Genomic DNA, 57,671 nt, shown 5'->3' on the forward strand with positions numbered 1-57,671 from the left:
TTGGCGTGGATGTACAGGCCCGTGGTCGAGGAGTAGGTGACCACCTGGGCGCCGGCCGCGACCACCTGGTCGAAGTAGCTGCTGTAGGACGAGGGGTTCATGCCCACCACCCGCACGGTGACGCCCCGGGCGGCGGCCGCGGCGACCGCGTCGACCAGGGCCTGGTCGCCGAACTCCAGCTGCTCCAGGTCCAGCGTGTGCTGCGCGCCGTTGATCAGGCCCAGCAGGCGGGCCTGCGAGTCGGTGGGCGACCAGACCAGGTTGTCGCCGTCGGAGGGGGTGATCGAGGTCTGCGCGTAGTCGGCGGCGAAGACCTGCTCGATCGCGGCGACGTCGTTGGCGTCGGTGTCGACGACGCCGTAGTCGCGGCTGCTGGAGTAGTAGGTGGAGTCCAGGTTCCCGGTCAGGATCAGGGACTTGGCGCCGTCCACGGTGACGGTCTTCTGGTGGGTGTAGACGAACGCGGAGGAGGAGTACGTCACCCCGACGCCGGCGGCCCGCAGGGCCGAGTAGGCGGCGCCGTTGACCGAGGTGTGCCGGCCGTCGAGGATCACCCGGACGGTGAGGCCGGCCCGCTGGCGGCCGATCAGGGCGTTGACTGCGGTGGTGTCCCGCAGCTCGTACATGGTCACGTCGACCGAGCGGGTGGCCGAGTTGATGAGGTCGTAGACGACGCCGTGGTCCTGGTCCGGGAACACGATCGGCGTGTACGTGGCGGCGGTGGCGGCGGTGGCGGCCTGGGCGGTGCCGGACAGCGGTATCAGACCGGCGGCGGCGAGCAGCAGCGCGCCGGCCCGGCGCGCGGAGGTGGCCAGGGGCATGCGGAACTCCACGATCGATGAGGGGGAAGGCCTGGGCGAAGGTGCGGGAGCACGCGCGAGGCGCCCGAACAGCATCGGGTGGATCGGTCGACGCGGGTAGACGACGGCAGGTAAAACCTTGACCCCGGGCCGGGAAACGGATGGTGCACCCGATCGGGTTCACTTTGCCAGCCGCGGGCCCCTCCGGTGATAGTGGATCTTCGAGGACGTGGCCGGACGCCGCGTCAGCCGAGTGAGAGAACAGAGGATCATGGCGAAGATCAGCCTTCTGCGTCCGCTCGCGGTGGCGGCCGCGGGTGTCGTCCTGCTGGCGACCGGAGCCGCGCAGGCCGTGGCCGCCGACCAGGGCACCACCAGCGCGCCCACCCCGGACACGGCCGCGGTGCGCGCCGCCCTCCAGGCCACCACCGACGCGGGCGCCCCGGGCGCCTTCGCGGTGATCCGCGACCACGGCGACGCCGAGTCCACCCGGTCGCTGGCCGTCGGCAAGGCCGATCTGGACGGCACCCCGATGAACTCCTCGTGGAGGTTCCGGGTCGGCAGCAACAGCAAGATGTTCAACGCCGTTCTCGTGATGCAGCTGGCGGAGCAGGGCCTGATCGACCTCGACAAACCGCTGCGCGACTACCTGCCGGCCGGCACCCTGCCGGACACCTGGACCATGACGGGCCGCCAGGTCATGGAGCACCGCGCCGGGATCTACGACCACACCAACGACCTGCTGGAGCAGGCCGGCGAGGAGACCACCAGCGCCTTCGAGGCGCGCATCCGCACCAACGTGTACGCGCCGCGCGACCTGGTCGCGATGTCCGTCAAGCACGGCCAGCAGTACACGCCCGGGAGCCGGTACTCCTACTCCAACACCGACTTCGTCCTGATGGGCCTCGCGGTCGAGCACCTCACCGGCCGCCCCTACGAGGACGTCCTGCGCGAGCGGATCATCGAGCCGCTGGGCCTGAGCAAGACCTCCTTCGTGGTGCCCGACCAGACGATCCAGGGCGCCCACATCACCGGCTACCTCACCAACGACGACCGCACCAAGCCGCTGCTGGACTCCACCGAGCAGACCGGCTCCTGGGTGTGGACGGCCGGCGCGGTCATCTCCGACGCCGCCGACCTCGACCACTTCCTCACCGCGCTGATGGCGGGCAGCTCCGGCGGGCTGGTCTCGGACGACTCGCTGAAGCAGATGACGGCCGCCCTGGCCACCCCCACCGCCAAGATCAGCTACGGCCTCGGGCTGCGCCGCATCTCGCTGACCTGCGGTGACGTGTACGGCCACGGCGGCATCGTCCAGGGCTTCCAGACCCAGTCGTTCGCCACCCCGGACGGCAAGCGCTCCGTCGTCGTGTTCGCCAACGCCTCCAACAACGGCTCCGTGACGCAGGGCCTGATGAACGCGCTGGAGCCGGCCTTCTGCGGCAAGAAGCCGGCCGTCGCGCCGCGGAACTCGTTCGCCCCGAGCGCCTTCGCCGAGAACCACACGCTGCCGGTGGTCGAGGACACCCGGATCTGACCGACCCGCACAGTCCGCCGCTCACGCGCCCGCACGGCCCATCCGCCGTGCGGGTGTGCGCGTTTCGGGCCCCGGGCCCCAGGCCTCGGGCTTTCCCGGCTTCCCGCCTCACCCCGTCCGGCGCCGCCCCTGCCGGGGGCCGTCCGCGCTGAGGTCGGTGAGCGCCTCGGTGAGGAGTTCGCGGGCCTCCTCGGCGCGGCCCTGCTCGATCAGGGCGGTGCCGAGCTCGGTGAGGGTCTTGGTCATGCTGTCCGGCCAGCCGATCTCCTCGTAGTGGGTCAGGGCCTGCCGGTAGGCCTTCTCGGCGGCCGGCCAGCGCCCCAGCGCGGCGCGGTCCAGGCCGAGTTCGTGTGCCGTCATGGCCGCCGCCAGGTGCATCAGCGGCGAGGACCAGCGCTCCACCAGCTCCAACGCGCCGGCCAGCGCGCGCCGGCGGGACTCCACCGCCTCCTCGGCCCGGCCCGAGTCGCGCAGGCAGTTGGCCGCGCCGCGCAGCGTGACCAGCCGGCCGATCCAGCCGGAGCGGCTGTTGACCTCGGCGAAGGTGTCCGCGGCCCGGTGGTAGGCGTCGATGGCCTCCCGGTGCCGGTGCAGGTGCCGAAGGCCCGCCGCGAGGTAGGTCAGCGCCCAGCCCTCCTGCTCGCGGGCGCCGATCCGGCGGGCCAGTTCCAGCCCCTCGTTGGCCAGGTCGATGCCGCGCTGGTAGCGGTGCAGGCAGGTGACGTACGTCCACGCCAGGTAGTTGACGTGGACGGCCTCGGCCAGCTGGTCACCGCAGGCGCGGGCCGCGTCGACCGACAGCTGGAAGACCTCGGCCCAGATGTCCCAGCTCAGCAGCCGGTCGGAGAACCAGTGCATGGCCTCCGCGGTGTCGATCACCTCCCGGTGCCGGCCGGCGGCGAAGGCCTGGTGGAGGGCGGCCAGCCACTCCGGGTGCTCCTCCTCCAGCCAGCGCGCCGCCTCGGTGAGCGGCACCGGGGGGCCGGTGCGGTCCGCGTCGGCGTCGGGATCGGTGTCGGGGTCCGCCGTCGCGTGGTCCGGGTCGAACCGCAGGCCGTACTCGGCGGCCCGGTTCAGCAGCCAGTCACCGGCCCTGGCCCGGGCCTGCGCCACCGCCTCGGGGCCCTCGTCGGCGCCGAGCCGCTCGCCCGCGTAGAGCCGGACCAGGTCGTGCAGCCGGTAGCGCTCCGGGGTGGCGAGTTGCACCAGCCCGGTGTCGATCAGCTGCTCCAGGACGAGTTCGGTCCGGCCGACCGGCAGGCCCGCGTAGGCGGCGGCGACGGCGGCGGTGAAGTCGTGCCCGGCGGTCAGTGCGGAACGGCGCAGCACCAGCTGGGATTCGGCCGGCAGCCGCCGGTAGGACAGCGCGAAGGCCGGGCGGACGGCCAGGTCCCCGGTCTCCAGCAGATCCAACCGGTTTTCCTCGGCGGCCAGTTGGCGCACCAGATGACTGACCGGCTGCTGCGGGCGGGCCACCAGCCGCTGCCCGGCGATGCGCAGCGCGAGCGGCAGGTAGCCGCAGAGCCGGGCCAGTTCGGCGGTGGCGTCGGGCGCCGCGTCGATCCGCTCGCGGCCGGCGATCCGGGCCAGCAGGTCGGCGGCCTCGCCCGGAGCCAGGGCGTCCAGCCGCAGGCGGAGCACCGACTCCAGGCCCGGCAGGGCGTTGCGGCTGGTCACCAGGGTCACGGCGGGCCCGGAGCCGGGCAGCAGCGGGCGCACCTGGCTCTCGTCGGCGGCGTTGTCCAGGACCAGGACGAGCCGGCGCTCGCGCACCAGGGCCCGGTAGAGGCCGGCCCGCTCCTCCGTCCCGGCGGGCACCGCGTTGTCGGCGACGCCCAGGGCGCGCAGCACCTGGCCGAGCGCGTCGCGGGCGGAGAGCGGGGTGGCGGCCATGCCGCCGAGGTCGAGCGAGAGCTGCCCGTCGGGGAAGAAGGGGGCCAGGGTGTGGGCGGCGTGCAGGGCGAAGGCGGTCTTGCCCAGGCCGGGCTGGCCGCTGATCAGCACCACCCGGGGGTGGGCGGGTCGGTCGTCCTCGGCCAGCTCGGACAGCAGGGCGAGGGCGTCCTCGCGGGCGGTGAAGTCGGCGATGTCGCGGGGCAGCGCGAGCGCGCCCGGCACGAGCGGGGCGGCGGGCGCGGCGTCCCCGGTCCCGACCGGTCCGGCGGGGGCGGGGACGGGGGCGGGGGCGGCCGGCCCGCGGGTGGGGGCGGCGGCCGGAACCGGCCTGGTCCCCCGGGGGCGGCCGCACTGGGCGGCCCGGTCCAGCGCGGCGGTTTGCGGGGCGTCCAGGCCCAGCGTCTCGGCCAGGGCGCGGACGGTGCGCCGCTGCGGCCCGCGGGTGCGGCCGCGCTCCATGTCACCGACGGCGCGCAGGCTGACGCCGGCCGTCGCGGCGAGCTCTTCCTGGGTCAGGCCCGCCGCCACCCGGTGCCCGGCCAGCAGGCGGCCGAAGTCGCCGGCCCCCTCGGACCCCGTGCCCGCTCCCGTGTCGCTCACAGCCGTCATGTCCCGCCCCTGCTAGCGCCGTTACTTCTGCCAGGCGTTGTGCCTGGTCGACCGTCCCAGGCAGAAGTGTGCCCGGGCAGAAGTATGCCTCGTACCCAGTTCTTTCCCAGCATCGAGCGCCCAGCTCAGGTGCCGGGCACCCCGGTGCGGGCCGCGGCGTCCCACGCGCTGGTGGGACGGCCGTGCGTGCTGGTTCTGCCGATAGTTCCGCCTGTGGTTGTGCCGATCGGACGGGCCGGGCGGAGCCGGCGGGACGGGTGGGACAAGCGGGATGAGCAGGGCTGCTGCCGCGACGGCGGGGCGGCGCACCGTCAGCGCTCCCCCGCCGCCAGGGCCCGGGCCGCCTGCCGTCTGGCGACGGCGCCCTCGGTGGTGCGGCCCAGTTCGCACAACAGGTCGGCCAGCAGGCCGTGGGTGCGGGACTCCAGCCCGGAGTCGCCGACCGTGCGGCCCAGGGCGATGGCGAGTCGGGCCGTGGACAGGGCGGCGTCGCGGCGGCCGAGCGCGTGCAGGGCGCGGGCCCGGCTCTGGGTGGCGAGGACGGCCTCGACGCCGGAGCGGGTGGTGGCGACCCGGACGGCCTCGTCGGCGTGGGCCAGGGCCGGGCCGGGGGAGCCCGCCAGGACCAGCGCGTCGGCGAGGTCGGTGAGCGCGCGGACGAGCAGGCCGCCGACGGCCGGGGTCCGGGCGGCGCTCACCAGGTCGGTCATCAGCGGCAGGGCCTGGTCGTAGCGCCCGGCCCGCAGCAGCGCACCGGCCACCCGGGCACGGCACTGGTGGCGCAGCAGTGGGTCACCGGCCCGGTCGGCGGCGGCCACGGCCCGTTCCAGCTGCTGGACGGCGGTGCGATGGGCGCCGCGGTCGACGTGCAGGACGGCGAGGTCGGTGGCCAGCCGGGCGACGGCCGCCTGGTCCGCGCAGCCGTGGGCGGCGCGCAGGCCGGCCTCGGTGACGGCGCGCCAGTGCGTCCGGTCGTGGCCGGTGGTCTCGTACAGCAGGCCTATCCGGTGGGCGAGTTGCCAGGATTCGGCGGTCCGGCCGAACTGCTCGGCGCAGACCACCACCGCGCGCAGGGCGCTCTCCTCGCGGCGGAACCAGGCGGCCGCCTCCGCCGGGGCCGCACCGCCGCCCTCGGGCGTCCAGGCGGCGGTGGTGCGGCCGCCGGTGGTCCAGGCCGCGGTGACCGCGAGGTAGTGGGCGATCAGCCGGTCGAGGGCGACGAACCGGTCGTCGCAGGTGAGTTCGGCGGCCTGCCCGGCCGCGTAGCGCCGGACCAGCTCGCGCCGGGCGTAGCGGCCGGGCGTGGCCTCCTCCAGCAGGTGGACGGCGTCCAGCCGGGCCAGCAGGGTGCGGGTGGTGGCGGGCGGCAGGTCGGCGAGCGCGGCGGCGGTGGCGGTGTCGATCACCGCGCCGGGGTGCAGGCCGAGCAGGGTGAACAGCCGGGCGGGGGCGGGCGGCAGGGTCCGGTAGGTGTGGTCCAGGGCGGTGGTGACGCCGATCGGGCCGCGATCGGTGCCGGCCAGGGTGGCGAGGCCGGTCTGCTCGTCGGCGAGTTCCGCGGCCAGGTCGCCCAGGGTCCAGCCGGGGCGGGCGGCCAGCCGGGCGGCGGCCAGCCGCAGGGCGAGCGGCAGGTGGTCGCAGGCCGCGGCGAGGTCTCGAGCCGCCTGCGGTTCGGCGGCGACCCGGGCGGGGCCGAGGGTGCGGGCGAGCAGTTCGGCCGCGTCCTCGGCGCCGAGGACGCCCAGCGGAAGCGGGATGCCGCCGTCGCGGACCAGCAGGTCGCGCAGTCGGCAGCGGCTGGTGACGATGACGACGGGAGTACCGCGGACGCCGGCGTCCCCGCCCCCGTCCGCGCCCCCGCCTCCGTCCCCGTCCCCGTCCCCGTCCCGGGTCGAACCGTTCCCCGGCGGGGGCGGGTCGGGCAGCAGCGGGGCGAGTTGCTCGTACGAGCGCGCGTCGTCCAGCACGATCAGCAGCCGGCGGCCGGCCAGCAGTTCCCGGTAGCGCTGCTCCCGCTCCTCGGGCGAGGCGGGCAGGGCGCCCGCCGGCTCGCCGAGGGCGAGCAGGAACCCGGCCAGCACGTCGGCGGGTTCGCGGGGACCGGCCGGGTCGAAGCCGCCCAGCTCGGCGTGCAGGACTCCGTCGGGGAAGTGCGCGGTGGACCGCTGCACCCAGTGCTGGACCAGACTGGTCTTGCCGACCCCGGCCGGTCCGGTGACCAGGATCGGGTGGCCGGACCGGACGGCGGCGGCCAGGGCCTCGTCGAGCCGGGCGAATTCGGCCGACCGGCCGGTGAACCTGCGGTCCGGCGCACCGCGCCGCGGAAGCCGGGCGGGTCTGGGCGGCGCGTCCCGCTCGGGGCCGTCCGCCGACCGTTCACCGGCGTGGCGCAGCTCCGGGCCGGGCGGGCCGGAGAGCCGGGCCACCGCCCGGTCGTACCAGGCCGCCGCCTCGTCCCGGCGGCCGGCCTGGTCGAGGCAGCGGACCAGCCGGGCGACCAGCGTCTGCCGGGTCGGGTGGGCGGCCGCCGCCTCGGCCAGCTCGGCGGCCAGCTCGCCGCCGCGGCCGGCCCCGAGCAGGCCCTCGGCGAGCCGGTCCAGGGCGCGCAGCCGCAGGTCGGTGACGTGCGGCAGGGTGCGCTCGCGCAGCAGGACGGACCCGCAGTCGACGAGGGCCGGGCCGCGGAACAGGTCCAGGGCGGCGCGCAGCAGGGGCACGGCCGGATCGTGCGGCTCGGGCTCGGTGCTCGCGGCGGGCGCGGCCGGGGCGGGGCGCAGCACGCCCGCCCGGTCGCAGAGCCCGCGGAAGTGCAGCAGGTCCACCCGGTCGGGGTCGCCGGCCAGCAGGTAGCCGGCGCCGCGGGTGCCCAGGGTCAGCCCGGGGCAGTCGAGCAGTTGGCGCAGGGCCGCGACGTGTCCCTGGAGCGCGGCGCGGGCGGTGGGGGGCGCGTCGCCGTCCCAGACCAGCTCGATCAGCTCGTCGGTGCCGACGGTCTGGTTGAGCCGGATGGCGAGGGTGCTCAGCAGCGCGCGGCGTTTGGGGGCCGAGGGTGTGACCGTCGTCCCGTCGTCCCGTCGTACCGCGACCGGCCCGAGCAGATCGATGTGCATGCGGCCCTCTCCTCCCCTGTCGCCGATCGGATCCGCCGCCGACGACAACCTCCGGCGTGTTCCCGGCGTCGTCAGAGGATAGGCCTGGTCCGGTCGCGTGCACGCGACCGGATGGGGCCTGCTCGGATCTGGTGGATCTTGTCGGGTCGGACCCGGACACGGCAGGATCCGCAGGGCCCGGGCTCGACGTCCGTTCCGCCGGTCGCCGCCACCCGGCAGCGCCCGGCGAGTGGGCGATCTGGCGCGAACAGGACACTTCAGGGCACTACACTGCTCCACCCCGGGGCACGCCCCGGACGTCAATGGGGCGGGGGGACGCCCTGATCATCGTGGGTGAAGTGGGGGTACTGGTGCGGATTCGGCTCCTCGGCCCGGTGGAGCTGCGGGCCGGGGCGGACGGCTTCGCCTCGCTGCCGGGGGCGCAGCGCAGGGCGATCCTGGCGCTGCTCGCGTTGCGGCTGGGCCGGGTGGTCGGGGTGGACGGCTTCTGCGAGCTGCTGTGGGGCGAGCGGCCGCCGGCCAGCGCCCGGGCCGCCTTGCAGGGGCACGTGGCGGCGCTGCGCAAGGCGATCGCCGACACCCCGTTCGTGCTGCACACCCGTTCGTCCGGCTACCTGCTGGCCGGTCCGGCCGAGGAGGTGGACGCGCTGCGCTTCGAGGCGCTCACCGACCGGGCCGCCGAGCAGGCCGGACTCGGCTGCGCCACGGCGGACGCGCAGGCGATCGCGCTGCTGGAGCAGGCGTTGCGGCTGTGGCGCGGCGAGGCCCTGGCCGACCTGCCCGACACCGCCGTGCGCGCGGCCGTGGTCGACCAGCTGGAGCAGGCCCGCACCGCCGCCGTGCTCAGCTGGGCCGGGCTGCGGCTGCGCCAGGGCAGCGGGGTGGCGGCGGTGCCGGCCCTGGAGCAGCACGTGCGGACCGACGGGCTGCGCGAGGAGCTGGTGGCGCTGCTGATGCGCTGCCTGCACCAGGCCGGACGGCCGGCGGACGCGCTGTCCGCCTACCACCAGGCCCGGGTGCGGCTCGACCGCGAGCTGGGGATCCGGCCCGGCCCGGCGCTCCAGGCGGCGCTGGCCGAGGTGCTGTCCGGGGGCCGGGCCGAGCAGCCGGCCCCGGCCCGCTCGGCGGCCCCTCCGGCCGCGCCCCGGGTGCCCCGTCAACTCCCGCGCCGCCCGGTCGACTTCGTCGGCCGGGACAGCGAGGGCCACTGGCTGGACGGCGAGTGCGGCCCGGACCGCGCCGGTGACGGCCTGGCCCTGGTGGTCGGACCGGCCGGGGCCGGCAAGAGCGCGCTGGTCACCGCCTGGGCGCACCGCCGCGCCCCGCACTTCCCGGACGGGCAGCTGTTCGCCGACCTGCGGGGCCTCGACCCGGCCGGGCCGGCCGACCCGGAGGCCGCCCTCGGCGGCTTCCTGCGGGCCCTCGGGGTCTCCGAGGGCGCCGTCCCCGAGGACCGGGACGACCGGGCCGCGCTCTACCGCGACCGGACCAGGGGGCGGCGCCTGCTGGTGGTCCTGGACGACGCCGCCGATGCCGACCAGGTCGCCGACCTGCTGCCGCAGGGGCCCGGCTGCGCCGCCGTGGTGACCAGCCGCGGCTCGCTGGAGGGGCTGGTGGCCGCCGACGGCGCGGCCCTGCTGCGCCTGCCCCCGCTGCCCCAGGACGACTCCCTGCGGCTGCTGGAACGCGCGATCAGCCCCGACCGGCTGCGGGCCGAACCGGCCGCCGCCGCCGAACTGGCCGGGCTCTGCGACCACCTGCCGCTGGCCCTGCGAATCGCCGCGGCCCGGCTGGCCACCCGCCCGGACTGGACGATCGCCGAACTCGTCGCCGAACTCGCCGACGAGCAGACCAGGCTGCCCGTCCTGGACGCCGACGGCGCGACCGGCGTCACCACCGAACTCCTCCTGACGTACCGCCGCCTCTCCCCCGGCGCCGCCGAGCTGCTCACCCTGCTGGCCGCCCACCCGGGCCGGGAGGTGGACACCCTGACCAGTGCCGCCGTGCTCGGCACCGACCCGGCCACCGCCCGCCAGTCGCTCGGCGAACTCGCCGCCCACCACCTGCTCACCGGTGCGGCGCCCGGGCGCTACGGCCGCGCCGAGCTGGTCCGGCTGTTCAGCGCCGGACTGCTCGCCGAGCAGCCCGAGCCGCGCCGGCGCCTCGCCCGGGAACGGCTGCTGGACTACTACCAGGCGGCGCTGCGGCAGGGCGGCGAGTTCATCGAGCCGGGCCAGGACGGTTTCGACACGCTCGTCCACCCGCCGCGGGCCCTGCCGCCGGCCGACGGCATCCGCGCCGCACTGGACTGGTTCCAGGCCGAGGAGCCCGCGATCCGCGCGCTGATCACCGGCACCGCCGACGACCCGGGCCGGGTCTGGCGGCTGGCCCAGGCCGCCGGCCCGCTGTACTACGGCTCCAGCCGGTTCACCGACTGGCTGGGCTGCCTGCGCGCGGGCGTCCGGGCGGCCGAGCGGTGCGACGACGAGCTGGCCGCCGCCCAGTTGCACGGCGCCCGGGCGAACGCGCTGCTCGGGCTGGAACGCCGTCAGGAGGCGGCCGAGGCCGCGCGCCGGGCGGTGGCCGCCGGCGAGGCCGCGACCGGGCCCGCGGGCCGCGCCGCGTACGCCCGCGCGCTCGCCACCCAGGCGCTGATCACCGCGATCCTGGGCAGCGCGACCGAGGCCGCCCGGCTGGCGTCCGGCTCGGCCGCACTGGCCGTGGAGTCCGGCGACCCCCGGCCGCTGGCCGTCGCCCTGGTCCACCACAGCTGGGTGAGCCTGCTGGCCGGGGACCGGCAGGGCGCGCTGCGGCAGGCCCGGGAGGCCAGGGAGCTGCTGCCCGCCCGCCCGGTCACCTCGATCCACCTGTGGTCGATGCTGACCGAGGCGCACACCCTGCCCCCGCACGGGCGCGGCGAGACCGTCGACCTGGCCTGGCACCGGCTGCTGGCCGGCTGCGAGGAGGCGGGCCTGCTCTACCTCCAGGCCATCGCCGAACAGTCGCACGCCTCCTACCTGCTGAGCCGGGGCCGTGAACTGGAGGCCCTGGACCGGCTGCGCTCGGCGCTCGACCGCTTCCGCTGCCACGATCGACTGGCCGGGGTGCAGAGCGAGTTCACCACCAGCCTGGAGGAGTCGCTGAACTCGCGCGCGCCGTACCGGCACTGACCGGCTCCCCGTGGCGGCCACCCGGGCGCCGGGTGGCCGCCACGGGGAGCCGGTCGGCGGTCAGCAGTCAATGGTCAGCGGGAGACGGCGGCACCCGGGCGGTCGAGCGCGGCCGCCTGGCCGCGGCCGTCGGCCGGGCCGTAGCCGTGCTCCGCCGCGAGGACCGGGCGCAGCGCCCGGATCGCGTAGAAGTTGCGGGACTTGACCGTCCCCGGGGGCACCCCGAGCCGGGCCGCCGCCTCCACCACCGAGCGGTCCCGCAGGTGCAGTTCGACCAGCACCTCGCGGTGGTGCTTCTGCACCCGGCGCAGGGCCAGCGCGATGTCCCGGGCGACGACCACCTGCTCGTACGGGTCCTCGGCGAGCGGACGGTCCTCCAGCGGCTCGCCGATCACCTCCTTGGCGCGGGCGGCGGCCATCCGGTAGTGGTCGATCGCGATCCGACGGGCCACCGTGAACAGCCAGGGGCGGCTCTGCTCGGCCCCGGCCGCCAGCGCCTCGGGGTGCTGCCAGGCCCGCAGCAGGGTCTCCTGGAGGATGTCCTCGGCCTTGCCCCGGTCGCCGCCGGTGGCACGCAGCAGCGCCCGCAGCAGGTAACCGCCGTGCAGCCGGTGGATCTCGGCGAGCGTGTCCGGGTCGAGGGTCGGGCGGGCCGCCTTCGGCGTGCCGGGCGCGGGGGCGGATCCCGTGGTGGCCGACGGGTCCGTGCCGGCCGGCGGGCCGACGGGCGGCTGGGCGACGGACGTGGGCTGGGCGACGGGCTGCTTCGACACGCGCGGCCTCTCAGATCGGGCAAGGGCAGGGCGACACACCGACCGGACTTCCCCGGCGGCTACAAGCAGCAGACTGCCCGCAGCCGCCAAGGCCGCACCAACGATCCGCCAACGCCCCGGCCCCGCACGGCCGGGCCGCAGGCCAGGACTCCGCACAGCCACCTCCCGGCCACCTGGCGGCCATCTCCCGGCCGCCTCATGGCCACCAGGCCACCCCTCAGGCCTCGTTGAGCACGCGCACCAGCTCCTGGACCCCGTCCTCCCCCCGGTGCTCGATCAGCACCGCGACCCAGGTCGCCAGCTGCTCCCGCTCCGCCGCCGACCAGGCCGGTGCCGAGGGGTGCTCGTCGACCACCAGCGCCGCCGCCAGCTCCCGCAGCCCCGGTGCGGGCTCCGGCCTCCACCGCTCGGTCGGCAGCGCCCGCAGGGCGAGCCGCCGGGCCGCGGCGGTCACCTCCTCCGCCGTGCCCTCGGGCACCACCAGCGCGGGCGGCCCGGGCCTGCTCGGCTCCTCCTGCCGCACCAGCGCCGCGACGACCTCGCGCACGTCCGGCCCGTCCGGATCCATCGTTGTCCCTCCCCCATCCCGTCCCACGGGAGTCACGCCGGCTGCTCCTGCATGGCACTCGTTCCGCATCGAGTGCCATCCGAAGACGGTATCTACTGACAGCCGGTCCAGCAGAGGGTTTTCCGGTACGGCCGGGCAGCTGCCGCACAGCTGCCGCACGCACGCCGGTTCGGCCGGCGACGAGGCACCCGGCCGGGCCGCCGCGCTTCGGCAACACCGCGGCCACCGGGCGGGTGCCCACCCCGCACCACGACACCGGCCCCGCACCGGACCGCCGTCGAGGCCGGGCTGCCGGTGGCGCCGGCCGCACCGGCCGGAGGACCGGCCGACGACGGCGGACCGGCCGTCGTGACGGCACGGTTCCTGGTGGCGCGCATGAGCTCCTCCGAGCATGACGAGGAACGCGAGGTGCGCCCTGTCCCGCTCAACGGACCTTCCATCGGGGGCGGTTCACCGATCCGCAGGGTGACGCGCGTTGAACCGGAACGGGCCGTTCGCCCGTAGTCCCGACTGAACGCACCGACGGTCCGGCCCGGCGCACCGTGAACCAGGAGGTCACCCGATGGCTTTCTCCGACGGCACCCCCGACGACGGAGACGCCGCCACCCCGGAACGGCCCGACTACACACCCGCCGCCTGGCCCGAGCCCGTCCCGCTGCTCCCCCGGCAGCCCCTCGACCCGCTCGGCACCGTCCTGATCCCGCCCGCCGAACGGCGGCTGTTCACCCGCACACCGGCGCCGCGGGCGCAACCGCCCGCACCGCCCGGCGACCCCACCCCCACTGCCCTGCTCGCGGTACCCACACCGTCCCCGGCCACGGCCCCCGCCGCGGGCCCGGACCGGGCGACCCACCCGCGCGCCCTGCGACTGCCCTTCGGCGGCGGCACGGAGGCCCGGCGCCGCCGCCTCGTGGAACGGATCCGGACCCCGCTGCGCAGCTGCCACCGCATCGCCCTCCTCGGCAGGCCCGCCGAGGGCCTCCCGGTCACGCTCGGCGCCCTCCTGGCGCAGCACCGGCCCGACCCGGTGATCGTCCTCGACCTCGCCGACGCCTCCCGTGTCTCGCACGCCGACCGGCGGATCCTCGACCGGAGCGCGGCCGGCCGGCTCGACATCCTCGCCGTCCGCCCGGACACCCCGGGCCCCGCGTTCCGGGACACCCTGACCGACCTCAGCGGCCGCTACCCGATGATCCTCAGCGACACCACGGCCGCCGCGGGCGACGTCCAGCTCACGGCCGTCGAACTCGCCGACCAACTGGTCATCTGCGAACACGCCTCCGCCGACGGCGCCCGCAACGCCTCAGCACTGATCGACCACCTGACCTCCCGCGGCCACGGCGACCTCGTCCGCGGCGGCACCGTCGTCTTCGTCCCCAGCCCGCCGACCGAGCGCCCCGTCGCCGACCGCCAGCTCCTCTCCCACTTCCGCACCCTCTGCCGCGACGTCGTCCTCCTCCCCGCGCACACCCCGGGCACCCCCGGCCGGCTCCGCTCCCACACCCACCTCGCCTACCTCGAACTCGCCGCCCTCGTCGGCGACGCCCTGGCCATCCGCCACACCGTCTGAGACCGCGCCCCCGCCCGGAGGACGGGCGGGCGGCCTCGGAGCAGGTGCGTCACCGGACGGACGAGGGGGCACCCCCGCCCGTCGGGGCACCAGGACGCCGACGGTCGAGGGCACGATGCCGGCGCTCGGGGCCGTGGCCGGGAGCCCGGCGGTCGGGGACGCGGCACCCACGCCCGAGGAGCGGCGTGACGGTGCGACAGGAGGACGGCCGGGCCCACCTCTCAGGCCTGGCCGTCCTCCGCCTTCCCCGGGCGCCAACCGCGGGCACGGGCACGCGGCGTGACGGCGCCGGCGGCGGCGACGAGGGCGATGACGGCCAGTGCGGCCAGGGAGATCACCACGGCCTGGGTGGGGGCGGTGGAGGCGGGTGGAGCGGGGGGCATGGCGAGGGCGGCCGGTGTCGCGGCGGGGGGCGCCTGGTCGGGGACCGCGAGCTGGGTGACGGCGGCGACGGGGTCGATGGTGCCGTAGCCGACCTGCGGGTCGGGGGTGGTGACGGCGTGGTAGGCGGTGGTCTCCAGGCGCCGGATCAACTGGTCGGCGGTGAGGTCCGGGTGGCTGCCGAGGGTGAGGGCGGCGGTGGCGGCGACGAAGGCGGCGGCGAAGCTCGGCCCGGCGCCGGTGTAGTTGCCGCCGGAGGCCGGGCCGGTGCCGGTGACGGCGTCGCCCGGGGCGGCGAGGTCGACCCGGCCACCGATCGGGACGGCTCCGGCGCCCGAGGGAAGGGCGCCGCCGGGGGCGAGGTCGCGGATGGCGAGGACCTCGCCGTAGGCGGCCGGATAGGCCGGTCCGGGTTTCCCCGAGCCGGGCTGGACGTCGGGGGCCGCGGGCGCGACGATGATCGCCCCCTTGCTCCGGGCCGCCCGCACCGCCCCGGCGAGCGCGTCGTTACCGGCCGGCAACGCCACCCCGACCGCGATGATCCGCGCTCCCCGTTCGCTCGCCGCCGTGATCCCCTGGGCGAGCAGGTCGGCCGTCGTGGCACCGCCGTCGTCGGTGACGGAGACGGCGAGGATCCGGGCCCGTGGGGCGAGTCCGGCGAAGCCCGTCCCGTCGCGGCGGTCGGCAGCGATCAGGCCGGCCAGGAAGGTGCCGTGGCCGACGCAGTCGCGGGCGGGGTCACCGCCTCCGGTGAGTTTGGGGGCGTAGTCGAGGCGGCCGGCGAGCAGGCCGGTGCCGTCGGTCACGCCGGAGCCGAGGACGGCGACGGTGACGCCGTCACCCTGGCTGAGCGGCCAGACCCGGTCGGGGCGCAGGAAGGTCTGGGGCCAGGGCGTGAGCGGCGTGCGTTTGGTGGACGGCGGCAGGCAGCCGGCCGGCTTCCCGGACGCGTCGCGCCGCAGCTGGGTGACGCCCGGGAGGCTGTCGTCGCCGGCGGGGGTGTCGGCCAGGGCCGTGCCCGCCGTCGGGAGCAGCAGTCCGACGGCGAGAAGGGCGGCCGCCGTCCTCATGCGAGGCTGCCGATCCGCCCGGCCGGGATGTCCTGGGGCAGCAGCAGGCTGAGTTCGTCCAGGTCCGCCACCTCCAGCCGGGAGAGCCGGCCGGCCTGCCGGGTGATCATCGACTCCAGCACCTGCCGGGCGAAGCGCCCGTTCCCGAAGGACCGGTCGCGCGGGACGGCGGCGAAGAGTTCGCCGAGCGCCGCCAGCGTCTCCGGGGTGCAGTTGTACCCGGCGGTCTCCGCCTGGAGGCGGACGATGGTGACGAGTTCGTCGTCCGCGTAGTGGTCGAAGGTGATCTCGCGGGAGAAGCGGGAGGCCAGGCCGGGGTTGGAGGAGAGGAAGCCGCGCATCTCCTCCTGGTAGCCAGCCACGATCACCACGACCTCGTCGCGGTGGTCCTCCATCAGCTTCATCAGGGTGTCGACGGCCTCCTGGCCGAAGTCGCCGCCGGTGCCGTTGCGGGGCGTCAGGGTGTAGGCCTCGTCGATGAAGAGCACGCCGCCGCGGGCACGTTCGAAGGCGTCGCGGGTGAGCTGCGCGGTGTGGCCGATGTAGCGGCCGACGAGGTCGGCGCGGGCCGTCTCGATGAGCTGACCAGCCGGCAGGACGTCGAGTTCGGCGAGGAGTTCGCCGTAGAGCCGGGCGATGGTGGTCTTGCCGGTGCCCGGCGGGCCGGAGAAGACCAGGTGGTGGCTGATGGTGGCGGCGGGCAGTCCGGCCTCGACGCGGCGGCGGGTCTGCCGGGTCAGGTTGACCAGGTCCTCGACCTGCTCCTTGGCGGCGGCGAGGCCGACCATGCCGCGCAGCCGGTCGAGCAGGCCGGGCTCCTCGGGCTCGTCGGATCCGGCGGCGGCACGGGCGACGGCGGCGGCCGCCTGCTCGCCGACGTCGGCGGGGAGCAGCCGGCTGAGGTCGGCGTTGTCGAAGTCCTCCAGTTCAGCGAGTCGGGAGGCCTGACGGTCGACCATCTCCTCGAAGACCTTGCGGGCGGCGCGGCCGTTGCCGAAGTCGGCGCCCTTGGGCATCCGGTCGAAGTGGACGGCGAGGGCCTCGCGGGTGCCGTCGGCGAGCTCGTAGCCGTGGCCCCCGGCGGCGTGTTCGACGATGGTGGTGAGTTCGTCGACGCTGTAGTTCTGGAACTCGACGGTGCGGCTGAACCGCGACGCGAGGCCCGGGTTGGAGGCCAGGAAGTCACGGATCTCGTTCTCGTACCCGGCGACGATCACCACCAGGTCCTCGCGGTGGTCCTCCATCAGCTTGACGATGGTGTCGATGGCCTCGCGGCCGAAGTCCGGTCCGGTCCCGCCGGAGCCGGCCGACAGGGTGTACGCCTCGTCGATGAAGAGCACGCCGCCGAGCGCCTCCATGACGACCTCGGTGGTCTTGAGCGCGGTGCCGCCGATGATCGAGGCGACGAGGTCGGCGCGGGCGACCTCGACCAGGTGGCCGCTGCGCAGCACGCCGAGTTCGGCGAGGATGGCGCCGTAGAGCCGGGCGACGGTGGTCTTGCCGGTTCCGGGCGGGCCGGCGAACACCAGGTGGCGGCTCATCGGGAGGGAGGGCAGCCCGGCCTGTTCGCGGCGCCGGGCCAGCTTGTTGAGGTTGACCAGGGTGGCGACCTGCTCCTTGACGCCCTCCAGGCCGACGAGCGTCTGCAGGACGGCCTGCGGGCCCTGCGGTCCGGGAGCGGCGGGGGCCTCCTGCGGAGTGCCGTCGGCGGACTCGCCCCCGTCCCCGGCGGCGGTCGCCGCGGCGGTGACCGTGCCGTGCGCGTCGGGCGAGCGGTTGTCCCGGCTGTCGAGGTTCTCGACGGCGAGCCGGTCGGTGGGCTCGCTCTGCCGCAGCCCGGCACCCTGGTTCTCGGCGGTGACGCAGTCGGTGAGCCGGACGGGTTCGGCGGACTCCGAGCGCAGGCCGTCCACGGTGTTGTCGGTCAGCTGGCAGCCGGTGAGGGTGGCGCGGGCGCCGGGCAGCAGGTGGAGCCCGTGCCGGCGGTTGGCCCGCAGCCTGGTCCTGGTCGCGGTGAGTTCACCGCCGTGTTCGACGCTCGCGCCGTCGAACGCGTTGTCGGCGGACTCGACGTCGCGCAGGGTCGCGATGCCCTCGGCGCCGATCGAGATGCCGCACGCCTTGCTGCCGCGCACGAGGCTGCCGCCGAGGTAGGTGTTGGCTCCGTCGGCGATCCGGATGCCGTTCTTGCCCGCGTCGAGCACGGTGGCGTCCTCGATCCGGCCGCGCCCGTCCCGCACCACCTCGACGCCGTGACCACCGGCGTCCGTGACGGTGGTGCGGCGCAGCAGCGGGTTGGCGCCGTCACGGATGACGACGCCGGCGCCGGCCGCGTCGCGCACCTCCAGGCGGTCGAACTCGGCGGCGCTCTCGCCGGTGAGGTCGACGCCGTCGGTCTCGCTGTCGCGCACCACGGCCCGCACCAGACTGGGGCTGGCCGATTCGTCGACGTGGATGCCGGCCTGCGCGGCGGCGGTGACCTCGCAGTCCTCGAAGGTGCCGCGGGCACGGCCGGCGATGTGCAGGCCGTGGCCCTGGCTGCGGACGGCGCGGCAGCGGCGCAGCAGGGGGTCCGTGCCGTTGGTGAGGACGTAGCCGTGGCCGCGCACGGCGGTGACGGTGCAGTCCTCCAGCACCACCCGGGCGGTGGAGCCGAGAAAGACGCCGACCGCGCTGTCGCGGACCTCGGTCCGCAGCAGGCGGGTGGTGCTCTGCTCCTCCAGGGCCACGGCGGGTTTGTCGGTGGCGGAGATCTCGCAGTCCTCGATGACTCCGCGCGCCTCCCCGTTGGCGCAGATGCCGTTGCCGCGCGCGTCGCGCAGGACGCAGCGCCGCACGGTGGGGTTGGCCCGTTCGCCGATCACCAGGGCGGAGGTGCCGAGGTGTTCGATGACGCTGTCCTCGATGACGCTGGCGCCGGTGGAGGTCTCGACCAGTCCGGCGCCGGCGGTGTTCACCACCCGGCAGCCGCGCATGGCGAGTTCGCCCTGCTGGCGGGTGAGGACGGCCGTCCAGGCGTTGCCGATCACTTCGCAGTCCTGCAGAGCGAGCTGGCCGCGCGGGACGTCGACGGCGGGCAGGTCATCGTCCTGCCCCTGGATCACCAGACCGGTCAACTGGACGGCCTCGGCCAGGACCTGGACCACCGAGCCGCGGCGCGAACTGATCCGCACACTGCCCCGGACGTCCTCGGCGGTGATGGTCACCACCTTGGTGAGCACCAGGTTCTCCTCGTACCGGCCGGGACGTACGGAGATCACCGCGCCGCTGCGGGCCGCCTGGAGGGCTTCGCCGATCGTGCGGTAGGAGCCGCGTTCCCGCTGCTCCGCGCAGACCGTCAGCACCGGGCGCGACATGCCTGGGGGTTCCCTTCGTCGTGGGGCGTTCGTTCGCGACCTGCTCGGAGGACCAGGTCGGGGTCGGAGGTTCGGGTCGGGGTCGAGGAGGACCGGGTCAGGGCGTGCAGGTGACGCGCATGGCGCTGGCGGCGTGGTGGGCGAGGTTCGCGGCGCCCCAGTCCTGGCCTCGGGTGTGCAGGGTGACGGACAGCGAGCCGCGGTACTGGAAGGTGCCCTCGCCGACCCAACGGCCCTGGCTGGCCGTCTGGTTGATCTTGAAGTCGCTCGACCCGCTGCCGCTCTGCACGGTGTAGTAGGTCGGGTTCCCGCCGACCTTCTTCACGTCCCCGCTGGCCGGGATGTAGACGTCCAGGGTGCAGCTGGTGACCTTGTCCAGGGTGAAGGTCCACACCACCGAGTTCTTGTCGTCCTTGCCGTCCCCGGACATCGGCACCGACGTGTACGTCCCGTTGCAGCCGTCGCCGCTGTAGCCGCCGGAGTTGCTCCGCCAGCCGGAGTCGCCCTGGTCGAACCAGCCCTTCTGGCTGTACGCGCCGCTCTTGTTGCCGCAGTACGGGCCGGTGACCACGACGGTGGGCGCGGCCTTCTGCGGGGGCGGCGGCGGTGCGGGCTGCTGGGAAGCCGGCGGCGGCGCGGGGTTCTGCGGGGCCGGCTGCTGCGGCGCGGGGTTCTGCGGGGCGGGGTTGGCGGCGCCACCGGCCACGCTCCCCGCCGCGCCACCTGCGGCGGCAGCGGCGGCGGCGCCACCGGAAGCGGAACCCGAACCGGAACCGGAGCCCGAACCGGAGCCACCCTGGGCCCGACCTGGAGCGGTGGTCGAACTCGCGCTGCCACCACCGGAGTTAGCGGATCCGCCGGATCGAGCGGCAGTGCCCCCCGCGCCTCCGCCGCTTCCGGTGCCGTTCGGGGCCGAGGCCGGCTGGTCACTCGGGGCGGGCGTGCCCGTGCCGGCGTCCACGGCCGGGACCGCCGCGTCGGGCTGACCGGGGGCAGGGGTGCCGCCGGAGCCGCTGGTACCGCCGTGCTCGTCGAAGTTCGGGACGAAGCCGTTGCCGCCGTCCCCACCACTCTGCCCGTAGCCGGGCGGGGCGTCCGCCTGGGCCGGGCCGCCCTTCTGCTGGTTGCCGCCGAGCTGGGTCACCACCACGGAAGTGCCCACCAGCACCAGGCCGACGGCGACGGCCGCCGCGATCATCGGGCGGGAGACCCGGCCCGGCCGGGGGCCCTGGTCGGTGCCGGTGTCGGTGGAGGGCTCGGCGACGCTCGCGGCGGCCACCGCCTCGGGCGTCCCGGCGGCGGTGGGTGTCGCGGTGGCGGGTGCTGCGGTCGTCGTGGCAGACGCGGGCACGGGCGGGACCGAGGGAGGTGCGGCCGGCTGCTCGCGCTCCGGCTGCGCGGGCAGCACCGCGGTCGCGGCGCTGGAACCCGCCTCCGCCGCTTCACCCTTCGCCGAGGCGGTTTCCTCCGAGGCCGCTTCCTTCGAGGCGGCCGCCACCGGCGTACCCTCCGCCGGCTCGGCCTCGGCCGCCAGGGCCCAGTTCACCTCCGGAAGCTGGAACCCGGCGCTCGTCCGCCCCGCCTCGCCGCGCTTCTCCTCGGCCACCATGCATCCCCTGCACTCGACGACACTCCTGTGGGGAGGTACGGACGGAGTGGCCGAACCGGTTCAGCCGCTACGAGCCGACCGTCCAGACCGGCTCCTCCTCGGCGTCCGGCGGGGTCAGGACGAAGGACACCGCCCGCTCCAGCACCGCCGCGTCGGGCGCCGCCCACGGGCCGTCGCCCTGCGCGCGGACGTGAGCGAGCAGTTCCGGGTCGGGCGCCAGCCCGTACTCCTCCAGGTAGTACGTCACGGTGTCGGTCCAGATCCAGGACCCGTCGGTACGGAAGCCCATCGGGACGACGGAGCGCCGCCGCCGGTCCACCACGTCGTCCATCAGCATCGGCGTCAGCAGCACGGGCGCGCCCGCGCGCAGGTAGCCGACGAGTGCCTCGCGCTCCGCGCGCTCCTCGATCCTCGGCCGGTCCGGCCCGAAGCCCGGCCCCGTCACCGGGTCCACGGCGTCGAACACCGACGCCAACCGGAAGTCGTCCCGCATCGTCCCGCTCATCCCGCACTCCTCCCGCCGGTTCGCCCCTACGCTTCGTCCGACGGACGGAAGGCCGCCCCGGGTTCATCGCGGGTGCCGGTCCGTCGGCCGACGGCTCGACCGGCCGGGTCGGGGCCAGGGCGTGTTTCATCATTCGCGTCGGATCAGCGCGCGGCTCCCCCAGCCTTCGGCCGGGAGGTACCCCCATGACGCGCCCGGCTGGGCGTGCCGGCGGAGCGCCCTCGTACTGGGCCGTACTTGGGTGCTTCGCCGGTGCGTCCAGCCGGGATGCCCGGCGTCGCGCGCCCGGCGGGAATGACGAAACACGCCCCAGGGCCCACCACCGGCCGGGCCGTGCCTCGGACCAGGTGATCCGCGCCACGACGGGGCCGCCCGGTCCCCACAGGACGTCACCGGCCGGCCGCGCCACCGAGGTCCAGGAGGTAGCGGGCCGGGTCGGCGGGGCGGATCCGGTCGGCGGGCGCGACGGCGTCGCGCCGGGCCAGCCAGCTGCGCAGGCGGTCGGGGCGCGGGCGGACGCCGCCGATCTCGTGGAGCAGCACGCGGGCCGGACGCCCGGTCGTCTCGTCCGGCAGGTCGACGTCCACCACCTCGAACTCCGTCCCCGGGGCGAAGATCACGGTCGGCTGGTCGCCCGGCTCTCCGAAGACCGAGCTGCGGCGGCCGCCGACGGACCAGATGGCGAACTCCACCCCGACGTCCTCGCCGAAGTCCGCGCCCGGCGCCGCCAGACCGCTGACCGGGGCCCGCTCGGTGAGCACGGTTCCCGGGGTGTAGGCGGCCAGGTCGGCCGACTCGACCGGGCCCGCCATCAGCACGCCTCCGTAGTGGCTGGGCAGCCGCCGAAGCCCGGCCGCGAGGCAGCGCAGGTACGGGCCGAACGGGCCCGGGGCGCCCGACCGCGCCGCGGCGCGGAGCTCTGCCCGCCCGGCGAGGACGGTCGAGTCGGTGTGGTGGAGCAGCACGGCGACCAGTTCGGGCCGCGGATCGCCCTCGTCGGCCCGGGCGCGCAGGCCGGGCAGTCGGGTCGCGACGTCCTCGGCCCGCCGGACGAAGCGCTGGTAGGCGGGCCCGAGGAGGGTGATCAGGGCCGCGCGGTCCTCGGCGGGGGTGGAGAGCTCGACCAGGTCCGACGACGGGGCGGTCGGCTGCGCCGGAGCTTGCTCGGGGACCTGCTCGGGGGCCGGTACCGGGGCCTGCCCCGGCGTGGAGCCGGCCGTGGGTTCAGGCGTCGGGTGTGCCCCGGCCCGGCCCGCCGTGGTTCCCGGCGGCTCGGCGGTCTCGGCGGCCTCCGTGTCCTCCATGGACACCGCCACGGAGGACGCGGCCACGGGCACGGCCTCAGGGTCGAGTGCCGGGGCAGGGGCCGGCACCTCCTCCGCTGCGGGGGTGGTCTCCTCCGAAGCGGCTGCCGACGCGGGCCCGGAGCCGGCCTCCCCGTCGGGCGGCGCCTGGTCTCCCCCGGGTGCGACGCTCGCCCCCGTCTCCACGGCCGGGCCGGGGCCGGCGTCCGGGGCCGACGTCGTGCCGGTGTCGCCCATCACGGCCGCAGTCGGCCCGGGGGCGGGCTCGGGGGCGGGAGGGGAAGCGGGGCGTTCCCCGGGCTCTCCTCCGAGAACCCCCATCGTCGCCATGGGGACCGGTACGGCCACCGGATCCGTCGCGATCCCGGCCTCAGCCTCGGCCGCTGTCCCGGCCTCGGTCTCCGTCCCGGTCCCAGCCTCCGTCCCGGTCCCAGCCTCCGTCCCGATCTCGAACACCGGACCGGTCGCGGCCACCGGCTCCGGCGTCGCGGACTCGGTCGGCACCTGCAGCGGCGCCGGGTCCGCCTCCCCCGACGCTCCGAGCTCCACCGACGCGGGCTCAGGTACGGCTACGGGCGCCACCGCAAGCGCGGGCGCCGCCTCCGGGCCGGGTGCCGCCACGGCGACCGACGCGGCGGGTCCGACCCAGTCGAGCCCGTACAGCCGCGCGCAAAAGCGCCCGACCGCCCCGGATTCGACGTCCAGCGTCCCGGCGACGGTGAGGGTGAGGCGCGCGGGCGCCGGCGGGAGCGAGCCGAGAACGGCCCCGAGGTGATCCCAGACGGTCTCGGGGACAGGGCGTCCCGGAGACCCGACGACCAGGGCGGGGCCGGCCGGGTCGGGCCTGCGGAGGCGGGGGCCGCGGTCCGCGGTGGCGGCCGGGCGGAGCCAGAGTCCGGCCGCGACGGCTTCCAGTTCCCAGCCGGGGAAGGCCGGGTAGCGCGCGGGCCCGGGGGCGGCGGGCAGGTCGGGCCGACTGCGCCAGCCGACGGCCGTGACGGTGCGGTCGGTCGGGCAGGCGACCAGTTCGGTGAGGTAGGGCTCCCACCCTTCGGTGCCGTCCGCGGCGAGGTGGACGTGGCGCAGCCCGGCCGCGCCCCGCACCGGCAGGCCGACGGCCGCCCGGACCTCCCGCCGCAGCGAGGCCGCCGCGACCGCCGCGAGTTCGATCAGCTCGACCGGCGCGGCCCAGGGCGCGCTCAGGGTGAGGCGCGCGTCCTCCGCCACCGTCCCGAGCAGCAGCGCGGCGGCGTTGGCGAGTTGGGCCCCGGTGGGCAGCCGCCCGGCCGGTTCGCCGAGGACGAGCAGCAGTCCGCCGTCGGTCGCGGCCGCGTGGTCCAACGCGGCGGGCCGCGCCCGGCCCGCGATTTCGGTGACCCAGTACGCATCGCGCGTCAGCGGGGTGATGGCGGCCGCGGCGGGCCACCGCGCGCCGAGCGGTTCGGCCCGGAGCTGGGCGCCGCCCGGCGGGCAGCGCCACCAGGAGCCGTCCGGGGCGGACAGCGTTCCGTCCGGCTCGATGCTGACCATCGCGTCGGGCGCGACGATCGTCAGCCCGGAGCGGGCGGCGAGCAGTTCGGCGGGCCGCCGTCCGTCCGGCCCGATCGCGGCGAGTCCCGAGGCGGCGAGCACCAGCACGTCGGCGCCGCGCTCACCCGCCGCCCGTACGAGGTCGTCGAGCGAGGAGAGCAGGACGGGCGCGGCGTCCGCGGCGGCGGCCAGCAGCAGCAGCGCGCGGGGTTCGGCCCGGACGGGCCCGAGGGCTTCGGCCAGTCCGGCGGCCTCCGCGCCGGGCGGCGCGATGACGTAGTGCGGGCCGAGCGCCCGCAGCGTGGAGGCGGTCACCGGCCGGCCTCCGGTTCGTCCGCCACGTGCCCGGTCTGCACCTGGACGGTGCGTCGCCGGGTGATGTAGAGGCCGCGCCCGGCGGGGAACTGCCGGGGCTTGACGTTGCCGAACAGGTACCCCTCCGAGGGCGGGCAGGAGAGCAGCAGGGAGGGCGAGTTGACCTCCTGGAGCTTGCGCATCAGCGGGTCGCCGAGGGCTCGCCCGACGCCGTTGGCGCCGCGCGCGACGACCAGGTGCAGGCCGATCTCGGCGCCCTGGGCGAGGTCTTCGAGCAGGGCCGCGAAGGGGTGGGCGCCGCTGGTGGAGCCGACCAGGTCGTAGTCGTCGACGAGGATGAACAGTTCGGGCCCGGTCCACCAGTCGCGCAGCCTGAGCCGGGCGGGGGTGATGTCCGCGGGCGGGATGCGGTTCTTCATGGCGCGCGAGGCGCCGTCGACGATCTGGCGGAGCTTGTCGACCGCCACCGCGTAGCCGAGCTGGTACTCCTGGGGCACCGCGTCGAACAGGCCGCGCCGGTAGTCGACCAGCATGATCCGCGCCTCGGCCGGGGTGTAGGCGGAGGTGATGGCGCTGATCATGAGCCGCAGCAGGTTGGTCTTGCCGGATTCGCTGTCGCCGACGACCAGCAGGTGCGGGTTCTCCTCGAAGTCGTGCCACAGCGGCGAGACCTCGGTGTCCTCCAGGCCGATCGGGACGCGCAGCCGGCCCTCGGGGGCGGGGAGTGCGGCGGCGTCGAGGGTGAGCGGGAGCATCCGGACCTCGGGGGCCCGTGGGCCGGTCCAGTGGGCGGCGACCGCGTCGACCAGGTCGGCGACACCGTCGCCGAGGTCGTCGGTGTTGCCGGAGCCGTCGATCCGGGGCAGGGCGGTGAGGAAGTGCAGTTGCTCGTCGGTGAGGCCGCGGCCGGGCAGCTTGGGGACCTTGGCGGCCGCGCGCATGTTGATGACGGAGTCGACGGAGTCGCCGAGCCGCAGTTCGAAGCGGGTCTGGAGCTGGTCGCGCAGGCCGCCGCTGATCTCGCCCCAGCGGGTGGTGGCGATGACCAGGTGGACGCCGTAGTTGAGGCCGCGCTGGGAGATCAGGGTGAGCGGCTGGAGGAGGTCGCTGAACTCCTGGCGCAGGGTGTTCCAGCCGTCGATGACGAGGAAGACGTCGCCGTGCGGGTCGTCGGGCAGTTCCCCGGCGGCCTTGCGGCGGCGGAAGGCCGCGATGGAGTCGATGCCGAGTTCGGCGAAGTACTGCTCGCGGCGGGTGATGATGCCGTTGACCTCGGCGACGGTGCGCAGCACCCGTTCGCCGTCGTGCCGGCCGGTGACGCCGCCGAGGTGCGGCAGCCCACGCAGGGCGGAGAGCGTGCCGCCACCGAAGTCCAGGCAGTAGAACTGGACTTCGCGCGGGGTGTGGGTGAGGGCGAGGCCGGTGATCAGGGTGCGCAGCATGGTGCTCTTGCCGCTCTGCGGGGCGCCGGCGATGCCGACGTGCCCGCCGGCGCCGGCCAGGTCGGCGGTGAGCAGGTCGCGCAGTTGCTGGAAGGGGCGGTCGACGATGCCGACCGGCAGGCCGAGCGCGCCGTGGGAGCGCTCGTCCTCGGTGGTGAGGCCGCGGTCGGGGTGCGGGACGAGCGGCGGCAGCAACTCGTCGAGGGTGGGCGGGACGTCCAGGGGCGGCAGCCAGACCCGGTGTGCGGGCGGTCCGGCGTCACGCAGCCGGCCGGCGGCGACCTCCAGCAGCGAGCCGTCGGACGCCTGCTCCTCCTCGGGCTCGACCGCGGCCGCCGGGAGGTGACGCGGCAGCACGTAGTCGGTGCCGTAGGAGACGACCTGCCCGGCGAGGGCGGCCTGCTGGGAGGACCGGCGCTTGGGCCGGTACGGCCCGGAGACGTAGGCGGCCTTGAACCGGGTGAGGGTGGAGATGTCGCTGCGCAGGAAGCCGTTGCCCGGCTGGGAGGGCAGCTGGTAGGCGTCGGGGACACCGAGGACGCCGCGGCTCTCCATCGCGGAGAAGGTGCGCAGGCCGATCCGGTAGGACAGGTGGGACTCCAGCGCGCTCATCCGGCCCTCGTCGAGGCGCTGGGAGGCGAGCAGCAGGTGGACGCCGAGCGAGCGGCCGAGCCGGCCGATCATCACGAAGAGTTCCATGAAGTCCCGGTGCGCGGACAGCAGTTCGCTGAACTCGTCGACGACGACGAAGAGCGTGGGCATCGGGCGTAGCGCGGCACCGCCGGCGCGCGCCGTCTCGTAGTCCAGCAGTGAGGCGTAGCCGGCCTCGCGCAGCAGCTCCTGGCGGCGGATGAGTTCGCCGTGCAGGGCGTCGCGCATGCGGTCGACCAGCGCGGCCTCGTCCGCCAGGTTGGTGATCACGGCGGAGGTGTGCGGCAGGCCGTCCAGGCCGAGGAAGGTCGCGCCGCCCTTGAAGTCGACCAGGACGAAGTTGAGCACCTCGGAGGAGTGGGTGACGGCGAGCGCCATCACCAGGGTGCGCAGCAGTTCGGACTTGCCGGAGCCGGTGGCGCCGATCAGCATGCCGTGCGGGCCCATGCCGCCCTGCGCGGACTCCTTCAGGTCGAGGTCGACCGGGCGGCCGTCCGGGCCGAGCCCGAGCGGGACGCGCAGCCGCTGCGCGATGCCGCGCTGGCCCCAGAGCGCCTCGACGTCCAGGGTGTTCAGGTCGGGGATGCCGAGCAGGGCGGTCAGGTCGAAGTCCGTGGCGAGCGGCTCGGCGACGTCCACGCCGTCGGCGATGCGGTAGCGGGCGAGCAGCGCGGCGAGGCGGGTCGCGGCGGGCACGGCGAGCGCGTCGGGGCGGCCGAGGTCGGTGGCGACGTCCTTGCGGTTGCGGTCGGCGCCGATCATGGCGAGCCGTCCGTCGTCGATGCGCAGCCGCAGGGTGGTGCGGGCGGCGCGCCACTCCAGGCTGTCGGACAGGTCGATCAGGACGGCGTTGCGGTAGCCGGTGAGCGCGGCACGGCTGCCGGTGTGGGCGCCGGGGCCGTCGAGCACCAGGACGGTGAAGGGCTCGTCCCGGTTGGGCACGGCGTCCGGTTCGAAGCCCGGGCGGCTGGTGAACTCCTCGCCCAGCAGTTGCTCGACCTCGCCGAGGCTGCCGGCGACCAGCCGGACCGGGCCGGCGCCGTCGGTGTCGGTCGGGTGCAGGGCGTGCGGCAGCCACTTGGCCCAGTCCCAGGAGGTGCGCCGCTCGGCGTCGGTGACGACGGCGATGCGCAGTTCGTCCGGGCCGTGCACGACGGCGAGTTGGGCGAGCACGGCCCGCACCAGGGCGCGGGCGGCCTCCGGGTCCTCGGCCCGCAGCAGCAGTTGGGCGAAGCCGCGCAGGTGGATCGCCATCGGCTGGTCGGCGACGGTGCCGTAGGCGTGGATGAAGCGGCGCAGCGCGTGCGCGCACAGCGGCTCCAGGTCCTCGACCGGCTTGGTGGCGAGCGGGGCGAGCGGGGTGGCCAGGCGCTGGGCGCCGACCGCGATCCGGACGTCGCTGAAGTCCGGGTGGGCGGCCCGCCGCTCCCACAGCCGGGTGGTGCCCACCAGTGACCACAGCTCGTCCGGGGCCGGGTGCCGCCAGGCGAGCGCCTGCCGCTGGGCGTCCACCGAACGCCGCACCTGGCGGCGCACCTGGGAGAGGTAGCGCAGGTAGTCGCGGCGCTCGCCGCGCAGCTGCTGCTTGCGGTCGCTGGAACCGCGGATCAGCTGGGTGACCAGCATGCCGACGGCGGACAGCGCCATCATTCCCATCGCGAGGTAGCTGAGCGCGCCACCGCCGCCCTCGCCGCCGCCCGGGTGCAGGAACATGAAGACCATCGACAGCGAGCCGAGCGCCATCGGGGCCATGCTGATCACACTCGCCATGCCGCTCTGCTTCTCCGGCAGACCCGGCGGCTCCTGCAACTGGATCTCGCCGTCCGGCATCTCGGGCCCCGGGCGCCGGGGCGTCCGGGTGACCAGCACAACGCTCACTCAGGGCTCCTCACTGTGACGGGCTCCTCACTGCGACAGCCGTCCCTCTGGCTCACGGACGGCGTGGCACCCGGGGTTCAACCGCGGTTGAACGCGGCGCGCCGAGCCGCCCGTTCAACCGAGCGGAGAACACCACCGAGCCGGAGGACTGGCGTGAGCAGCAGTGTCGTCGCAGGACTGTGCCGATTGAGGTTCCACGCGCCGGAGGTGGTCTTCGAGCTGGCCGTCCCGGCCGACGTACCGCTCGGCGACCTGCTTCCCGCCATCCTCGGCCACGCCGGCCCGGACCTCGCCGAGACCGGGCTGGAGCACGGCGGCTGGGTGCTGCAACGGCTCGGCGAGGACCCGCTCGACGAGGAGCAGAGCACCGAGGCGCTGAAGCTGCACGACGGCGACGCGGTCCACCTGCGCCCGCGCCACCAGGCCCTGCCGCCGGTCCACTTCGACGACCTGGTCGACGGCGTGGCCTCCGGCATGAACGAGCGCGGCGACACCTGGCGCCCCGCCCTCACCCGCCGCCTCGCCCTCGCCGTCACCCTCACGGCCCTCGCCGCCGCCTGGGTGCTGCTCGCCCTGCCCGGCCCGGCCGGCCCGCGCCAGGCCGCCGCGGCGGCCGTCGCGGCCCTGCTGCTGCTCGGCGCCGCCAGCGCCTCCCGCGCCATGGCCGACGCCGGCGCGGGCGCCGCGCTCGGCGCCGCCGCCGTCCCGTACCTGGGCCTCGCCGCCCTGCTGCTGCCCAGCGGCCCGGGCGGGGACGACCTGCTCGGCGCCCGGGTGCTGGCGACCGCCTCCGCCGGGGCCGGCGCGGCGGTGCTGGCCCTGGCGGCGGTGGGCGGGGCCGCCCCGCTCTTCCTCGGGCTGGTGCTGGTCGCCGTGCTCGGGGTGCTGGCCGGGGTGCTGGTGCTGGCGGGGCTGACGCTCGGCAAGCTGGTCGCCGTGGTCGCGGTGGTGGCCGTCCTGATCGGCGCCTTCGTGCCGTCGTTCGCCTTCCGGCTCTCCGGACTGCGGCTGCCGATGCTCCCGCGCAACGCCGAGGAACTGCAGGAGAACATCGAGCCCGTCCCGGCCGCCGCCGTGCTGCCGCGCGCCCTGATCGCCGACGACTACCTGATGGCCCTCTACACGGCGATCGGCGCCGTCTGCGCGGCCTGCCTGACCGTCCTCGCCTTCACCGACGGCTGGGCGGGCCCGGCCGAGGCCGCGGCGCTCAGCCTGCTGCTCCTGCTGCACGGCCGGGCCGTCGGCAGCATCCGCCAGCGGCTGAGCATCCTGCTGCCCGGGGTCTACGGCGGCCTGGTGCTGGTCTCCCGGGCCGCGGAATCGGCCTCGCCCACCGAGCGACTCGGCCTGCTGGGCGGCCTGCTGGCGGTGGCCGTCGCCCTGCTGGTCGTCGCCTGGACGGTCCCCGGCCGGCGCCTGCTCCCTTACTGGGGCCGGATCGCCGACATCCTGCACACCCTCAGCGCCCTCTCCCTGCTCCCGCTCGCCCTCCAGGCCTGCGGCGTCTACCACACCCTGCGGGGCCTCGGCGGCTGAGCCGCCAAGACCCCGGGGGCGGGCCCCGACCGGATCATCCGGTCGGGGCCTCGTCGTCTTCGGCCGACGTGGCCTCGTACTGCCTACGGCAGATCTGGTAGATCCTCCGCAGACCGGCTTCGGTCAATTTCCCGACCTTTTCCTTGACTTCCGCGGTCCAGTAATTCTGCCGCATCTGCCTGATGGTCTTCTCGTCCGTGACCTCGGGATTGTTCTCCCTCGTCAAGTATTCGGCGAGGGCCTCCTCAAGCCCCTTCCTGACCTCCCGGAAGGCGGCGTCGCCGACCTTCTTCTCGACAGCTCCCTCGTAGCCCTCCGCCAGGATCTTCCAGTGGTTGTCGGCTATCCAGGTGACTCCGAGCGACTTGAGCCCGAGGGTGTCGAACTCCGGCACCTCGGCCGCACAGGCCTCGCCGGCCGCCGCCTCGATCTCGTGCGCCCGACCCTCCGCCCGGGCCAGGTGCTGCCCCAGCTCCTTCCACAGGGCGTCGCCGAGGCGGTCCTTGAATTCGTTGAATTCACGCAGGTAGGGCAGGGTCTGCTTCGCCAGTTCGTAGCCGGTCATCCCATCGACGGGCTTCATCTGCTTCAGGCCCGCATGCACGGGTTCCGCCTGGTGCGGGTGGGACTCATGCTTGACACCCATGGGCGTCTCGTGATGGCCGAGATAGAACTCGATCGCGCTTCGGATCACCGCCGGATCCCCCGCCAGGAACGTGCCGGGGAACGCGCCTGCGAGATTCCTGTCGTCCGCTCGCGCCTCGGTGATGAACGCCCGGCCGTAGTTCCGCCCCATGGCCTCCTCGAACTTCAGTCCGCGCGTCCATCCCTTGGACTGCTTGAGATTGGGCAGCCCGTCGCCTTCGTTGCGGTGCGGGCTGATGTCGATCGAGACGATCTTGATTCCGGCGAAGGAGAGCTCGTCCATCACGCCGCTGCGCATGCCGACCGCACCGACGACCTCGTACGTGTCGGAGAGGTACTTGAGGAGTGCGAGTTCCTTGCGGCGGTTCCCCACCGACGGCCAGTTCCAGTACTCCCGCAGGGCCGGCCCCTCCCAGACGGCCGGCTCCTCGCCCATCGGAACGATGGTGACGTCCGGGCCGAGGGCCGCCTTCGCCTCGTCGATGATCTGCTTCACACCCTCCGTACCGGTGTCGAGGGCCGGTGCGTTGGCGCCGGCCCGGCCGCTGTGGCCGCTGCCCCGGTACACCACGAGCAGGTACTTCTTCTCCAGCTCGAAGCCCCCGTACTCCGGGTTTGCCAGGTCCTGCTGGAAGGCCGCGCCCTCTTCCGGGGTGTAGCGCCCGTAGCCACGGGCGAACTCCGCGACCCGGGCGTCCTGGAGCGTCACCTCGCCCGTCGGATCCTCGTAGTCCGCGATGCGCTTCTCGACCTTGCCCATCTCGCGCGTCATCGCCTGCACCTGCTGCTTGGTCTCCGCGTTCCTCGTGGCAGGCGGTAGGGCGTGATTGACCAGCTTCAGGTGGTCGGCGACGAGCGACCGCTTGAGGTAGGCGGCGAGATCCTCCGACGCGTCCGTCTCGTTGCGGCCGAACCCGCGCGGCAGTTGCGTCTCGGTCGTGTACACCACCGTGCGCCCCGACGTGATCAGGTCGTCGTGCAGATTGATGATCTGTTCGACCTGCCCCTTGGTGGCCTCGGTGACGTTCCAGATCACCAGGCCGCGGTCCGGATAGGCGACCAGGGCGGCGCGCATGTGGTACATGTCGCCGGAGTTCTCCGCCCTGATGGTGTAGGTCGTCGTCTTCGGAAGCAGCTCCAGGTCGGCCTTCGACACGTGGTCACCGGACGCCGTCACCCACAGGTGGGTGTCGGGCGTGATCGTGGGAACGGGCGTGCTGGCCGACTGTTCCGCGTTCTGCTGTGCTTCCCGGGGCTCCCAGCGCAGGCCGCCTCCCTCCTCCGCGGTGTTCCTGCGGACGGTCCACACCTCCGCGGAGCCGCCCGGCCGGGTGACAGCCACCGTGGCCACGGTGGCGGTGTCACGCAGCCGCCGTTCCAGCGCGGTGCGGGCCGCTTCTCCGGTGCCGTAGTCGTACGCCAGTCGTTCCAGCCTCCTCGACCCGGGTGCGCCGCCGCCGTCCGTCGGGCCGTACACCTCCCCCTCGATCCGGTCCCGCTTCGGCGGTTGGATCAGCTCCAAGGCGCGGGTGCGCTGAACCGACCACTCGGCCGGGGGCCTCGGCGCGGCCGGGGTCTCCGCCACCGGCAGGGGCACCGTCACGTCGAAGGTCATCAAGACCGAGTAGACGGAATCGCTATCGCTGCTCGAAGATCCGGCGGCGGTCTGGTCCTCATCGTCCGAATGCCCGACGGCGACCTGATCCGCATCGCCCAGATGTCCGACGGCGACCTGGCCCACGTCGCCCAGGACGACCGGCACGGGCTGGTCCGGGTCGATGGGATCCTGCTCGGTGGCCTGGGGGACGGGCTCCTCGTCCGGGCGCAGGAGTTCCTGGCCTCGTGCGGTGGACTGGACGGTACCGTGCTCGGTGACCGCCAGGTGGTACCAGTTGCCGGAGCCCTCGACCCTCGGCAGGCCGCCCGCGGTGTAGCCGACGCGCTGGGCGACGACCATGCGGGGCTGGTCCCCGCCCGTGAGGTGGAGCAGTCCCCCGGCGGCGAAGGCCTCGGGGCGGCCGAGGAGTTCCAGCGCCGGGCTGAGCGGCAGGTTGTTGGCCGCGGCGAAGGCCCGGCGGGCCGCGAGCGCCTCGTGGAGGGCGAGCAGGGTCCGGTCGGCGAAGGAGAGCTGGTGCTCGGGGCCGGTGCCGGGGACGTGCGGGCGGTAACCGGAGTTGCAGGAGAGGAAGCGCAGCGGCTCGCCCTGCCACTGGCCGCCCTCGGCGAGCCGCAGCAGCGCGCCCGCCATCTCCTCCGGGCTCAGCTCCCGACCGAGCCAGGTCGGCGCCCCGTCGGGCCGCCTGGAGTGGTAGGCCACGGTGAAGTAGTTCGGGTCGCGCGGAAGGCGGGCGAGTGCCCTCATGACCTCCCGCGAGCCGGCCTGGTCGCGCTCGTTGAGGTCGGCGAGCAGGTGCACCTGGTTGTCGGTGCCGGGCAGCGGCGTGGCGAGCGCCTCGGCGACGGCGTCGGAGGTCGAGCCGCGGCTGATCGTCTGCCCCTCGGGGTGCAGGACCGAGTACAGCACCCGGTGGTTGCTCACCGACTGGGCGACGGTGGTCTCGCTGATCGGGATCTCCATCTCGATCGGGACGAGGCCCTTCACGGTCTCGGTCCGGTCGCCGTCCCGGAAGGTCAGCTGGACCTCTGCCTGGCCGACGTAGCGGGCGGCCGGGGTGGGGATCTTGGCGTTGGCCACGGTCTTGCCGGAGGAGCCCGCGGAGGGCCCCTCACGCCACCGGTGGCCGCCCCCGCCGACGACGCCGACGGTGAACTCGGCGGCGCCCTTGGTGCCGAACTTGGCGCCGAGCTGGCCCTGGGCGTTCCACCGCCGCCAGTCGAGGCGGGTGTGCCGCCCGCCGCTGGTGACGTCGTTGGCCGGGCTGAAGGCGGCCGCCTGGTTGTCGCTGTGGTACTCCAACTGGACGATCGAGATGGTGGCGCTGATGCCGGCGTCGTCGACGAACAGGCGCTTGCCGGCCGACGGGGTCTCGATGGTCCGGCCGTCCTGCACCACCGCGTCGCGGCGCGTGGCGTTCGGGTGTTCCTCCGACGGCGCCAGGATCTCCCGGCCCCGGGCGACCGACCCGAACAGGGCGGACAACTGCGCGTGGCTATGGGTGTTCCGGGCGACGGACTCCAGCCAGGACCACGTCCCCTCGCGGAAGAAGCGCTCACCGAACACGGTCAGCAGGTCCCGCACGCCGGAGGTGTCGTCGAGCCAGCGCACGATGCCGGTGTCGTGCAACCCGTTGGTGAACACCGATTCCGGCGGCCGCCGGACGACCTGCGTCGCGGACGGCACGGCCGGGGGGATCGGGGGCAACTGCCGGTTCGGATCGTCCGGGCGCGGCGGCCGGACGGGCTCGCCCCGGCCGGACTCCAGCAGCACGTCGGCATGGATCCGCGTCTCCACGACCGTCCGCCGGTACAGGCCGACGCGGGCGAGCCGGTCCCCCGTCCTGACCAGCTCCCGGTTGAGGGTCTGGAACTTGGACGGGGCGGCGCTGCCGCCGGCTTCCTGGCGCTCCCTGTCCTGCCGCCGGAACATCTGCTCCCGTGCCTCGCGGCTGGGGCGGATCTTGTGCGGGGAGGCCAGGCTCACCGCCGGCCTGCGCTCGAACTCGACCTTCAGCACCACCTCCGCGCGGTAGGACCGGCCGTCCGTCACCTTGCTCTTGACGGCCGTCCCGCTGGCGGCGCCGGCGCTGCCGTGCTCCAGCCGGTCGGCGCCCCACGCACCGGTGAGGCTGCCGCCGCCGACGAGCGCCGCCCCCGTGGCCAGCACGTCGGTGGTGGCGAGCAGGCTGCCGGTGATCGCGTTGCCCTGACCGCCGCCGGTGTTGGTCCCGCCGTCGGAACTGGTGAGCGAGGTCTGGGCGCCGTGGCCGATGTTGAACTCGACCGTCACCGGCGCCGAGTTGGTCGGGGTCAGCTCGCGCACCTCGGCGGTGATCCACGCCCGGCTGCGGCCGTGCTTCACCTCGATGGGGTGGCCGGCCATCACCGACTTGAGGTCGGTGTGCAGCCGGCCGAAGTCCAGCTTGGCGACCAGCTTGCGCTCCATGCCCGGCCAGTCCTTGCCCAGGAAGCCCGCGGCCGTGCGGCCCAACGCCTGGACGACCTCGTGGGCCGTCCCCTCCCGGACCGTCCCGTCCGGGCCCAGCTCCCGGTAGACGGCGGTGACGACGTCGGAGGAGCCGAGCCGGTGGCTCGGCAGCTGACGCGCGGGCGCGGCCGGATCGAGGGTGCGGTGCGGCGCGGCCACCACGGCCGGCACCGGAACGGTCAGGTCGTCAAGCCTCGCCGACCGCTTCGACGGCTCGAAGGAGACGGTGAACTCGGCCGTGGAGTCGGACAGTCGAGCCGGCTCCGTGGCCTTGGCCCGGCTGTTGGTGCCGCCGGTGCGGTCGATCGAGAGCCCCTTGACGAAGTCACGGGTGTGCGAGGCCTCCCCGGCGAGGTCGACGTGCGGGACGGAGCCCCCGAGCTTGAGCCGGAACCGGAACCGGGTGCGCAGGTCGGAGGTGGTGCCGGTGGTGGTGCGCTGCTGGCTGCCGACCTCGAACTCGAAGCCGGTGACCAGCGCCTCCCTCGGCCGGGGGTTGATCAGCTCGGCCGCGACCACGACCGTGCCCTTCCACCCGTCGAGGTCGACCGGGATCCTGATCCGCTCGCCCCGGCTCAGCCGGGACAGCGCGGCCTTGAGGCCGTACGGGTCGACCTCCCTGGCGAGCCGCGCCAGGACGCGCTCGGGCACCGGGTGGCCGGACTGCCGTTCGAGCGTCTCCCTGATCTGCCTCAGCACGGCGGTGTCGCCCCTGCCGAGGCTCAGCACCACGTCGGACTGGCCGAGCCGGGTGACCGTCCGCTGCGTGGTCGCCTGCTCCGCGGCCTCCTGGTGCGGGGCCGAGGGGCCGGTGAAGCCGTTCCGCTCCTGCTCTCCGACCTGGCGCAGTGCGGTGTGCAACTGCTCCAGGCTCAGTTCGGCGGAGAGCGGGACCGACCCGCGGTGCTCCCCGTTGACCGTCAGGTCCAGGGTGATCTCCGTCCGGAACAGCTCCTGCGCACTGCCGTACTTGCCGTTCGCGTAGCTCTTGCTGGACTCCCCGCCGCGCCACCCGTCCCGGACCCGCGACTCCACGGAGGCCGTGACGTTGCCCTGCATGCTGTCCTTGAAGGGTTTGCCCGCGGAGTCCAGCACGTCCCGGGTGTGCACCGGGCCCTTGCCGCCGCCCTGGCCCTGCACGGTCATGGTGTCGGAGCGCAGGTGACGCGACGAGTCGAAGGTGGTGCTCTCGCGGATCGGGTTGAGCTCGGCGTTCCGTTGGGCCCGCACGTGGTCGATCCGGGTGACCCGGGCCGTGACGGCGACGTGCATCTTCGTCAGCGGGCCGAGGGTGACCTCGGGGCCGCGCAGTTCGGATCCGCGCGACATCCCGACCAGGTGGGCGCTGACGGCGGCGTGCGAGTAGGCCTGCAGGACGTCCTCGCGCACCGCCGACCAGCCCTGGTCGCCGCCGAACACCTCCCGGCCGATCCGGTCGAGTGCGGCGTGCAACGGGGCGACGCTGCGCAGGTCCCGGACGGTGGTGGTGTCGGGCAGCCCCCGCCAGAACTCGTCCCGGGGGGCCAGGACCATATCTCCCACCGCGCGGGCGTGCTCGGGGGGCGCGAGCTGCTGGGCGGCGGTGAACACGGGCGGCTGCGTGCCGAGCACGACCTCCTCGACCGGGGTGACGAGGACCGCCTCGGCCTGGTCGATCACCGTCCGGAAACCCAGGGCGACGTGGGCGTCCTGGTCGGCGGGCTGGGACAGCCTGCTGCGCCAGCCGAAGGTGACGACCAGGTCGGCCGTCCCCTCGAAGAGCACCGCCGGGTTCTTGACCTTGGTACCGAGCCCCAGGTCGTCGCCGGAGCCGTGGAGTTCGACGTCGTCCCGGCCGGCCCGGCCGCCCACCCCGACCCCGGCACCGCCGTTCTTGGCGGTCCAGTTGCCGACCGAGGACGGCAGCGTCTGCCAGTCCTTGCTGCCGGTCTTCTGCTCGACGTGCGAACGGGTCGTCGCGGTGGCGATGTTGAGCTCGGTGGTCGGCAGGGTGTGGACCTGCTGCATCCGGGAGACGGTCCCGCCGCCGATGGTGAGCACCGCGGCGGGCCCGGTCAGGCTGTCGTCCACGATGGTCAGCTTCTGACCGGACATCACTCCCTTCAGCTCCTGGTGCAGGGTGCCGAGGTCCAGTTCTTCCAGCAGCCTGCGCTTGAGCGCGGGCCAGCGGCCCTCGAAGTACCGCTCGGCCTGGCCCTCGAAGCCCGACACGAACCTGGCCAGGGCCGCCGCTCCGTCGGCCACGGGCGTGACGGGCTGGTTCACCGCGGCGAGTTCGATGTTGCCCTCGGCGTCCGGCACGGGCGCCGGCGGGCGGTCGACCGGCCAGACGTCGGTCACGATGTGCGAGCCGGCCAGCCGCAGGTTCTCGGCGGTCTCCCGCGGCACCGTGTAGTGGGCCTGGGGCACCTGCGGCGCGTTCGCGGTCTCCCGCGCCGGCACTGCGACCCGCCCGGTGAAGCCGAGGTCGATCGGCTGCGGCACCTTCCACGGCCCCGATACGCCCTGGAGGCGGGCGTCCAGGAACTCCACCCGCACGTTGAACGGGGTGTCGAACAGCGCCGCCGGCTCGACGGTCTTACCCCGGGCCAGCGTCCTGCTGGCCTCGGCGGTGGCACTGCCGTGCAGCCAGCCGTGCTGGTAGCCGAGCGTCTCGGTGAGATCCCCCGAACTACCGAACTTGGCCTTGAACTGCACACCGAGGTTGGCCTGCGTCAGCCCGTCGGAGGTGACGCCGATCGTGCTCTGCTGCTCCGAGCCGTACTCGAACTCGAAGCCGGACACCGTCCTGACGTACGTGCCCTCCCTCGCACTGCCGGTGATCCGGACCTGACCGGACCACGGGCCGGCCTGGAAGGACACCTCCCGGACGTCGCCCCGGGACAGCTCGGACACCATCGGCCGCAGCACCTCGCCGCCGAAGAGGCTGTTCGCCAACGTCCGCGCGGCATCCCGGTCCCCGTGCAGCGCCTCGGCGAACCGGTCGGTGAGCTGGTTCAGGATCCGCACGTCGTCGTGGTTCAGCGCGACCAGGACGTCGTACGCGGCCAGCCCGCGCTCGCCGACGCGCGACGGCGGTCGCGGGTCGGCCGGCGGCTCGACCGTCCCGTCCATGAACTCCTGGAAGCCCTGGTACATCTCCTCGACACGCTGCTCCTCGGACCTCCCCGCCATGAACTCCTGGAAGCCCTCGTACATCTCCTCGACGCGCTGCTCCTCGGACCTCCCGTCCATAAACTCCCGGAAGCCCTGGAACAACTCCTCGACGTGCTGCTCTTCGGTCCTCGCCTCCATGAACTCCTGGAAGCCCTGGTACATCTCCTCGACGCGCTGCTCCTCGGACCTCCCGTCCATGAATTCGCGGAGGCCCTGGTACATCTCCTCTTCACGATGTTCCTCGGCCCTCGCCTCCATGAACTCCTGGAAGCCCTGGTACATCGTTTCCTCGGCCCGGGCCCGGCTGACCTGGTTCGAAGGCCGCGCCTGGACGGCCTGCGGATCGGGCCCGTAGAGCTGTTCCAGCAACGGCAGCAGCTCCGGCTCGTTCCTCCGCACCCAGTCGGAACCGTTGTTGCGGGGCTTCCCGGTCTGCGGGTCACTCCCGTGATTCGTCCCGAGATACGTGTTGCTCAGCTGAGCGAAGAACTCGTGCACATCCGCCGACGAATAGTTGCCGACCAACTCACCCGCAGCATTGCGCCGTGATCCATCGGGCCAGGCCGTGACCGACTCCTCACCGAACACATCAGCCAGACCATCGGCCAGACGCTTGCCCCGGTACGCCTCCTCGACGAGCGCCCTCTGCTCACGACTCAACCCGAACTCCAGGACCGCGTGCGCGAGTTCATGCGTGGCCGAGGAATACCCCTCCGGCTGCGTCGCATGCGGCCCGACCGTCGTCCGCTCACCGAGCAGGTTCTCCTCGGGAATCGCCACCACAAGCCCGTCGTTCGCCCCCCGCAACCACTCGACACTACGACCGCCACCCGCCTCGCCACCGGCCACCAGCCCACGCAGCCGCTCGAAGCCCGCAACACCGGTCAACGGCACGTCACGCGGCACCACCACCACACGCACACCAGCCGCCACCAGCCTGGCCGCAACCTCCTTGTCCTGCAACATCCGCGCAAGCTGCAACTCAGCCTCACGCCGCGAAGCAACCGGCTGATGCACACGGGAGTCCACGTCGATGACCAGCCGCGCCGCCGCCTGCGCGAAGTCCTCCGCCGACAACTCCGACCGCAGACCCTCCACGAACACCGTGTCCGCCGCGAGCTCCCGCCGCGCCACCGGACCAAGATGCTCCAACGCCTGCACCCGCTCATGCAACGGACCCGGCACCGGCATCCCGCCACCATGCTCCACCGCCAGCGGATTCACCACCACCGACTCCTCCGACACCCCCGAAGGCGCCGGCCGAAGCTTCTTCCCCGCCGAATCCTCCGGCTCCGAGTCACTGTTGTGCTCAAGCTGCCGCTTCTGCCCCCCATCGCCTTCCTGGGTACTACCGGCAGCCTGCGCCCCTTCCGGAACGTTGACCGGAGCCAGCGGGGAGTAGTGACTCTCGGAGAGGAACACGGAGACGTCCCTGGTGCCCTCGGGGACTCCGGGTACCGGCGCCAAGGAGTGCCAGTTGACCCCGTCGAAGATGTGCAGCCGCACGCCCAGGGCCGAGGCGACGATCGACGGGATCAGGTCCCCGTTGGACCCGGCCCACCATCCCCTGGTCTTGGCCATCCAGGCGAGGTCTCCGAAGGTCGACCCGCGCTCGGTCGCGAATGCGGTGACCAGCTCCCGGTTCTGGCTGATCCACCTCGTGACGCGGTTGCGCAGCGTCGTCACTGCCTGCGGGCTGACGGCCGTCCCCAGCTGGTGGTTGACGGAGTGGTAGAGACAGTCGCCGTCGCGGGGCACCTCGTGGATCTGGTAGCCCAGCTGGTACAGGTCCGAGCGGTCGCGGAGGCTGCGGTGGTACGTCCAGAGTTCGGGCAGCAAGGGCAGCCCTTCCTCGGCCATCCTCCGGTACACCTGCCAAGGGGCGCTCCCGGCGTACCGCGGCCTGTCGGCGTGGAAGACCTCGTCGAACGCGTCCAGGTACTTCTCCACCTCCGGTCCGCCGCCCGAGTACGTCACGATGTCGCCGCGCAGCTTGTCGTAGCGGTTCTGCAGGTGCTGGGCGCGGTCGGCGGCGAACTGCCCGGCGTCGAGCGGCCGGTCACCTGACAACCCCAACTGCTCCCGGATCTTGGCAAGTGCCTCGAAGCCGAAGCCGCGTTCCTTGCCGTAGACCGCCGCGGGCTTGCGCCACAGGACGGTCCCACCCGGCGACTGGAACCCGTGGTCGACCATGCCCGGCGGCTGATGACCCTTGCCCTTGCCCACCGGCGCGAGACCGTTGTCTCGTTCACCCGCCGCCAGGTGGCCGCCGTGCTTCTGATCGAACGGGACGGTGAACCGGCCGGACGCGGTGGGCGGGGTGGGGATCACCACACGCTCGTAGCCCGGGGCCTTGCCTCCGAGTCTGGTCTCACCCGCGTCGTTTGCGTGCCACTTCTCCATCCGCTCCCGTCCGCTGGAGCCCTTCTCCTCCAGGTACGTGACCTTGTGGCCGAGCAACGCGGCGGCTTCCAGGTTCCCGGAGCGGGTCCCCAGGTGGTTCATGTCGTAGTGGCGGTCGAGGAAGTCGTACAGCCTCAACTGCCCGGTCCTGAGGTTCTCCGTCCAGACCGAGGGATCCGGTCCGCCGTCCTTCCAGAAGCCGGTGATGTGGTGGATGGTGTCGATCCCGAGCTCCGCGCGCATCTCCGCGACCAACTCGTTCCACTTGTTCTGCCGAGAAGGGTGCGGGTCACCGGTGATGAGCACCATGCCCTGCTCACGGGCGACCTCCCGCAGGATCTGCCGCACGCCCTGGAAACTCGTGTCATGCTCCATCCGGCCACCCAGGTCGGCCCACTGGGTCACCTTGCCGGTGAAACGGGACCACAGCACCAGAACCTTCGCACCCTCGGCAGGAAGCGTGATCCCACGCTCCCCCAGCCAGCCCGCGACCTGCTGATCACGCGCGGGGTCCATCTTCCAGGCGTCACGGACGGTCTCGCGCAGGGTGTCCGAGAACACCTTGGCGACCTTGTCGGTGCCGAACGTGACGCTCTTGACCACCGCCTCCTGGTCCTGCTCGGAGAGGACCTCCCAGTCCTCGGCCACGATGCGATGGGCCTCCGCGTCCATCACCGCGTAGAGATGACTCGTTTCCATGCTCGGTACGTCCACCGTGTGGATGCGGTCGTCGGAGATCCCGATGGAACGGTAGAAGGCCTCGATCTCCTGGGACTTGTCCTTGGGATTGACGGCATGACCCTCCGCCGTCCGCGGCCCCCGCGCGATCAGAACATGCAGATTCGGGTCGTTCAGCAGCGCGACCGAGATACCGAACTGGTCACCGGAGGAATAGCCCGGCTGCTTGATGAGCCGCTTGTGCTCCGCCGGCAGGTTGTCCTCATGAATGTTCGCCCTCGGCGCGACGTCGAGCGGGCCACCCTCGTGCGAGCCGATCCCGAGCGGAGCCGACACCGGGTCCACCCAGACATGCTCACGGTCATGCACCGCCGCCAACTCCCGGGCCTCATCCCAGGTCCGGCCGTGCGACCCGCCACCCGTCAACGCATCAAGGTGCCCCACGACGGATGAGATCAGCTGCAAGTGCCTTTCACGCAGACCACCCTGCCGCAGCCCCTCCGGCGCCGGAGCCCGGTGGTCACCCAGCAGACTCCCCTCGACCGCAGGACGATGCGCCAGACCCGAAGCCCGGTACTCGTCCCGCAGACCGATCTGGTGGCCCAACTCGTGCGCGTAGTCGATCGGATCAGCGTCCAGCCACCAGGACCTCTGATCCATCTCCCGGCCCCGCGAAACCAGGTCCACCGTCAGATGCGCCCGCTCACCCGGCCTGGCCGGCAACACCGTGACGTGCATCCGGTCGCCATTGGCCAACCGGTAACCAGGCGCATTGAGGTACTCCTCCACACCCCGAACGACCTTGTCCCACACCAGAGCCGTGTTATGACCCCGACCACCCTCGACGAAATCGATCCGCACCGTCAGATCCGTCACCGGACCCTCATGCTCGAACCGACGCGCCTCGAACGACGACTGCACCACGAAACGCGGCGTCCGATCCACCACCATCCGCGGCGCCGACACCCGCGACTCCACGGACTCATGCACGACCACCGATTCCTGCGTGGTGGACCCGTCATGGGAGACGGTGCGCTGCTCCTCGCCGGTCGCTTCCATGAACTCGCGGAAGCCCTGGTACATCGTTTCCTCGGCCCGGGCCCGGCTGACCTGGTTCGAGGGTCGCGCCTGGACGGCCTGCGGGTCGGGCCCGTAGAGCTGTTCCAGCAGCGGCAGCAGCTCCGGCTCGTTCCTCCGCACCCAGTCGGAACCGTTGTTGCGGGGCTTCCCGGTCTGCGGGTCACTCCCGTGGTTCGTCCCGAGATACGTGTTGCTCAGCTGAGCGAAGAACTCGTGCACATCCGCCGACGAATAGTTGCCGACCAGCTCGCCGGAACCGTTGCGCCGTGATCCATCGGGCCAAGCCGTGACCGACTCCTCGCCGAACACATCAGCCAGACCGTCCGCGAGACGCTTGCCCCGGTACGCCTCCTCGACGAGCGCCCTCTGCTCACGGCTCAGCCCGAACTCCAGCACCGCGTGCGCGAGTTCATGCGTGGCCGAGGAATACCCCTCGGGCTGCGTGGGGTGCGGCCCGACCGTCGTCCGCTCCCCGAGCAGGTTCTCCTCGGGAATCGCCACCACAAGCCCGTCGTTCGCCCCCCGCAACTGGTCAACGCTGCGCCCGCCACCCGCCTCGCCACCGGCCACCATCCCACGCAGCCGCTCGAAGCCCGCAACACCGGTCAACGGCACGTCACGCGGCACCACCACCACACGCACACCAGCCGCCACCAGCCTGGCCGCAACCTCCTTGTCCTGCAACATCCGCGCGACCTGCAACTCGGCCTCACGCCGCGAAGCAACCGGCTGATGCACACGGGAGTCCACGTCGATGACCAACCGCGCCGCCGCCTGCGCGAAGTCCTCCGCCGACAACTCCGACCGCAGACCCTCCACGAACACCGTGTCCGCCGCGAGCTCCCGCCGCACCTCCGGACCAAGGTGTTCCAACGCCTGCACCCGCTCATGCAACGGACCCGGCACCGGCATCCCGCCACCATGCTCCACCGCCAGCGGATTCACCACCACCGACTCCTCCGACACCCCCGAAGGCGCCGGCCGAAGCCTCTTCTCCGCCGAATCCTCCGGCTCCGAGTCACTGTTGTGCTCAAGCGGCCGCTTCGGGACCCCATCGCCCTCCTGGGTACTGCTGGCAACCGGTGCCTCTTCCGGAGCGGGGACAGGGCTCAGCGGGGAGTAGTGACTCTCGGAGAGGAACACGGAGACGTCCCTGGTGCCCTCGGGGGCACCGGGTACCGGCGCCAAGGAGTGCCAGCTGACCCCGTCGAAGATGTGCAGCCGCACGCCCAGGGCCGAGGCGACGATCGACGGGATCAGGTCCCCGTTGGACCCGGCCCACCACCCCCTGGTCTTGACCATCCAGCCGAGATCATCGGGCCTCGCCCCGTACATCGCCGCGAATGCTTCGACCAGCTCCCGGTTCTGGCCGATCCACCTCGTGACGCGGTTGCGCAGCGTCGTCACTGCCTGCGGGCTGACGGCCGTCCCCAGCTGGTGGTTGACGGAGTGGTAGAGACAGTCGCCGTCGCGGGGCACCTCGTGGATCTGGTAGCCCAGCTGGTACAGGTCCGCACCGTCGCGGAGCTCGCGGTAGCGCGACCAGAGTTCGGGCAGCAGGGGCAACCCGGCCTTGACCATCCTCCGGTACACCTGCCAAGGGGCGTTGTCGGCGTCCTTTCCGCCGTCGACGAACTCTTCGTCGAACCTGTGCAGGTACTTCTCTGGGGTCCCTTCGCCACTCCAGTGCTTCACGACTTCGCGGCGCAGCTTCTCGTAGCGGCGCTGCAGGTGCTGGACGCGGTCGGCGGCGAACTGCCCGGCGTCGAGCGCCCGGTCGCTCGAAAGCCCCAGCTGGTTCCGGATGTTGCCCAGCACGTCGTACCCGAAGCCGCGTTCCTTGCCGTAGACCGCCGCGGGCTTGCGCCACAGAACGGTCCCGCCCGGCGACTGGAAACCGAGGTCAACCATGCCCGGCGGCTGGAAGCCCTTGCCCTTACCCTTGCCCACCGGCGCGAGACCGTTGTCTCGTTCACCCGCCGCCAGGCGGCCGCCGTGCTTCTGATCGAACGGGACGGTGAACCGGCCGGACGCCGTGGGCGGGGTCGGGATCACCACACGCTCGTAGCCCGGGGCCTTGCCTCCGAGTCTGGTCTCACCCGCGTCGTTTGCGTGCCACTTCTCCATCCGCTCCCGTCCGCTGGAGCCCTTCTCCTCCAGGTACGTGACGTTGTGGCCGAGCAGCGCGGCGGCTTCCAGGTTTCCGGAGCGGGTCCCCAGGTGGTTCATGTCGTAGTGGCGGTCGAGAAAGTCGTACAGCCTCAACTGCCCGGTCCTGAGGTTCTCCGTCCAGACCGAGGGGTCCGGTCCGCCGTCCTTCCAGAAGCCGGTGACGTGGTGGATGGTCTTGATCCCGAGCTCCGCGCGCATCTCCGCGACCAGCTCGTTCCACTTGTTCTGCCGAGAAGGATGGGGATCGCCGGTGATGAGCACCATGCCCTGCTCACGGGCGACCTCCCGCAGGATCTGCCGCACGCCCTGGAAGCTCGTGTCGTGCTCCATCCGGCCACCCAGCTCGGCCCACTGCGTGGCCTTGCCGGTGAAACGGGACCAGAGCACCAGGACCTTCGAACCCGGGGCAGGCAGCGTGATCCCGCGGCCCGTCAGCCAGTCGGCGATCCCCTGATCGTGCGCAGGAGTCATCTTCCAGGCGTCGCGGACGGTCTGACGCAGTTCGTCCGAGAACACCTTGGCGACCTTGTCGGTGCCGAACGTGACGCTCTTGACCGCCGCTTCCTGGTCCTGCTCGGAGAGAACCTCCCAGTCCTCGGCCACAATACGACGGGCCTCCGCGTCCATCACCTCGTAGAGGCGGCCCGTCTCCATGGTCGGCACCTCCACGGTGTGGATGCGATCCCCGTCGATCCCGATGGAACGATAGAACGCCTCGATCTCCAGGGACTTGTCCTTGGGATTGACGGCATGACCCTCCGCCGTCCGCGGCCCCCGCGCGATCAGAACATGCAGATTCGGGTCGTTCAGCAGCGCGGCCGAGATACCGAACTGGTCACCGGAGGAATAACCCGGCTGCTTGACCAACCTCCGGTGCTCCGGCGGCAGGTTGTCCTCGTGGGTGTTCGCCCTCGGAGAGACGTCCAGCGGTCCGCCCTCGTGCGAGCCGGTCCCATGCGGGGCCGAGACCGGGTCCACCCAGACGTGCTCGCGGTCATGCGGCGACGCCAACTCCCGGGCCTCATCCCAGGTCCGACCATGCGTGGGAGCCGGGTCGAGGTGCCCCACCACGGACGAGATCAGCTGCAAGTGCCGCTCACGCAGACCACCCTGCCGCATACCATCCGGCGCCGGGGCCCGGTGGTCGCCGAACAGGCTGCCCTCAACGGCCGGACGGTGCGGCAGACCCGCAGTCCGGTACTCGTCCCGCAGTCCCAGCTGGTGGCCCAACTCGTGCGCGTAGTCGATCGGATCGGCGTCCAGCCACCAGGACTTCTGGTCCATCTCCCGGCTCCGCGGAACCAGGTCCACCGTCAGATGCGCCTGCTCACCCGGCCTGGCGGGCAGCACCGTCACGTGCATCCGGTCGCCATTGGCCAACCGGTAACCAGGCGCGTTGAGGTACTCCTCCACACCCTGCACGACCTTGTCCCACACCAGAGCGGTGTTGTGCCCCCGGCCGCCCTCGACGAAATCGATCCGCACCGTCAGATCGGTCACCGGACCCTCATGCTCGAACCGACGCGCCTCGAACGAGGAATGCACGACGAAACGCGGCGTCCGATCGACCACCATCCGCGGCGCCGGCACGAGCGACTCCACGGACTCGTGGACGACCACCGTCTGGTCGGGCTCGTGGACGACCGCCTCGTCGTCGGGCCGGGGCCGCAGCGTGAGGTCGGACGGGGCCTCGGTGCGCGGCGGCGGTGCGGGCTGCTCCTCGGTCCGGTCGGTCCGGTCGGTCCGGGTGGTGGCGCCGGTCAGCGCCGTCTCGATGGACTCGGGGAGGTCGTCCTGCCGGGGGCGCTCGTGCGAATCCGTGCGGTCACCCGCGCCCTCCGGGGTGTCGGGGCGAGCGGTCGTCCGGACCAGCGCGAGCTGCTCCTCGGCGGCCGCGGCCTCCTCCTCCCGGCGTCGGGCGAAGGCGTCCTCGTGGCCGCGCTGGTGGGCGCGCCAGCCGGCCGCGTCCAGGTGGGCGAGCTTCCACAGTTCGCGGTACCGCGCGAAGAACTCGTCGCCGTACTCGCGCTTGAGGAAGGCGATCACGTCGTCGGTGAGGACGTGCGGCGCCGCCCGGTCCTCGAAGCCCGCCGCGGCGTCGCGCAGGGCGGGCGCGGCCTCGGCCTCGAAGGCGGCGTGCTCGACCAGCTCCTCGGTGAGCTCCCGGTGCCGTGCGTCCCAGTTCTCCTGGCGGACCTTCAGGTCCTCGGGCTTGCCGAACACCTGGTCGAAGGCGGAGGTGATCCGGTCCCGGTGGCCCTCCTTCAGGCGGCCGATGCCGTGCCCGGTGAGGCCACCGTGCTCCTGGGCGGCCTTCTCGGCGGCCTCCTCGGCGGCGCGGCGGGCCGCGAGGCGGGCGGCCTGGTGGGTGAGCCGGTCGTGCACGGCACCGGTGCCGGTGAGCTCGTCGAGTTCCCGGCCGAGCGCCTCGGTGTCCTTGGTGCCCCGGTTGAGGTGGTCGGCGACCAGCCGGTCGACGTCCCGGGCCAGTTCGCGGGTGACGGTGCCACGGGCCTGCTGGACGTCGTGCTCGGTGACACCGAAGGCGGCGGCCCGGTCCTTGCGTTCGGCGCCGGCGTCCGTGTTCCAGGATTCGGTCGCCTTCTCCGCCTCCGTGGCGGCGCGCCGGATCACCGCCTCGCGGACCGCCTGGACGGCGAACTCGTGCGGCAGGCCCTGGGCGCGGCCGGCCAGCGCCAGGCCGAAGAGGTCCACGGCCTGGGTGCGCTCGCGGCGCGGTCCGGCGGCCGTGTCGACGGGGCCGGCGACCTCCTCGAAGTCGGTGCCGAGGCGGTCCCGCAGCTGTTCCCGGATCAGGGTCACGCTGTCGGGTGACAGCTCGGGGCGCTCCGTCACCCCGGCGGCGGCGAGCAGGTCCCGGTCCGCCGGGGAGAGGCGGCCGTACCAGTCTGCGGTGGCCCGCTTGACCAGGTGCTCCGCCTGGGCGAGCGCGGTCTCGTGGTCGGCGCGGAAGTCGAGCTCGCCGCGCAGGTGCTCGGTGAGCCGGTTCAGGGCGTGCTGGGCCTGCGCGTTGCCCGCCCCGGTGAGGTCCTCCGGGCGGGCGTAGACCCGGGCCACCTCGGCCTCGGCCCGTGCGCTGAAGCCGCCCCGCGCCTCGCTGCGGATCAGGTCCCGGGTCACCCCCGGGAGGTCGGCGTGCGAAACGGTGGCGGTGCCGTCGCCGAGGGCGCTCGGCGGGGCGCTCCACTCGGTCACCGTCCGGTCGAAGCGCTCCATCGCCACCCGGACGGCCGCCTCGCGGACCGCGGCGAGCTGGGTGATGCCGTCGAGGCCCGCGAGGATCTGCTCGCGGTCCTGCGGCCGGGCCGTCAGCTCCTGGTACATCAGGTCCTTGGCGCGCTTCCACACCGCCGTGGGCAGGCCCGGCGGCGCGTCGTCGGGGAAGCGGACGGGCCCCTCGGTGAAGGCCTCCCGGAGCAGTTCCTCGGCCTGCGCGTCATGGACGTGGCCGCTGCCGTCCGGGTCCTGGCGGAGCTTGTCGGCCGCCTCGGCGAGCTTGGCGTCGTAGGCGTCCTGGAGGTCCCGCTGGGCCTGGCGCCACTGCTCCTCGCGCCGACCGCCCTCCTCGGCGCGGACGTGTTCGGGCGCGTCGGTGTAGTGGTAGGCCGGTGGCGGTTCCTGGCCTGGGGCCGATCGTTCGTGCTCCTGCGCGGATTTCGCCGCGTCGCCGAAGACCGAGGCCTCCGCCATGTCCGTGTGCTTGGAGCCCGCCGTGTAGTGCTCCGGCAGCGGCGAGGGGTACGAGCGCACCAGCGGCTCGCCGGCCTCGATGCGCGCCTTCCCCTCCTCGGAGGCGGGGTTGACGTATTCGTACCAGTTCCCGCCGCTCTCGACGACCGGCCGGCCGTCCGCGCCGAAGCCGACCTTCGCGGCGACCACGACGTGGCCCGTCCCGGGGCCCTCCTTCATCGCGGTCGGGGAGTCGAACCCCGGCACCACCCAGACCGGGCCGTCGGCCGCCACCGCCTTGACGTCGGCGAGCTTCGGGTCCGCCCAGATGTGCTCCATCACCTCCTGGACGTAACGGGCGTTGAGCGGCCCGTTCAGGTCGCAGGCGACGAACTCGATGGTTCGCCGGTCCCCGCCGAGGTGCCCGGTCTGGGCGAGCCCGCGCACGACGGCGGCCAGCTTCTCGGCGGACAGCTCGTGGCCCTCGTGCATCGGCAGCCCGTGCTCGTTGGTGTGGATCACCACGGCGAAGCGGGACGGGTCGAGGGGCAGGCGTTCCAGGGCCTTCAACGTCTCCTGGGACGGCCTGTCACCGAGCACCCAGCCGGGCTGGCGCTCCGGGCCGGCGGACGGCAGGTGGTGGCCGTGCTCCTTCGGGATGTTGGAGTCGTCGATGTCCAGGTACTGAAGTTCCTCGTTGCGGGCGTGGGTGTGCTCGTGCTCCCGGCTGTTCTGCTGCTCCCGGGAGTTCTGGTTCTCGCGCGTCTCCTGCTGCTCGTGGGAGTTCCGCTGCTCCCGGGTGTTCCCGTTCTCCCGGCTGTTCTGGTTCTCCCGGTTGTTCTGGTTCTCGCGAGTGTTCTGCTGCTCGGGGGTCTTCTGCTGTTCCCGGGTGTTCTCGTTCTCCCGGGTGCTCTGCTGCTCGTGGGGGTTCTGCTGCTCCCGGGTGCTCTGCTGCTCGTGGGGGTTCTGCTGCTCCCGGCTGCCCTGCTGCTCGTGCCCGCCGGTCACCGGGACGTGGGCAGGCGGGGTGGGTTCGGACGTCGTGGCGTGCGCAGGCACCGGCTGGTGCGCCGGGGGTTCCCCCGTCGGCTTCGGCCCCTGCTCGTGGGAACCGCCGCCGGACGTGGGCACCTTGGCCGGCGGCTCGGGCTTGTTCGACGTCTCCCCGGGGGCCTTGGCCTCCGTCTTGACCGGAGCGTCCTTGGTCGGCCGCTCCCCCGTCGTGGACGACTGCGACCTGGAGCCCTCGGAGCTGGTGTGGAAGTCCTTCGGCTGGGTGGCGTGCTCGAAGTTCCCCTCCGCCGCCAGCCGGGCCTCGCGGGCCTTCGGCCCCTCCGGCCGGGGGATCAGCAGCGAGGTCGGGTGCCCCATCAGGGTGGACGCGATGGCCAGCAGGGTGCGCGGGTGACCCAGGCCGTAGTACTTGCCGTCGCTGGTCATCGAGGACTCCGCGTCCCACGCGCGGATCTTGTCCTGGAACCGCAGTCGCGCCGGGCCGGTGAGGGTGTGCCCGGCGTGGCCGATCGCACCCATGGCGACGCCCGCGAAGAAGGTCTCGGCGGTGACCGAGAACGAGCCGTCGCCGAAGATCGAGTTGTAGGTGCCCTCGGTCAGGATGTTCTGGACGCCGCCCTTGAGGTAGCCGCCGATGCCCTCGCCGAACTTGTAGAGCATCTGCAGTGCGGTCTGCGGCCGCAGACCGTCCATCAGGTGGAGCGTCCGGTCCGCGAGGTCCTTGACGGCCTGGTGCTCGCCGCCCTTGCCTGCGTCCTTGACCGCCGCGTCCAGGAGCTTGCGGACGGTCCCGAGGTCCACGGCGTAGCGGGCGCCGCTGCCGGCGATCGTCTCGGCGACCTTCCGCCCGGCCTCGTTCGCCAGGTCCTTGGAGATGCCCAGGCTCCCGAGCTGCTCCTCGAAGGACTTGCCCATCTCCTGGGTGAACTTCTCGACGTTGGACAGCTTCTTCTCGGCGGCCTTGACCGCGTCCTCCGCCGCGTCCTTGGCTCCGGCCTTGGCCGCACCCTCCGCCGCATCCTTGGCCCCAGCCTTCGCCCCGGCCTTGGCCGCACCCTCCGCCGCATCCTTGGCCCCAGCCTTCGCCCCGGCCTTCGCCGCACCCTCCGCCGCATCCTTGGCCCCAGCCTTCGCCGCACCCTCCGCCGCATCCTTGGCCCCAGCCTTCGCCCCGGCCTTCGCCGCACCCTCCGCCGCATCCTTGGCCCCGGCCTTCGCCCCGGCCTTCGCCGCACCCTCCGCCGCGCCCTTGGCCGTGGTCTTCGTCGCCCCCTCGACCGCGTCCTTGGCCGTGGTCTTGGCCGCGCCCTTGAGGCCGTCCTTCACCCCGGTCTTGCCGAGGCCCGCCAGCCCGCCTTCCCCGGTCTTCTTGAGGGTGTTGAGTCCCGCGCTCTCCAGCGAGTGGCCCGCGCCCTTCGCGAGTTCGGCTGCGGTCTTCAGCTCGGCGCCGGCCAGGTTCTTGAGGTTGTTCTGCAACTCCTTGCCGATGCCGCCGCCGAACACCTTCCCGAAGAGCTTGCCGAAGCCGAAGGTGAGCAGTTCCAGCGGGCCGGTGAGCAGGCCGTTGATCGCGCCGAACTCGATCGCCTGGAGGAAGGAGTCCTTCTCCCAGTGGTCCTTGTGGCCCTGGCCGATCTGGATGCCCTGGATGATCCCGTCCATGATCATCGAGGTGGTGATGTTCAGGAACTCGTGCAGGGCGATCTGCTTGAACAGCCAGATGAAGACCTGCTTGACCAGTTCCCTGGTGGCCACCTCGGCGGCGAAGATGGTGGCGAGCGAAGCCCCGAAGGTGAGCGGGATGTTGGCGATGGCCCAGGCGATCTGCGCGGCCAGCTGGACCAGCTGGGCGATGATCATCCACTTGGCGTACTCGACCTGGTTGGCGGTCTTGTGGGCGTAGTCGCCGAGTTCCTTCGCCGAGTCCCCGGAGGCCGTCACGTAGTCGGTGCCGCCGTCGGCGCCGATCAGCTGCCCCATATCCTGGACGAACCGGTCGGCCGCCTCGCCCTCGAACTCGTCCTTGACGTAGTTCACCAACTCCAGCAGGTAGGACCGGAGTTCGGGGACCTTCTTGTAGATCTCCAGGTAGTCGTCACCGGCCGTGCGCAGCCGGTCCTCGTTGGCCTCGGGCCATTTCATGCCGGTCACGAACCCGAACAGCTTGGCCAGGGCCGGGGGAAGCATGATCGACACGGGGGCGCACTCCTGGCGTTCGTCGAGGGTCGGGCGAAGCGGGCCGAAACAAGAACCTGACGGACCGTCAGTTCTGGTTCCGGGCCTCCTCGTCGGCGTTCTTCAGCATCTCGGAGGTCCTCTGACCCTTGGTTCCGGCGCCCTCGACCTTGTCCCGCACCTTCTTGAACAGGTCGTCGAGATCGGCAGTCGGCCCGTCCACGTTCTTGTGGTACTCCTGGCCGATGTCGTCGTTGCCCGCCGAGGTCTTGTTGAACTCGTTGATCTCGTCGGTCCACCGGCGGACTTCCTCGATGGTGTCCGAGAGCGGGCCGAACTTGGCGAACTTGTCCTTCAGGTCCGCCATGGCGGTCAGCTGGGGCTTAGCCACGGAACTCCTCCTGCCGGTCGCGCTTGCGACGGTCCGCGGCGGCGGCCTCGTCGGCGTAGCCGGGCCGCATCTCCCGCAACGGCGCGAAGAGGTCGTCGAGTTCGGTCCCGCCGGTCATCGAGGCCCGCAGTGCCTCCCCCAGGCCGCTGAACGCGCCCATCGTCTCCGCCACCCGCTCGCCGATGTCGGCCCGCGCGGTGTTCAGCACGTCGGCCAGGACCTGCCCCAGCTGGGCCGGTGCCATCGACCGGTACGCGGTGGTGTGGAAGACCAGGGACACCACCTGCCCCTGCGCCCCGACCGTCGCGGTGACCATCCGGTCCTTGGACGTCACCGAGGCGGTGGCCGCCTGCAACTCCTTGGCGGCCACCGCCATCTTGGCCTGCTGCTCCTCCAGAGCGGCCATGGCCTGTTCGATCTGTTCGGCGTACGACAACGCCATCACCCGCACTTCCGTCTCGTCCCGAATCCCGATGACGCGTCCCGGGCCTACGGGGGTGAGGCCCGGGACGCGTCGGCTCGTGGGGTCGTACGGTTCTCTCTACGGACGGGCGGGGTCCTGCGGTTCGACCGCCGACGCGAATCGCCCGGTCAGCGGCCGATGACGCCCGTCACGGCGCCCGAGTCGGTGCCCCAGACCTCCTCGTCCTCGGCCAGCCAGGTGGTGCGCTGCCGTTCCTTCTCCCCCTGACCGCCCGCGCCCGCGCCGGCACCGGCGCCCATCGGCGGCATCATGGGGCCGCCTCCACCGGTGGTGGAGACCCCCCGGCCCATCAGCTGGGCCTCCTCGCCGGCCAGCCCGGCCGCTGACGCCCGCTCGGCGGCCATGGTGCGGGAGGCCATGGCCTCCTCGGCCGCCGCCGCCCCCTTGTCGATGCCCAGGGCGGAGGCCAAGCGGTCGCTGACGCCGATGCGCGGCGGCCCCTGAGCGGCGATGCCGCCCATGGTCTTGGGGCCGGAACCCTGGCCGCTGAAGGGCTCGCCGAACAGGTCGGTGCCGCTCTTGAGGGAGCTCGAACCGCCGGAACCGCCGAAGGAGATTCCGCCGCCGCCGAGCGAGCTCGGCAGGCCGGTCCAGCTGCTGCCGCTACCGCCGCTGCCGCCTCCCCCGCCGACGACGAGCCCGCCGCCCCGCCCTGAGAGCGCGTGCTCCTCGTCGGACAGCAGCTGCTCGAACTGCGAGACGGGCCGACCGCTCGCGGTGCGGACGGTGCCGTCCGCGTCGATCTTGTCGTCCTTGCGGAGCACCACCGGGTTGCCGTTGGAGTCCTTCAGCAGGTTGCCCTCGGGGGTGGTGACGGTGCCGTCGTCGTTGATCTTCGACCCCGGCGGCACCTTGAACGCCGTGTTGGAGGTCGATCCGCCCCCCGAACTGCCCGATCCGCCCGATCCGCCCGACCCCGTGGTCGGCTGGCCCACCACGGTGCCCACCGGCACGTGCCGGGGCTTGCCGTCCTTGTCGAGGAGCGGCTTGCCGTCGGGGCCGATGAGTTCGCCCTTGTCGTTGACCTTCGTCCCCGGCGGGACGTACATCGGCTTGCCGTCCTTGTCGAGAAGCGGCTTGCCGTCCTTGTCGAGCAGCGGTGCCTGGCCGTTGCCGCCGCCGATCCCCCCGATCCCACCGATTCCGCCGATGCCTCCGGTCCCGGTGCCGCCGCCCTTGCCGCCGGTGCCGTCGCCGCCGATCCCGCCGGGCTTCGGCGGCGGGGGGCCGGTGTCGATCTTCGGCGGCGGCGGACCGCCGATGCCGCCGTCCTTCGGACCGTTCTTGTCGTCCTTCGGGCCGTCAGTGCCGCCGGGCCCCTTGTCGGGGCTGTCCTTCGGGGGGTCCACCTTGTCCGGGGCCAGGTCCATGTTCGGGGCCGCGAACGACATCAGGACCTTGGACGCGGCCTCGTAGGCGGCGGCGAGGGCGGTCCCGGCGTCGGAGGCCGCCTTGTCGAGCGTCTTGACCACCTCGTCCGTCCACTGCTTGGTCGCCGCGTTGTTCAGGACCGTGGCGAAGGCGGCGACCGACGCGGTCCCGGCGGAACCGCTCGTCATGCTCGTGGTGCCGCCGCTGACCGTGGCCTCGTACGAGGACTCGTTGTTGTACGTCGTCGGGTAGCGGACCGCCGTCAGCTTCTGGACTTCCTGCGTGAACGCGTAGTGGATGCACAGGTCCGGCCAGGCGTACGTGGCGTGCTTGTCCGGGTCGTCGTTGCTCTTGTACGCCCACGAGCCCGTGGGGTCCGTCAAGGCGCTGTACCCGCGCCAGGGGTTGTACCCGTTGTTGTACATGTCCTGCTGGACCTTGACCAACGCCTCGCCGGCCGCCTTCAGCTTGTCGGCGATGCTGCTGCCCGCGGCCGGCGCGGGGGCGTCGTCCTTGAACGCGTCGAGGTCGCCGCTGAGTCGGTAGTGCAGCGTCTTGAACTCGTTCTGCAGCCCGACCAGGACCTCCTTGAACCGGCCTGCCGCACTGCCCTGGAAGTCGCTGCCCGCGCCGTCCACGGACTCGGCCCACTGGTGGATCTTCGCCCGGTTGTCCGCGAAGAACGTGTCCACCAGGGCGAGGATCCGCGCCGCCTCGATCAGCGTCTTGTAGTTCGTGTTGTCGTTCCCCGGGCCCCCCTGGAAGATGGCCCCGCCCAGGATCTCTCCGGGGTCGGTGTGGAACCGGTGCAGCACGCTCCCCGACGTGCCGGAGGGCGTGTCGTCGAAGAAGTGCCAGTTGTAGGTCACACCCAGGATCGTGGTGAACGGGGTGGTGGCGTTGCCGTCGCCGTAGTCCCACTCCGCCCACATGTCGTAGCCGGCGTTGTGGCTGGCCAGGCCGTCCTTCTTCTTGCGCAGGTTGTTGTTGTACCGGGAGTCCGTCACCAGCTCCTGCCCGGTGATCCACGGCTGCCCCGTGACGTCCGTCCGTTTCACGATGGCGCTGTGGTCCGACCCCGCGAACGCCTCCAGCATCTGTTCCCAGGTGTACGTGACCTTGGGCGGCTCGTCCGCCATGGTTTCCTCCGAACGCGGTGACACGGGTCAGGACAGCGGTGTGCCGTCGGATCGGGCGGCCCCACAACCGCCCGATCCGACGACGGGCCCTCACTTGGGCGGGGTGGGAGGTCCGGTGACTCCGCCGAGCACGTCCTTGAGGACGTCCATCATCTGGGCCTCCGACAGGGCTTCGCCGTCACCGAGGTGCAGCTTCTCCCGCGCCTTGATCAGGTCGAGCACGATCTTGTCGACGTCGCCCCGGATGGCCTCGATCGATTCGCCCACACTCTTGGAGAAGGCCTCGAAGTTGGTCTTCAGGGCCTTCGTCGCGGGGAACGATTCCCGGCCGGGCTTCAGCGCCGGCACCTCGGTCCAGGACGTCTTCTGGCCGTTGACGTCCTGTTCGAAGGTGTTCAGATCCTTCACGAAGGTCTCCAGACCTTCGACCGTCACCTTGATCGTCGTTTCACCCATGGTCGCGCGCCCCCGCCCGGACTAGAACTGCTTGCCGGCGTTGTAGTCCGATTCCGTCATGATGTCGTGCATCTTGGTGAGCGTGTTCGCCGCGGCCTCGATGTCCTTGTCCATCTGCGACTCGTTGGCCGCGACGACCCGGGAGAGCTCCTCGAAGGCGGTGGCGGCGACACCCTGGAAGTGCCCGCCGTCGATCACGCCCCTCAGCTTGCCCATGAGTTCTTCCAAGTTGCTGTGCATCAGGTTGCCGGCCTGCCGGAGCTCGGCCGCCGACTGCTCGACCGTCTCGTGGTGGAGCTGGATGTTTCCGAAGTCCATCGGTTCGCTTTCCCTAGTCTTCCTGCTCTTCCGACGCGTCCTCAGGCGCCCTGGAGCCCGTTGTAGATGCCGTCCGCGGCGTGCGCCCGGGCATCGTTCTCGGCCTGGGTGAGGATCTGGTTGGCGCCCTGGGTGGACTGGACGAAGTTCTCGAAGGCACCGATGACCTTCTGGTAGCGCTGCATCCAGTCATCGACCTTCGACTGGAACATGTCGCTCGCGCCGGAGATGTAGCCGGCGGCGAGCTCCTCCTTGATCCGCTCGACCGTGCGGCCGGCGGTCACCATGTTCTCGATCTGCTGCTCCAGGCTCGAAAGAACCTGGCGGATCGCCTCATCTTCCTTCGTCAACATGGACGGTGTGCCCACGGCATGCTCCCTTCCCTGCACGAGCGGGGGCGCGACTGCGACCCCGCACACGTTCCTGACCGACTCAACGGGCTCGCGAGACCGGGTGGTTCAGCTGCACGGGGCCGAACCGGGCGCGGCGGCCGCGGCGGCGGCCGTCGGCGTGGCGGCTGCCCCGTCGGCCACCGCCGCCGGGTCCAGGAGCGGCCCGGTGGGGAGCAGCCCGACCACCGGGGCGGGCACCGAAACCGGCGTGGCACCCCCGTAGCCGAGCTGTTTGGCGACGGCCGCCGAGGGCAGCGGATACCGCACCCCCGCCTCGGTGACCAGGTACTCGGTGCTGCCCGTGCCCGCGCCGGAGACCACCTTGACCAGGGCGCCGCGCCCGGGCCGGACGGAGATCCGGTCGGCCACCGCGCAGCCGCTGCCCACCGCACCCGCCGGAGCGGTCGGCGGGCGCCCGGTGTCCGCCCCGGCCGCGTCCAGGAGGGTGATCGCGGTGACCGGGGAGCCGGCACCGGTGTGCAGGTCGGCGCAGACCCCCTCGCCGTGCAACGGGGTGACCAGGGTCGGCGGCGTCTCGGGCAGTCCCGTGGCCGGGGCCCCGCCCGGCGCGGTGTGGGCGGCCAGGTCGACCGGGCCGATCAGCGCGGGCGCCGGGGCGTTGTTCGCGTACGCCTCCTTCTGGGTGCGCGGATCGCCGCGCAGCAGCTCGTACAGGGTCGTGGTGAGCGGGACCAGGCCGTCCTTGGTGAGCAGGTAGTGCGCACCGCCGGCGACGTCGAAGAGTTGGCCGATCCTGGTCGGCTTCCCGGAGAGCACCGGGCCGTCGCCGCCGCGCCCGGGGACGGCGGGGGAGGCGAGGTCCGGGCCGGCGGGCAGCGCGTTCAGCACCCCGGCCGGGACGGGGAAGGGCGTCGCCCCGCCGTATCCGAGCGCCTGCAGGGCCTGGTTGGCGGTGTCGACGCGCAGTCGCTGGCCCTGCCAGAGCAGGTGCACCGTCCCGTCCGGGAGGGAGACCAGCACGGCCTGACCCGGGGTCAGCGCCTTGCCCTCCTTGACCGGGTCCATCAGCAGGCCCAGCCGGGGTGCGGGGGCGCCGGTCGGGCCTGGCTGGACGGTCCCGCACACCAGCCAGGTGCCGCCCGCGAGTTCGGCGGCCGGCGGCAGTCCGTCCGGGGCGCCGACGATCCCGACCGGGGCGCCGCGCGGCACGTCCGCGAGCGACGCCCGGCCGACCTGGGCGACCGCCATCTGGTCGCCGGCCACCAACCGGGCGCTGGTGTCGTTCAGCACCGGGTGCAGCTGCCCGCCCACGAAGAGGTAGCGGGCGCCCGTCTCCTCCACCACCACGAGCGTGCCGGGCTTGGTCCAGCCGGCGTCGCCGCCAGGCTTGATGACCCCGTACACCACGACCCCGAGCCCGATCAGGACGGCCACGGCCAGTCCGGTCGTGGTGCCCCGGGTGGTCCGCCCGGTGGGGGTGTCCGGCGCGTCGGGCTCGGCCCGCAGCATGCCGGAGGCCAGCCTGCTCATCACGAACAGGTGCGCCTGCACCTGGTCGCGTCGGGACTGCATCCAGTTCCTCCCCGGTGTCCGGGCGCGCCGCTTCCGCGCCCCCACCCCGGTGCTACGGCTCGGAGGGGCGCGGGAGTTCACCGGGCCTCGTCGGCCGCGGTTCTCCGTGGCCCGGCGTCAAGTCAAGTTGTCTGTACAGCTCCGGGCCCCTTGACGGCCATCGGATCGTCATCGAACTCCCCGGCCCCGGTCACCTCGGTCGCTTAGAAACATGGCTGGTCCGGGTCGAACCGATGGTCCGGCGCCCGTCAGCAAGGAGCCCCACCCGATGAGTCCGATGCCGATGCCCGAACTGTCGCGCCGCAGCCTGCTCGGCGGCGCGGCGGCGGCCGCCGTGCTGTCCGCCCTCCCGATCAGCGTCCAGGAGGCGCTCGCCGCGCCGGCCAAGCCCGGGCGGCTGGCGGACATCCAGCACGTCGTGGTGCTGATGCAGGAGAACCGCGCGTTCGACCACTACTTCGGCACCCTGGCGGGTGTCCGCGGCTTCGGCGACCGGACGGCGGTGCGCGGGATCAACGGGCGCTCGGTGTTCCACCAGCCCGACCCGGGCCGCAAGGAGGGCCACCTGCTGCCCTTCCCGATGAACGCCGCGCACACCAGCGCCTACCAGCAGGGCGCGCCCGCCTTCGGCTTCGTGGACTCCATGAAGGCCTGGAACGACGGCCTCGCCGACGGCTCGGTCACCCGCCGCTCCGGCGGCTGGCTCGGCCAGGGCTACTACGAGAGCGCCGACATGCCCTTCTACCACGCGCTCGCCTCGGTGTTCACCACCTGCGACGCCTACTACGCGTCCGTCCAGTGCAACACCAACACCAACCGCGACCACCTGATGACCGGGACCAGCGGCGGCACCGTACGG

At 73.2% G+C, this 57,671-nt stretch carries 24 protein-coding genes (2 of these 24 cut by a window edge); 5 read left to right on the top strand and 19 right to left on the bottom strand.

The genetic code is table 11. The annotated features are described in order from the left end of the window. Window positions 1-821, bottom strand: partial view of a phospholipase D-like domain-containing protein gene (locus ABT015_RS15300; RefSeq protein WP_350879502.1) — the 5' portion only. 178 nt of this gene lie to the left of the window's left edge; the window shows 821 of its 999 coding nt (coding positions 1-821); the start codon lies at window positions 819-821; its stop codon lies off the left edge, out of view. Between the two features lie 250 nt (window positions 822-1,071). On the opposite strand from ABT015_RS15300, the gene ABT015_RS15305 reads away from it, so the two are divergent. Further along, complete coding sequence (locus ABT015_RS15305) at window positions 1,072-2,337, top strand: serine hydrolase domain-containing protein (RefSeq protein ID WP_350879504.1); 1,266 nt, start codon at window positions 1,072-1,074, stop codon at window positions 2,335-2,337. Between the two features lie 108 nt (window positions 2,338-2,445). Here the strand turns inward: ABT015_RS15305 and ABT015_RS15310 are convergent, their stop codons facing one another. After that, entirely contained in the window at window positions 2,446-4,842 is a 2,397-nt protein-coding gene (locus ABT015_RS15310; protein ID WP_350879505.1) for an ATP-binding protein, read from the bottom strand. 311 nt (window positions 4,843-5,153) lie between these two features. Next, on the bottom strand, window positions 5,154-7,952 hold the full coding sequence (locus ABT015_RS15315) for an AfsR/SARP family transcriptional regulator (protein ID WP_350879507.1): 2,799 nt from the start codon (window positions 7,950-7,952) through the stop codon (window positions 5,154-5,156). A gap of 350 nt (window positions 7,953-8,302) precedes the next feature. Between ABT015_RS15315 and ABT015_RS15320 the strand changes: the two genes are divergently transcribed. Next, window positions 8,303-11,122, top strand: coding sequence for an AfsR/SARP family transcriptional regulator (locus ABT015_RS15320; protein WP_350879508.1), 2,820 nt, complete (start codon window positions 8,303-8,305; stop codon window positions 11,120-11,122). A gap of 74 nt (window positions 11,123-11,196) precedes the next feature. Here ABT015_RS15320 and ABT015_RS15325 read toward each other — a convergent pair whose 3' ends face one another. Together ABT015_RS15325 and ABT015_RS15330 are read right to left on the bottom strand one after the other, a co-directional pair. After that, entirely contained in the window at window positions 11,197-11,895 is a 699-nt protein-coding gene (locus ABT015_RS15325; RefSeq protein WP_350879510.1) for a sigma-70 family RNA polymerase sigma factor, read from the bottom strand. Between the two features lie 217 nt (window positions 11,896-12,112). Then, entirely contained in the window at window positions 12,113-12,463 is a 351-nt protein-coding gene (locus tag ABT015_RS15330; protein WP_350879512.1) for a hypothetical protein, read from the bottom strand. 562 nt (window positions 12,464-13,025) lie between these two features. Here ABT015_RS15330 and ABT015_RS15335 point away from each other — a divergent pair. Next, on the top strand, window positions 13,026-14,033 hold the full coding sequence (locus ABT015_RS15335) for a MinD/ParA family ATP-binding protein (RefSeq protein ID WP_350879514.1): 1,008 nt from the start codon (window positions 13,026-13,028) through the stop codon (window positions 14,031-14,033). 221 nt (window positions 14,034-14,254) lie between these two features. Here the strand turns inward: ABT015_RS15335 and ABT015_RS15340 are convergent, their stop codons facing one another. The 6 genes from ABT015_RS15340 to eccCa form a co-directional block, all read right to left on the bottom strand. Next, window positions 14,255-15,484 carry a S8 family serine peptidase gene (locus tag ABT015_RS15340; RefSeq protein ID WP_350879516.1) on the bottom strand — a complete coding sequence of 410 codons (1,230 nt, stop codon included), beginning with the start codon at window positions 15,482-15,484 and terminating at the stop codon, window positions 14,255-14,257. Next, window positions 15,481-18,840 (bottom strand): right-handed parallel beta-helix repeat-containing protein, encoded by a 3,360-nt coding sequence (locus ABT015_RS15345; RefSeq protein ID WP_350879518.1) that lies wholly within the window; start codon window positions 18,838-18,840, stop codon window positions 15,481-15,483. Before ABT015_RS15345 ends, ABT015_RS15340 begins: the two co-directional genes overlap by 4 nt. A gap of 97 nt (window positions 18,841-18,937) precedes the next feature. Further along, the gene (locus tag ABT015_RS15350) at window positions 18,938-20,449 is read right to left on the bottom strand and encodes a carbohydrate-binding protein (protein WP_350879520.1); all 1,512 of its coding nucleotides are present in this window, start codon (window positions 20,447-20,449) and stop codon (window positions 18,938-18,940) included. 67 nt (window positions 20,450-20,516) lie between these two features. Next, entirely contained in the window at window positions 20,517-20,954 is a 438-nt protein-coding gene (locus ABT015_RS15355) for a hypothetical protein (protein WP_350879522.1), read from the bottom strand. Window positions 20,955-21,343: 389 nt separating this feature from the next. Beyond that, window positions 21,344-24,103, bottom strand: a complete 2,760-nt coding sequence (locus ABT015_RS15360) for a hypothetical protein (protein WP_350879524.1) — start codon at window positions 24,101-24,103, stop codon at window positions 21,344-21,346. Then, a complete protein-coding gene (gene eccCa / locus ABT015_RS15365) occupies window positions 24,100-28,026 on the bottom strand; it encodes a type VII secretion protein EccCa (protein WP_350879566.1) in 3,927 nt (1,308 codons plus the stop codon). The genes ABT015_RS15360 and eccCa overlap by 4 nt, the downstream gene beginning before the upstream one ends. Before the next feature lie 234 nt (window positions 28,027-28,260). On the opposite strand from eccCa, the gene eccD reads away from it, so the two are divergent. Then, on the top strand, window positions 28,261-29,610 hold the full coding sequence (gene eccD / locus ABT015_RS15370) for a type VII secretion integral membrane protein EccD (protein WP_350879526.1): 1,350 nt from the start codon (window positions 28,261-28,263) through the stop codon (window positions 29,608-29,610). A 34-nt stretch (window positions 29,611-29,644) separates the two neighbouring features. On the opposite strand, the gene ABT015_RS15375 is transcribed toward eccD, so the two are convergent. The 8 genes from ABT015_RS15375 to eccB all read right to left on the bottom strand — a co-directional run bounded on the left by ABT015_RS15375 (window position 29,645) and on the right by eccB (window position 56,812). Next, window positions 29,645-50,740 (bottom strand): WXG100-like domain-containing protein, encoded by a 21,096-nt coding sequence (locus ABT015_RS15375; RefSeq protein WP_502897322.1) that lies wholly within the window; start codon window positions 50,738-50,740, stop codon window positions 29,645-29,647. A 76-nt stretch (window positions 50,741-50,816) separates the two neighbouring features. Beyond that, window positions 50,817-51,119: a hypothetical protein gene (locus tag ABT015_RS15380; RefSeq protein ID WP_350879528.1), complete on the bottom strand. Its 303-nt coding sequence runs from the start codon at window positions 51,117-51,119 to the stop codon at window positions 50,817-50,819. Then, window positions 51,112-51,561: a YbaB/EbfC family nucleoid-associated protein gene (locus ABT015_RS15385; RefSeq protein ID WP_350879529.1), complete on the bottom strand. Its 450-nt coding sequence runs from the start codon at window positions 51,559-51,561 to the stop codon at window positions 51,112-51,114. The genes ABT015_RS15380 and ABT015_RS15385 overlap by 8 nt, the downstream gene beginning before the upstream one ends. 149 nt (window positions 51,562-51,710) lie before the next feature. Then, window positions 51,711-54,113, bottom strand: coding sequence for a hypothetical protein (locus tag ABT015_RS15390; RefSeq protein WP_350879530.1), 2,403 nt, complete (start codon window positions 54,111-54,113; stop codon window positions 51,711-51,713). Between the two features lie 90 nt (window positions 54,114-54,203). Then, complete coding sequence (locus tag ABT015_RS15395) at window positions 54,204-54,569, bottom strand: hypothetical protein (protein WP_350879531.1); 366 nt, start codon at window positions 54,567-54,569, stop codon at window positions 54,204-54,206. Window positions 54,570-54,590: 21 nt separating this feature from the next. Continuing rightward, window positions 54,591-54,887: a WXG100 family type VII secretion target gene (locus ABT015_RS15400; RefSeq protein ID WP_350879532.1), complete on the bottom strand. Its 297-nt coding sequence runs from the start codon at window positions 54,885-54,887 to the stop codon at window positions 54,591-54,593. 41 nt (window positions 54,888-54,928) lie between these two features. Then, window positions 54,929-55,237: a hypothetical protein gene (locus ABT015_RS15405; RefSeq protein WP_350879533.1), complete on the bottom strand. Its 309-nt coding sequence runs from the start codon at window positions 55,235-55,237 to the stop codon at window positions 54,929-54,931. A 108-nt stretch (window positions 55,238-55,345) separates the two neighbouring features. Continuing rightward, window positions 55,346-56,812, bottom strand: a complete 1,467-nt coding sequence (gene eccB / locus ABT015_RS15410) for a type VII secretion protein EccB (RefSeq protein ID WP_350879534.1) — start codon at window positions 56,810-56,812, stop codon at window positions 55,346-55,348. A 268-nt stretch (window positions 56,813-57,080) separates the two neighbouring features. Between eccB and ABT015_RS15415 the strand changes: the two genes are divergently transcribed. Next, on the top strand, window positions 57,081-57,671 hold the beginning of the coding sequence (locus ABT015_RS15415) for a phosphocholine-specific phospholipase C (RefSeq protein ID WP_350879535.1). The gene runs 2,535 nt beyond the window's last position; the window shows 591 of its 3,126 coding nt (coding positions 1-591); its start codon is at window positions 57,081-57,083; its stop codon lies off the right edge, out of view.

This window comes from Kitasatospora sp. NPDC094016 (assembly GCF_040304045.1).
Taxonomy (GTDB): Bacteria; Actinomycetota; Actinomycetes; order Streptomycetales; family Streptomycetaceae; genus Kitasatospora.

Bases quoted from the DNA above. Each gene is read 5' to 3' on its own strand.
- ABT015_RS15305 (WP_350879504.1), top strand. From the start codon at position 1,072: ATGGCGAAGATCAGCCTTCTGCGTCCGCTCGCGGTGGCGGCCGCGGGT.
- ABT015_RS15310 (WP_350879505.1), bottom strand. From the start codon at position 4,842: ATGACGGCTGTGAGCGACACGGGAGCGGGCACGGGGTCCGAGGGGGCC.
- ABT015_RS15315 (WP_350879507.1), bottom strand. From the start codon at position 7,952: ATGCACATCGATCTGCTCGGGCCGGTCGCGGTACGACGGGACGACGGG.
- ABT015_RS15330 (WP_350879512.1), bottom strand. From the start codon at position 12,463: ATGGATCCGGACGGGCCGGACGTGCGCGAGGTCGTCGCGGCGCTGGTG.
- ABT015_RS15335 (WP_350879514.1), top strand. From the start codon at position 13,026: ATGGCTTTCTCCGACGGCACCCCCGACGACGGAGACGCCGCCACCCCG.
- ABT015_RS15340 (WP_350879516.1), bottom strand. From the start codon at position 15,484: ATGAGGACGGCGGCCGCCCTTCTCGCCGTCGGACTGCTGCTCCCGACG.
- ABT015_RS15345 (WP_350879518.1), bottom strand. From the start codon at position 18,840: ATGTCGCGCCCGGTGCTGACGGTCTGCGCGGAGCAGCGGGAACGCGGC.
- ABT015_RS15350 (WP_350879520.1), bottom strand. From the start codon at position 20,449: ATGGTGGCCGAGGAGAAGCGCGGCGAGGCGGGGCGGACGAGCGCCGGG.
- ABT015_RS15355 (WP_350879522.1), bottom strand. From the start codon at position 20,954: ATGAGCGGGACGATGCGGGACGACTTCCGGTTGGCGTCGGTGTTCGAC.
- eccCa (WP_350879566.1), bottom strand. From the start codon at position 28,026: ATGCCGGACGGCGAGATCCAGTTGCAGGAGCCGCCGGGTCTGCCGGAG.
- ABT015_RS15375 (WP_502897322.1), bottom strand. From the start codon at position 50,740: ATGCTTCCCCCGGCCCTGGCCAAGCTGTTCGGGTTCGTGACCGGCATG.
- ABT015_RS15385 (WP_350879529.1), bottom strand. From the start codon at position 51,561: ATGGCGTTGTCGTACGCCGAACAGATCGAACAGGCCATGGCCGCTCTG.
- ABT015_RS15390 (WP_350879530.1), bottom strand. From the start codon at position 54,113: ATGGCGGACGAGCCGCCCAAGGTCACGTACACCTGGGAACAGATGCTG.
- ABT015_RS15395 (WP_350879531.1), bottom strand. From the start codon at position 54,569: ATGGGTGAAACGACGATCAAGGTGACGGTCGAAGGTCTGGAGACCTTC.
- ABT015_RS15400 (WP_350879532.1), bottom strand. From the start codon at position 54,887: ATGGACTTCGGAAACATCCAGCTCCACCACGAGACGGTCGAGCAGTCG.
- eccB (WP_350879534.1), bottom strand. From the start codon at position 56,812: ATGCAGTCCCGACGCGACCAGGTGCAGGCGCACCTGTTCGTGATGAGC.